This is a genomic window from Gordonia westfalica, assembly GCF_900105725.1.
GTDB lineage: Bacteria > Actinomycetota > Actinomycetes > Mycobacteriales > Mycobacteriaceae > Gordonia > Gordonia westfalica.
This window is the reverse complement of record NZ_FNLM01000034.1, coordinates 575547-633217: the sequence shown is the minus strand read 5'-3', so window position 1 is coordinate 633217 and position 57671 is coordinate 575547. Positions and strand designations below refer to the sequence as shown.

General features: G+C 68.6%; 49 protein-coding genes. 40 read left to right on the top strand and 9 right to left on the bottom strand.

Features of this window, described 5'->3' with window-relative positions; all coding sequences use genetic code 11:
- Positions 1-64: 64 nt before the first annotated feature.
- Positions 65-811, top strand: a complete 747-nt coding sequence (locus BLU62_RS08205) for an MBL fold metallo-hydrolase (RefSeq protein ID WP_074849066.1) — start codon at positions 65-67, stop codon at positions 809-811.
- Positions 808-2073 (top strand): histidine--tRNA ligase, encoded by a 1266-nt coding sequence (gene hisS / locus BLU62_RS08200; protein WP_074849065.1) that lies wholly within the window; start codon positions 808-810, stop codon positions 2071-2073. Before BLU62_RS08205 ends, hisS begins: the two co-directional genes overlap by 4 nt.
- 17 nt (positions 2074-2090) lie before the next feature.
- Here the strand turns inward: hisS and BLU62_RS08195 are convergent, their stop codons facing one another.
- Positions 2091-2723, bottom strand: a complete 633-nt coding sequence (locus tag BLU62_RS08195; protein WP_342028601.1) for a TetR/AcrR family transcriptional regulator — start codon at positions 2721-2723, stop codon at positions 2091-2093.
- A 34-nt stretch (positions 2724-2757) separates the two neighbouring features.
- On the opposite strand from BLU62_RS08195, the gene BLU62_RS08190 reads away from it, so the two are divergent.
- Both BLU62_RS08190 and BLU62_RS08185 read left to right on the top strand, forming a co-directional pair.
- Positions 2758-3324, top strand: a complete 567-nt coding sequence (locus BLU62_RS08190; RefSeq protein WP_244278094.1) for a hypothetical protein — start codon at positions 2758-2760, stop codon at positions 3322-3324.
- Positions 3321-3875 carry an SDR family NAD(P)-dependent oxidoreductase gene (locus BLU62_RS08185; RefSeq protein WP_074849063.1) on the top strand — a complete coding sequence of 185 codons (555 nt, stop codon included), beginning with the start codon at positions 3321-3323 and terminating at the stop codon, positions 3873-3875. Before BLU62_RS08190 ends, BLU62_RS08185 begins: the two co-directional genes overlap by 4 nt.
- Before the next feature lie 3 nt (positions 3876-3878).
- On the opposite strand, the gene BLU62_RS08180 is transcribed toward BLU62_RS08185, so the two are convergent.
- Together BLU62_RS08180 and ypfJ are read right to left on the bottom strand one after the other, a co-directional pair.
- A complete protein-coding gene (locus BLU62_RS08180) occupies positions 3879-5555 on the bottom strand; it encodes a DUF885 domain-containing protein (protein WP_074849062.1) in 1677 nt (558 codons plus the stop codon).
- Between the two features lie 13 nt (positions 5556-5568).
- Complete coding sequence (ypfJ, locus tag BLU62_RS08175; protein ID WP_074852766.1) at positions 5569-6426, bottom strand: KPN_02809 family neutral zinc metallopeptidase; 858 nt, start codon at positions 6424-6426, stop codon at positions 5569-5571.
- Positions 6427-6620: 194 nt separating this feature from the next.
- Here ypfJ and aspS point away from each other — a divergent pair, with 194 nt between their 5' ends.
- From aspS to aroB, 14 genes are all read left to right on the top strand, one after another.
- Positions 6621-8453 (top strand): aspartate--tRNA ligase, encoded by a 1833-nt coding sequence (aspS, locus tag BLU62_RS08170; RefSeq protein ID WP_074849061.1) that lies wholly within the window; start codon positions 6621-6623, stop codon positions 8451-8453.
- 158 nt (positions 8454-8611) lie between these two features.
- Positions 8612-12145, top strand: a complete 3534-nt coding sequence (locus tag BLU62_RS08165; RefSeq protein WP_074849060.1) for a transglutaminase family protein — start codon at positions 8612-8614, stop codon at positions 12143-12145.
- Complete coding sequence (locus tag BLU62_RS08160; RefSeq protein WP_074849059.1) at positions 12142-14898, top strand: circularly permuted type 2 ATP-grasp protein; 2757 nt, start codon at positions 12142-12144, stop codon at positions 14896-14898. The genes BLU62_RS08165 and BLU62_RS08160 overlap by 4 nt, the downstream gene beginning before the upstream one ends.
- A complete protein-coding gene (locus BLU62_RS08155; protein ID WP_084811761.1) occupies positions 14895-15800 on the top strand; it encodes a transglutaminase family protein in 906 nt (301 codons plus the stop codon). Before BLU62_RS08160 ends, BLU62_RS08155 begins: the two co-directional genes overlap by 4 nt.
- Before the next feature lie 183 nt (positions 15801-15983).
- On the top strand, positions 15984-17216 hold the full coding sequence (locus BLU62_RS08150; RefSeq protein WP_074849058.1) for a phosphotransferase: 1233 nt from the start codon (positions 15984-15986) through the stop codon (positions 17214-17216).
- 7 nt (positions 17217-17223) lie between these two features.
- Positions 17224-18597 carry a replication-associated recombination protein A gene (locus tag BLU62_RS08145; protein ID WP_074849057.1) on the top strand — a complete coding sequence of 458 codons (1374 nt, stop codon included), beginning with the start codon at positions 17224-17226 and terminating at the stop codon, positions 18595-18597.
- A gap of 102 nt (positions 18598-18699) precedes the next feature.
- Positions 18700-21375 carry an alanine--tRNA ligase gene (alaS, locus tag BLU62_RS08140; RefSeq protein ID WP_074849056.1) on the top strand — a complete coding sequence of 892 codons (2676 nt, stop codon included), beginning with the start codon at positions 18700-18702 and terminating at the stop codon, positions 21373-21375.
- Positions 21375-21824 carry a Holliday junction resolvase RuvX gene (gene ruvX, locus BLU62_RS08135; protein ID WP_074849055.1) on the top strand — a complete coding sequence of 150 codons (450 nt, stop codon included), beginning with the start codon at positions 21375-21377 and terminating at the stop codon, positions 21822-21824. Before alaS ends, ruvX begins: the two co-directional genes overlap by 1 nt.
- Positions 21811-23577 (top strand): endolytic transglycosylase MltG, encoded by a 1767-nt coding sequence (locus BLU62_RS08130; RefSeq protein WP_074849054.1) that lies wholly within the window; start codon positions 21811-21813, stop codon positions 23575-23577. Before ruvX ends, BLU62_RS08130 begins: the two co-directional genes overlap by 14 nt.
- The gene (locus tag BLU62_RS08125) at positions 23574-24428 is read left to right on the top strand and encodes a shikimate dehydrogenase (protein WP_074852764.1); all 855 of its coding nucleotides are present in this window, start codon (positions 23574-23576) and stop codon (positions 24426-24428) included. The genes BLU62_RS08130 and BLU62_RS08125 overlap by 4 nt, the downstream gene beginning before the upstream one ends.
- Before the next feature lie 69 nt (positions 24429-24497).
- Positions 24498-24905 carry a prepilin peptidase gene (locus BLU62_RS08120; protein WP_074849053.1) on the top strand — a complete coding sequence of 136 codons (408 nt, stop codon included), beginning with the start codon at positions 24498-24500 and terminating at the stop codon, positions 24903-24905.
- A 42-nt stretch (positions 24906-24947) separates the two neighbouring features.
- Positions 24948-26156, top strand: a complete 1209-nt coding sequence (gene aroC / locus BLU62_RS08115; protein WP_074849052.1) for a chorismate synthase — start codon at positions 24948-24950, stop codon at positions 26154-26156.
- Positions 26153-26695: a shikimate kinase gene (locus BLU62_RS08110; protein ID WP_074849051.1), complete on the top strand. Its 543-nt coding sequence runs from the start codon at positions 26153-26155 to the stop codon at positions 26693-26695. Before aroC ends, BLU62_RS08110 begins: the two co-directional genes overlap by 4 nt.
- Positions 26696-26711: 16 nt before the next feature.
- Positions 26712-27824: a 3-dehydroquinate synthase gene (gene aroB / locus BLU62_RS08105; protein ID WP_074849050.1), complete on the top strand. Its 1113-nt coding sequence runs from the start codon at positions 26712-26714 to the stop codon at positions 27822-27824.
- Positions 27825-27894: 70 nt separating this feature from the next.
- On the opposite strand, the gene BLU62_RS08100 is transcribed toward aroB, so the two are convergent.
- Positions 27895-28386, bottom strand: coding sequence for a B-4DMT family transporter (locus BLU62_RS08100; protein ID WP_074849049.1), 492 nt, complete (start codon positions 28384-28386; stop codon positions 27895-27897).
- A 108-nt stretch (positions 28387-28494) separates the two neighbouring features.
- On the opposite strand from BLU62_RS08100, the gene BLU62_RS08095 reads away from it, so the two are divergent.
- The 10 genes from BLU62_RS08095 to pyrF all read left to right on the top strand — a co-directional run bounded on the left by BLU62_RS08095 (position 28495) and on the right by pyrF (position 39722).
- A complete protein-coding gene (locus BLU62_RS08095) occupies positions 28495-29613 on the top strand; it encodes a M24 family metallopeptidase (RefSeq protein WP_074849048.1) in 1119 nt (372 codons plus the stop codon).
- Positions 29614-29634: 21 nt separating this feature from the next.
- The gene (gene efp / locus BLU62_RS08090; protein ID WP_074849047.1) at positions 29635-30198 is read left to right on the top strand and encodes an elongation factor P; all 564 of its coding nucleotides are present in this window, start codon (positions 29635-29637) and stop codon (positions 30196-30198) included.
- 3 nt (positions 30199-30201) lie between these two features.
- Positions 30202-30690 (top strand): transcription antitermination factor NusB, encoded by a 489-nt coding sequence (nusB, locus tag BLU62_RS08085; RefSeq protein WP_074849046.1) that lies wholly within the window; start codon positions 30202-30204, stop codon positions 30688-30690.
- A 156-nt stretch (positions 30691-30846) separates the two neighbouring features.
- Positions 30847-31431 (top strand): bifunctional pyr operon transcriptional regulator/uracil phosphoribosyltransferase PyrR, encoded by a 585-nt coding sequence (gene pyrR / locus BLU62_RS08080; RefSeq protein ID WP_074849045.1) that lies wholly within the window; start codon positions 30847-30849, stop codon positions 31429-31431.
- Positions 31431-32381, top strand: coding sequence for an aspartate carbamoyltransferase catalytic subunit (locus tag BLU62_RS08075; protein ID WP_074849044.1), 951 nt, complete (start codon positions 31431-31433; stop codon positions 32379-32381). The genes pyrR and BLU62_RS08075 overlap by 1 nt, the downstream gene beginning before the upstream one ends.
- Before the next feature lie 40 nt (positions 32382-32421).
- Entirely contained in the window at positions 32422-33768 is a 1347-nt protein-coding gene (locus BLU62_RS08070; protein ID WP_074849043.1) for a dihydroorotase, read from the top strand.
- Entirely contained in the window at positions 33765-34379 is a 615-nt protein-coding gene (locus tag BLU62_RS08065) for a PH-like domain-containing protein (RefSeq protein WP_074849042.1), read from the top strand. Before BLU62_RS08070 ends, BLU62_RS08065 begins: the two co-directional genes overlap by 4 nt.
- Positions 34376-35545 carry a glutamine-hydrolyzing carbamoyl-phosphate synthase small subunit gene (carA, locus tag BLU62_RS08060; protein WP_074849041.1) on the top strand — a complete coding sequence of 390 codons (1170 nt, stop codon included), beginning with the start codon at positions 34376-34378 and terminating at the stop codon, positions 35543-35545. The genes BLU62_RS08065 and carA overlap by 4 nt, the downstream gene beginning before the upstream one ends.
- On the top strand, positions 35545-38880 hold the full coding sequence (carB, locus tag BLU62_RS08055; protein ID WP_074849040.1) for a carbamoyl-phosphate synthase large subunit: 3336 nt from the start codon (positions 35545-35547) through the stop codon (positions 38878-38880). Before carA ends, carB begins: the two co-directional genes overlap by 1 nt.
- The gene (pyrF, locus tag BLU62_RS08050; protein WP_074849039.1) at positions 38877-39722 is read left to right on the top strand and encodes an orotidine-5'-phosphate decarboxylase; all 846 of its coding nucleotides are present in this window, start codon (positions 38877-38879) and stop codon (positions 39720-39722) included. The genes carB and pyrF overlap by 4 nt, the downstream gene beginning before the upstream one ends.
- Before the next feature lie 40 nt (positions 39723-39762).
- On the opposite strand, the gene BLU62_RS08045 is transcribed toward pyrF, so the two are convergent.
- Genes BLU62_RS08045 through BLU62_RS08035 form a run of 3 tightly spaced genes read right to left on the bottom strand, consistent with a single transcriptional unit; the run spans position 39763 to position 41880 of the window.
- A complete protein-coding gene (locus BLU62_RS08045; RefSeq protein WP_074849038.1) occupies positions 39763-40329 on the bottom strand; it encodes a hypothetical protein in 567 nt (188 codons plus the stop codon).
- Positions 40330-40331: 2 nt separating this feature from the next.
- Complete coding sequence (locus BLU62_RS08040; protein WP_074849037.1) at positions 40332-41543, bottom strand: DUF6973 domain-containing protein; 1212 nt, start codon at positions 41541-41543, stop codon at positions 40332-40334.
- A 4-nt stretch (positions 41544-41547) separates the two neighbouring features.
- Complete coding sequence (locus tag BLU62_RS08035; RefSeq protein ID WP_074849036.1) at positions 41548-41880, bottom strand: WXG100 family type VII secretion target; 333 nt, start codon at positions 41878-41880, stop codon at positions 41548-41550.
- Positions 41881-42428: 548 nt separating this feature from the next.
- On the opposite strand from BLU62_RS08035, the gene mihF reads away from it, so the two are divergent.
- The 8 genes from mihF (at position 42429) to BLU62_RS07995 (ending at position 50747) form a co-directional block, all read left to right on the top strand.
- A complete protein-coding gene (gene mihF / locus BLU62_RS08030) occupies positions 42429-42743 on the top strand; it encodes an integration host factor, actinobacterial type (protein WP_004021989.1) in 315 nt (104 codons plus the stop codon).
- A 40-nt stretch (positions 42744-42783) separates the two neighbouring features.
- Positions 42784-43413 (top strand): guanylate kinase, encoded by a 630-nt coding sequence (gmk, locus tag BLU62_RS08025; protein WP_208863612.1) that lies wholly within the window; start codon positions 42784-42786, stop codon positions 43411-43413.
- A gap of 41 nt (positions 43414-43454) precedes the next feature.
- The gene (gene rpoZ, locus BLU62_RS08020) at positions 43455-43754 is read left to right on the top strand and encodes a DNA-directed RNA polymerase subunit omega (protein WP_006357204.1); all 300 of its coding nucleotides are present in this window, start codon (positions 43455-43457) and stop codon (positions 43752-43754) included.
- Positions 43755-43769: 15 nt separating this feature from the next.
- Entirely contained in the window at positions 43770-45029 is a 1260-nt protein-coding gene (coaBC, locus tag BLU62_RS08015; RefSeq protein WP_074849035.1) for a bifunctional phosphopantothenoylcysteine decarboxylase/phosphopantothenate--cysteine ligase CoaBC, read from the top strand.
- 103 nt (positions 45030-45132) lie between these two features.
- On the top strand, positions 45133-46341 hold the full coding sequence (metK, locus tag BLU62_RS08010; RefSeq protein ID WP_074849034.1) for a methionine adenosyltransferase: 1209 nt from the start codon (positions 45133-45135) through the stop codon (positions 46339-46341).
- Between the two features lie 60 nt (positions 46342-46401).
- The gene (locus BLU62_RS08005; protein ID WP_074849033.1) at positions 46402-48378 is read left to right on the top strand and encodes a primosomal protein N'; all 1977 of its coding nucleotides are present in this window, start codon (positions 46402-46404) and stop codon (positions 48376-48378) included.
- Positions 48379-49338 (top strand): methionyl-tRNA formyltransferase, encoded by a 960-nt coding sequence (gene fmt / locus BLU62_RS08000; protein ID WP_074849032.1) that lies wholly within the window; start codon positions 48379-48381, stop codon positions 49336-49338. It begins immediately after the preceding gene.
- The gene (locus BLU62_RS07995) at positions 49335-50747 is read left to right on the top strand and encodes an RsmB/NOP family class I SAM-dependent RNA methyltransferase (RefSeq protein WP_074849031.1); all 1413 of its coding nucleotides are present in this window, start codon (positions 49335-49337) and stop codon (positions 50745-50747) included. Before fmt ends, BLU62_RS07995 begins: the two co-directional genes overlap by 4 nt.
- Before the next feature lie 168 nt (positions 50748-50915).
- Here the strand turns inward: BLU62_RS07995 and BLU62_RS07990 are convergent, their stop codons facing one another.
- Together BLU62_RS07990 and BLU62_RS07985 are read right to left on the bottom strand one after the other, a co-directional pair.
- Positions 50916-51395 (bottom strand): SRPBCC domain-containing protein, encoded by a 480-nt coding sequence (locus BLU62_RS07990; protein ID WP_074849030.1) that lies wholly within the window; start codon positions 51393-51395, stop codon positions 50916-50918.
- Entirely contained in the window at positions 51392-51727 is a 336-nt protein-coding gene (locus BLU62_RS07985; RefSeq protein ID WP_074849029.1) for an ArsR/SmtB family transcription factor, read from the bottom strand. The genes BLU62_RS07990 and BLU62_RS07985 overlap by 4 nt, the downstream gene beginning before the upstream one ends.
- Positions 51728-51917: 190 nt before the next feature.
- On the opposite strand from BLU62_RS07985, the gene BLU62_RS07980 reads away from it, so the two are divergent.
- The 4 genes from BLU62_RS07980 to rpe all read left to right on the top strand — a co-directional run bounded on the left by BLU62_RS07980 (position 51918) and on the right by rpe (position 57665).
- Positions 51918-53177 carry a 13E12 repeat family protein gene (locus tag BLU62_RS07980; protein ID WP_208863670.1) on the top strand — a complete coding sequence of 420 codons (1260 nt, stop codon included), beginning with the start codon at positions 51918-51920 and terminating at the stop codon, positions 53175-53177.
- A 121-nt stretch (positions 53178-53298) separates the two neighbouring features.
- Positions 53299-53604 (top strand): hypothetical protein, encoded by a 306-nt coding sequence (locus BLU62_RS07975; protein WP_074849027.1) that lies wholly within the window; start codon positions 53299-53301, stop codon positions 53602-53604.
- Positions 53604-56111 carry a TPR repeat domain-containing protein gene (locus BLU62_RS07970; RefSeq protein WP_074849026.1) on the top strand — a complete coding sequence of 836 codons (2508 nt, stop codon included), beginning with the start codon at positions 53604-53606 and terminating at the stop codon, positions 56109-56111. The genes BLU62_RS07975 and BLU62_RS07970 overlap by 1 nt, the downstream gene beginning before the upstream one ends.
- 849 nt (positions 56112-56960) lie before the next feature.
- Positions 56961-57665, top strand: a complete 705-nt coding sequence (gene rpe, locus BLU62_RS07960) for a ribulose-phosphate 3-epimerase (protein ID WP_074849024.1) — start codon at positions 56961-56963, stop codon at positions 57663-57665.
- Positions 57666-57671 lie beyond the last annotated feature (6 nt).

The following is a 57671-nucleotide window of genomic DNA, read 5'->3' as shown; positions in this document are numbered from 1 at the left end:
CGCCTGTCGGCCGCCGTGGGCAGCTAGGACACAATAGAGGGACCCGCAACCCCTGAGGAGTGCCATGCTGATCACCGGATTCCCCGCCGGCATGTTTCAGACGAACTGCTACCTCGTGGCGGCCGAAGCGGGGTCGGATGCGGTGATCATCGACCCGGGCCAGGACGCCGCGCCGCGCGTGCGTGAGTTGCTCGCCGAGAACGACCTCACCCCGGTCGCCGTCCTGCTGACCCACGGCCATCTGGACCACACCTGGAACGCCACGGAGCTGTGCGACGAGTACTCCATCCCCGCCTACATCCATGCCGCCGACCGGCCCATGCTGACCGACCCCGGCCTCGGGATCGGGCGCGCGCTCGGCGCGATGATCGGCGACGAGAAGTTCCGCGAGCCGGAGAAGGTCGTCGAGTTCGGCGACGGTGAGGCGGTCGAGCTCGGCGGCATGCACTTCTCGGTGGACCTCGCCCCCGGCCACACCCAGGGCTCGGTGCTGCTGGGCATCGAGGTGACCGTGCCGGCCGACGCCGGGCAGCCGCCGCAGACCGTCCCGGTGTGCTTCTCCGGCGACGTCCTGTTCGCCGGGTCCATCGGTCGGACCGACCTGCCCGGCGGCAACCACCAGCAGCTGCTCGACTCCATCGCCGCGAAGCTCCTGCCGCTTCCCGACGACACCCTGGTGCTGCCCGGACACGGGCCGCAGACCACCATCGCGCAGGAACGCGCGGCCAACCTCTTCCTGGTCGACCTGCGGGCACCGGGAACCGACACCACCATCGCGACCGATCGACCGAAGGGACGTCACGGACTGTGAGCGGAGCATTTCAGGCACCCCGGGGTATCCCGGACTACTTTCCGCCGAACTCGGCGGATTTCCGGAAGGTGCGGGACACGCTCACCGACGCCGCGCGTCGTGCGGGATACGGGCACATCGAGCTGCCCATCTTCGAGGACACGGCACTGTTCGCCCGCGGCGTCGGCGAGTCGACCGACGTCGTCAGCAAGGAGATGTACACCTTCAACGACCGCGGTGACCGGTCGGTGACGCTGCGCCCCGAGGGCACCGCGGGTGTGGTGCGCGCGGTCATCCAGCACGGGCTCGACCGCGGACAGCTGCCGGTCAAGGTCTGCTACGCGGGTCCCTTCTTCCGCTACGAGAAGCCGCAGACCGGTCGCTACCGCCAGCTGCAGCAGGTGGGCGTCGAGGCCATCGGCGTCGACGACCCGGCACTCGACGCCGAGGTCGTGGCCGTGGCCGACGAGGGCTACAAGCGACTCGGACTGTCCGGCTACCGCCTCGAGATCACCTCACTCGGCGACGACGAGAGCCGCCCGCGCTACCGGGAGGCGTTGCAGGAGTTCCTCTTCGCGCTCGACCTCGACGAGGCGACCCGCAAGCGCGCCGAGATCAACCCGCTGCGCGTGCTCGACGACAAGCGCCCGGAGATCAAAGAGGCGACCGCGAACGCGCCGCTGCTCATCGACTACCTGTCCGACGACGCGAAGGCGCATTTCGACCTGGTGCTGGCCAACCTGGACCGGCTCGGGGTGGCCTACGAGATCAACCCTCGACTCGTGCGTGGCCTCGACTACTACACCAAGACCACCTTCGAGTTCGTCCACGACGGTCTCGGCGCGCAGTCGGGCATCGGCGGCGGCGGACGCTACGACGGCCTGATGCGCCAGCTGGGCGCCAAGCAGGACCTCTCGGGCATCGGCTTCGGCATCGGTGTCGACCGCACGATGCTGGCCCTCGAGGCCGAGGGAGTCGCCGGGACCCAGGCGGCGCGCTGTCAGGTCTTCGGCGTGCCGCTCGGTGCGGATGCCAAGGCCGAACTCGTGGGCGTCGCAGGCGCATTGCGCGCCGCGGGAGTCAGCGTCGACCTCGCCTACGGCGACCGCGGGCTCAAGGGCGCGATGAAGGCCGCAGACCGGTCCGGCGCGCGGCTGGCGCTGGTGCTCGGCGAGAACGAACTCGCGCAGCGTCGTATCGAGGTCAAGGACCTCGGCAACGGCGAACAGCAGCAGGTCTCTCTCGACGACGTCGTCGCCGAGGTCACGCGCCTCATGGACTGAGTCGCGAGCGCGCGAGATCACTCGCGGACGCCCCGATGCCGAGCCATAGTTCGGCGAGGTCGTCCGCGAGTTGCTCCCGGCTGACCGGGAGGGTGCCCTCGGCCCAGGAGAGGATCGCCTGGGGCCGTGCCGCCGATGACGAAGGCCGGTGCCGTGTGGGCCAGGGAATCGGCTTCCAGTTCGACGCCGTGGATCGTCCGCGCGTGGTCGACGAGGATCGCGGTGAGACCGGCCATCGCGTCGGTTCGCCGGGTGAGCGCGGCAGGTGTCCCGGCCGCGCCGCCCAACAGGATTCGCGCCTTGCGACGATCGGTGCCGAGAACGCCGATGATCGCGTCGACCGCATTGCGGGCCTGCACGTCGAGGGGGGCGTCCGGCGACGCCAGGTACGCGCCGATCGCCGACTCGGCGACCTCGGTCGAGATGGTGTCGATCACCGCGTCCGCGAGGGTGTCGAGATCGGGGAAGCTCTCGTAGAAGTAGCGCTTGTTGAGTCCGGCGTCGGCGCAGACGCCGGCCACGGTCGCCGCCCGCCACCGTCCCTCGCTCATGAGGGTCGACGCGACGTCGACGAGCGCGGTCCGCCGGCGCGCGGACCTGTCCGCGGCGGACTCGCCGCCGTAGCTGCGCTCGGTGCTCGTCGAACTCACCGGCCCATCCTTCCATCCGCGACGTATCGCGCGGATGGAGACATGGAATTACCTGCGAGAGTTGGGCTCTCGTCAGGATCGCGAGGCGTTGGCACTGTTGTTCGGTGAGGGCGATGAGCCCGAAGGGCTCGACGGCAAACTCGAGGGCCAGATCGTCGGCAAGCTGTTCGGTATACCCGAGGCCGCGCTGGCCAATCCGCTGATGAAGATCGACCCGACGTGGCGCGGCAAGTCCTTCGACTCACGCGCGGGTACGGGACTGAACCGGTTGTCGCCGATCGCGGCGGTGGTCATGCCGATCATCACCGCGGGCTACCTCGGTTTGCGTCACGTCGACGGGGAGATGGAGGGCTTCCACTTCGAGCACGCCCCGGACATCGGGCTGATCGAGCCGCGAGTCCGCGTGCGGGCACTCGACTACGGGGTCCCGAAGTACAACAACCCGGGAGTGCGCACGTTCCCGATCCGCAAGACCCGCGACGAGATCGTCGAACTGACCCCGGGGGTGTATCTCGGTCGTGCCCTGCTGTTCACCTCGGACGGCGATGTGCGCCTGATCGCCTACTTCGCGTTGCGTCAGCCGGTGGGCAGCCCGCTGTGATCGCGCTACAGGGGGCGCGCGTCTGTGTGACCAGCGGCGCCCGCGGGATCGGTGCGGCGACCGCGGCGGCCCTGGTCGAACGCGGGGCGATCGTGTGGATCGGCGACCGCGACCTGGCCGCGGCCACCGCGACCGCCGACCGGCTCGGCCACCGGGCGCACGCTCATCACCTCGATGTCACCGATGTGGAGTCCTTCTCCGCGTTCATCGACGCCGCCTCGGCGCGCGGACCGATCGACATGCTGGTCAACAATGCGGGTATCCAGCACATGGGACGCCTGGTCGACCAGGACCTCGACGCCTTGCAGCGGGAACTGGACATCAATCTCGGTGCAGTCCTGACCGGGACCCGCCTCGTTCTCCCCGGGATGATCGAGCACGGGCGCGGCGAGGTCACCGTGCCGCGGTATCTCGCCGGCATGGGAATCCTCGAGGAGCTCATCCCGTCACCGATCATGTGGTGGCTCAAGCGATTCGTCGGGGGAGCCGACTACGGGGCCTTCGACCCGGCGCAACGCAGGGACTACCTCGACCGCAGCCGCGCGTCGTAGAGGTCAGGCGTCGGGACCGGTCATCTCCTCGGCCAGCACATCCAGCGACACCCCGCCCAAGGCCAGTGCACGCGTGTGGAAGTCCTTGAGAGTCCACTCCGGGTGGGCGTTCAGGGCGGCATGCCGCGTCTGTTCCCAGACCCGTTGCCCCAGTGCGTACGACGGCGCCTGACCGGGCCAGCCGAGGTAGCGGTCGAGTTCGAAGTGCAGCACCGAGTGATCCATGGCCACCGAGGCGGTCAGGAACTCCCAGGCCTTCTCGGCATCCCAGATCCCGCCGCCGAGCGACTCCGGAGCGGGAAGCCGGCAGTGCACGCCGATGTCGACGACGACCCTCGCCGCGCGCAGCCGCTGGGAATCGAGCATGCCCATGCGATCGCCCGGGTCCTCGAGCCAGCCGAGTTCGTCCATCAGCCGCTCGGCGTAGAGCGCCCAGCCCTCGCCGTGCCCGGAGGTGAACGACGCCAGCTTGCGCCAGGCGTTGAGGTCGGGATCGACGATGGCCGAACCGAGTTGGAGGTGATGGCCGGGGACGCCCTCGTGGTAGACGGTCGTCTTCTCCTGCCACGTGTGGAAGACGGTCTGGTCGTCGGGGACGGCCCACCACATGCGGCCAGGCCGGGACAGGTCGGCGGTCGGCTGGGTGTAGTAGATGATCCCGGTCGACGACGGCGCGAGGCGGCATTCGAGGCGGGACAGCCGTTCCGGGATGTCGAAGTGCCGGCCGGCGAGTCCGGCGACGGCGGCGTCGGACGTCTCCTGCATCCAGTCGACGAACTCGTGGCGATCGTGGATCTGGTACTGCGGCTGCCGATCCAGCCAGGCGAGCGTCTCGGCGACCCCACGGCCCGGGAGGAGTTCCTCGGCGATCTCGTGCTGCTCGGCGACGATCTGCTCGAGCCGCGTCATCGCCCAGGCGTACGCGTCGTCGGGATCGGCGTCGGCGCCCAGATACGCCGGCAGATGCAGCAGGTAACGGTCGCGGCCGACCGCGTCGTCCTCGACCGAGGCGGGGAGCACCTCGGTCTCGAGGTAGTTGGCGAACGTTCCGAACGAGGTCCGGGCGGCGTCGAGGGCGGTGCCGAGAGTTCCGGCCAGAGCCGGGTCGTCGGCGATCGCCCCGGTGTTGTCGGCGATCGCGTCGGTGGCCGAATCGGCCTGCCGGACCACCGCCGCCACCTGTCGCCGCGCGAGCGGGGGACCGTGGCGGAGTCGATGTGCCAGACCCTCGACGGCGCGGTTCAGCGCGGCCGGGATCGCGGTGAGACGGGCGAGGAACACCTCCCGGTCCGACCGGGTGTCGGTGGGCATCAGATCGAAGATGTCCCGCACGGCCTGTAGCGGCGACGCGATGACGTTGCACTCGCCGATGTGCTCACCGGCGTCGGCGAGCGCGAGTTCCCGCCGCAGCGACGCGGTCATCGTCGCGACGGTCACCCGGTCGATGGCGTCGGCGACGGGCGCGTCGGCGAGCGCGGCCAGAGTGTCTGCGGCGACCGCGGCACGTTCGGCGCACGCCTGGGCGGAGAAGTCGGTCAGGGCGTCGTCGTGGCCGCCGTGTCCGATCTCGGTACCCAGCAACGGGTCCAGCTCACACATCCGGTCGAGGTGGGCCTCGGCGATCGCATCGACCTCGGTGCGTCGGCGAGGGCTCGTGGGGACCGCGGCGGTGGGGGGCATCGTGAGATCGGCCTCAGAGGTCGTTGGTGGCGAAGGTGTCGCACCGGTTCGGGTCGCCGGACCGGTAGCCGATGCCGAACCACCGGGCACGCTGCGTGGCCGACCCGTGCGTCCAGCCCTCCGGGTTGGAGCCCGGGCCCTGGATGGTGTCGTCGCCGATGGCCTTCGCGGTCTGGATGACCGTCGCGATCTGCTGCTCGGAGATGGGCGCGAGCAGCGCGTCGGGACCGTTGTCGGCGTGGTTGGCCCACACGCCGGCGAGGCAGTCGGCCTGCAACTCCACGCGCACCGAACCCGACCGCGGTCCCTGCGAACCCATCCGTTGTCCCTTGGCCAGGGCGCCGGTCAGGTTCTGGATGTGGTGGCCGTACTCGTGGGCCACCACGTACTCCTGGGCGAGCGGCCCGTCGCTTCCGCCCATGCGGCGCAGCTGGGTGAAGAAGGACGGATCGAAGTACGCGGTGCGGTCGGCGGGGCAGTAGAAGGGCCCGGTCGCGGCGCTGGCCGCGCCGCAGCCGGTGTTGACCGAGTCCGCGAAGATGACGGTCTTCGGCGGCTGATAGCCCCGCATGAGATCGGACCACACGTCGTCGAGGCTGACGGTCGTCGCCTTGATGCGGCAGATGGTGTTCTCGTTCGCCATCTCGTAGGTGCAGGAGTCGAGCTGCTGCTGGATCTCGGCCGCCGCCGACGACGTGCCCTGCTGAGGGGCCTCGCTGCCGAGCAGCTCGCCGGGGTTCACGCCGAACAGCAGGGCGACGATCGTGATGAGCAATCCCGCGCCACCACCGAGTGCGATCCGGCCGGCGCCACCGCCGCCGCCACCGGAGACGTTGCCGGTGTCGATCGATCCGCTGCCTTGAAATGTCACGCGGATCATTCTGGCACGATGCGGTGCCCGGATCGGACATCTCGGGGTGGCCGGGTGCAGGACGACGACGCCGATGCGGCACGATGGTTACCTGGCCTGCGTTTCCGCCGGCCACGAACAAGTCGACACAAACAACGCCTCTTCACGCCGCCCGTCACGCCGGGCCGGCCGCACGACGTTGGGAAGGACTCTCAGTGCTCCGCACGCATTCCGCAGGCTCGCTGCGCCGCGCCGACGCGTCGCAGACCGTCACCGTCGCCGGATGGGTCGCTCGCCGACGCGACCACGGTGGTGTGGTGTTCATCGACCTGCGCGACTCCACCGGACTCGTCCAGGTGGTGTTCCGCGAGGAGTCGGTGGCGACGGCCGCCCACCGCCTGCGCGCCGAGTACTGCGTCGCGGTGACCGGTGTCGTCGAGGTTCGTCCCGAGGGCAGCGAGAACCCCAACCTGAGCTCCGGCGAGATCGAGATCAACGCCGTCGAACTCGAGGTGCTCAACGAGTCCGCGCCGCTGCCGTTCCAGCTCGACGAGTCGCCGGGCGAGGAGGCGCGACTGCGCCACCGCTACCTCGACCTCCGTCGCGAGGGACCCAGCGCCGCTCTGCGCCTGCGGTCGAAGGCCAACGCCGCCGCCCGCGGTGTCCTCGCCGCACGCGACTTCGTCGAGATCGAGACCCCGACGCTCACCCGCTCGACGCCCGAGGGCGCCCGCGACTTCCTGGTTCCCGCGCGGCTGCAGCCCGGCACCTTCTACGCCCTGCCGCAGAGCCCGCAGCTGTTCAAGCAGCTGCTGATGGTCGCAGGCATGGAGCGCTACTACCAGATCGCGCGCTGCTACCGCGACGAGGATTTCCGCGCCGACCGGCAGCCCGAGTTCACCCAGCTCGACATCGAGATGAGCTTCGTCGACCAGGACGACGTCATCGCGGTCGCCGAGGAGATCCTGGTCGCGCTGTGGAAGCTCATCGGCGTCGAGATCTCGACCCCGATCCCGCGTATGACCTACGCCGACGCGATGCGCCGCTATGGCTCGGACAAGCCGGATCTGCGCTTCGGCATCGAACTCGTCGAATGCGCCGAGTACTTCGCGAACACCCCGTTCCGCGTGTTCCAGGCCCCGTACGTCGGCGCCGTCGTCATGCCCGGCGGTGCCTCGCAGCCGCGGCGCCAGCTCGACGCCTGGCAGGAATGGGCCAAGCAGCGCGGGGCCCGCGGCCTCGCGTACGTGCTCATCGGCGAGGACGGCACGCTGTCCGGTCCGGTCGCCAAGAACCTGTCCGAGGAGGAGCGCGCCGGGCTCGCCGCCCATGTCGGTGCACAGCCGGGTGACTGCGTCTTCTTCGGTGCGGGCGAGGTCAAGTCGACCCGCGCGCTGCTCGGTGCGGCCCGCGGCGAGATCGCCTCGAAGCTCGGCCTGATCAAGCCCGACGACTGGGCGTTCGTGTGGGTCGTCGACGCGCCGATGTTCGAGCCGACCGCCGACGCGACCGCGTCCGGCGACGTCGCACTCGGTCACTCGGCCTGGACCGCCGTGCATCACGCGTTCACCTCGCCCAAGCCGGAATCGATCGAGAAGCTCGACACCGACCCCGGTGCCGCGTTGGCCTACGCCTACGACATCGTCTGCAACGGCAACGAGATCGGCGGCGGCTCGATCCGTATCCATCAGCGCGACGTGCAGGAGCGCGTCTTCGAGATCATGGGCATCGGCCACGACGAGGCGCAGGAGAAGTTCGGCTTCCTCCTCGACGCTTTCGCCTACGGCGCCCCGCCGCACGGCGGTATCGCCTTCGGCTGGGACCGCATCACCGCGCTGCTCGCCGGGGAGTCCTCCATCCGCGAGGTCATCGCCTTCCCCAAGTCCGGCGGCGGCGTCGACCCGCTGACCGACGCGCCCGCGGCGATCACCCCGCAGCAGCGCAAGGAGTCGGGCATCGACGCCAAGCCGGTACCGCGCGGCGGTGCCGAGCAGGCCGAGGGCGCGCCGGAGAAGCCTGCGGCAGACAAGGCGGCAGCCGAGAAGTAGTTCCCGGCACGTAGTTCTCCAGAGCAACGAAAAGCGGTGGCCGAGCGTGAGTTCGGCCACCGCTTTCGCGTCCGCCCGGTTGCCACCGAGCGGGCATCGCCCACCTGTGATGAGATTTCCCCCATGGTTGCGAGGACGGGAACTCCGGAGGTGCGTCGGTGACGATCAAGGTGGCCCTCGAACACCGGACGAGCTACTCCTTCGATCGCCCGACGAAGATCTACCCGCACGTCGTCCGGCTGCGCCCGGCACCGCATTCCCGGACACCGATCGAGGCGTACTCGCTGAAGGTCGAGCCCGGTGACCACTTCCTCAACTGGCAGCAGGACGCATTCAGCAACTATCTTGCGCGGCTGGTGTTCCCGGAGCCGTCGACCTCGCTGAGCATCACCGTCAGCCTCGTCGCCGACCTCACCGCGATCAACCCCTTCGACTTCTTCATCGAGGACTGGGCCGAGCACTACGGGTTCGAGTACCCGGAGGAGTTGCGCCGCGACCTCGAGATCTTCCTCCGCCCGGTGGGCGTCGGCGAGGGCGAATTCGCCGGGGCGCCGGTCCATCCGGCGGTCGCCGCGTTCGCCGCCGCGAACAAGCCGGTCGGCCGGACGCGCGTCATCGACTTCCTGGTGTCGTTGAACGCCGCCGTGCGCGAGGCGATCGGCTACACCGTGCGCCTCGAGGCCGGAGTGCAGACGCCGGAGTACACGCTGTCGAGTGCGATCGGTTCGTGCCGCGACTCGGCCTGGCTGCTCGTGGCCCTGCTGCGCGAACTCGGCCTGGCGGCGCGGTTCGTCTCCGGCTATCTCGTGCAGCTCACCTCCGACATCAAGTCCCTCGACGGACCGTCGGGCCCCGACGCGGACTTCACCGACCTGCATGCCTGGACCGAGGTGTACCTGCCGGGTGCCGGCTGGGTCGGGATGGACCCGACCTCCGGGCTGTTCGCCGGGGAGGGACACATCCCGCTCGCGGCGACGCCGCATCCGGTGGGTGCCGCGCCGATCACCGGCTCGACCGGTCCCTGCCACGCGACGCTCGACTTCTCCAACACCGTCACGCGATTCCACGAGGACCCCCGGGTCACCCTGCCGTACACGCCCGAGCAGTGGGACCGCGTCGTCGACCTCGGTGCGTCCGTGGACGAACGCATGGAGCGCAACGACGTCCGCCTGACGATGGGCGGCGAACCGACCTTCGTCTCCATCGACAACCAGACGGCCCCCGAGTGGAACACCGCCGCCGACGGACCGCACAAGCGGCTTCTGGCGTCGCGACTCGCGGAACGACTCAAGAGGGCCTATGCCCCGCACGGTCTGGTCCAGCGCAGCCAGGGCAAGTGGTATCCCGGAGAGCCGTTGCCGCGCTGGCAGATGGAGATCATGTGGCGCGCCGACGGCGAGCCGATCTGGCGCGACCCGGACCTGCTCGCCGACCCGTGGTCGACACCCGAACAGTGCGCTGCCGCCATCGAGACCGAGACCCACGGCGCCGCCCCGGACGCGACCGCCGGTGGAGAAGCGGCCCGGGCAGAACCGGCCCAGAAACTGCTGGCCGCCTTCGCGGCGAACCTCGGACTGCCCACCGAACAGGTCATGCCCGCCTACGAGGACCCGCTCGTGCGGATGCGTGAACTGGCCACCATGCCGCCCGGGGACCCCGGTGACGATCCGACCCTGCCCACCGCCCGGCGGTTCGCCCAGGCGGAATTCGACGTCGACCTGGAAACCCTGGAGGACGGCGACGAGGAAGAACTGGCCCCCGCAAAGGATTCGGTGGCACGACGCCGCTCCCTGCTGGCGCGCCTCGACGCCGCGGTCACCGATCCCGGCGCCTACGTCCTGCCGCTGAACCGGTCCGAGGACCGGACCGCCTGGCAGAGCGCGGTGTGGTCCACCCGACGCGGCCGGATCGTTCTCACCCCGGGTACCTCACCCGCGGGTCTGCGCCTGCCGCTGAACTCGTTGTCCTGGGGTCCGGCGCCGGCCATGTTCGAGGCGGACCCGACGGCGCGTCACGACCCGTTGCCCGCCGACCCGGCGGCGGCACTGGGGCACACCGTGCGCGACGTCGACCCCGACCAGTTCCTGCCACGCACCGCGCTCGTCGCCGAGGTCCGCGACGGCGTGACGTACGTGTTCATGCCGCCGACGTCGACGGGTGAGGAGTTCCTCGCCCTCGTCGAACTCGTGGAGGGCGCCGCCGCGGCGACCGCGACCCCGGTCGTGATCGAAGGCTATGGGCCGCCGTCGGATCCGCGTCTGACGTCGCTGTCGGTGACCCCCGACCCGGGCGTCATCGAGGTCAACATCCAGCCGACGGCGAGCTTCGCCGAACAGTCCGAACTGCTCGAATCGCTCTACGACCACGCCCGCCATGTGCGGCTCGGCACCGAGAGCTTCGACCTCGACGGCAGTCACGGCGGCACCGGCGGCGGCAACCACATCACCCTCGGCGGTACGACGCCCGCCGACTCGCCGATGCTGCGCCGCCCCGATCTGCTGGCGTCGATGCTGACCTACTGGCAGCGCCACCCGTCGCTGTCGTACCTGTTCTCCGGCCGCTTCATCGGCACCACCTCGCAGGCGCCGCGTGTCGACGAGGGCCGGGAATCGGCGCTCTACGAACTCGAGATCGCACTCGCCGAGATCGACCGGCTCGCCGCCAAGGTCGCCGACCCGCGTGGCACCGGCCCCAAGGGGGCCCACAGTGCCGACGAGCCCGATACGAACGCGCCCAATCCCTGGGTCACCGACCGCGCGTTGCGGCATCTGTTGACCGACATCACCGGCAACACCCACCGCGCGGAGTTCTGCATCGACAAGCTCTACAGCCCCGACTCGGTACGCGGCCGACTCGGCCTGCTCGAACTGCGGGCGTTCGAGATGCCGCCGCACCACCGGATGGCGATGGTGCAGTCACTGCTGGTGCGCAGCCTGGTGTCGTGGTTCTGGGAGAAGCCGTACCGCGCCCGGCTCATCCGCCACGGCGGCGACCTGCACGGCAAACATCTGTTGCCGCACTACGTCATCGAGGACATCGCCCTGGTCGCGGAGGAGCTCCGCGAGGCCGGCTATCCGTTCGAGACCGCCTGGCTCGATCCGTTCACCGAGTTCCGGTTCCCGCGGCTCGGCACCGTCCAGATCCGCGATCAGGAAGTCGAACTGCGCGGCGCCATCGAACCGTGGAACACGCTGGGGGAGGAGTCGACCGGAACCGGCACCGCCCGCTACGTCGACTCCTCGGTCGAACGGGTCCAGGTTCGGGTCCTCGGTGGAGAGGACGACCGATACCTGTTGACCTGCAACGGTTTCCCGATCCCGCTGCGGTCCACCGGCCGCACCGGCGAGCGGGTCGCCGGCATCCGGTTCCGGGCCTGGCAGCCGCCGAGCGCGCTGCATCCGTCGATCAGCATCGACACCCCGCTGACCTTCGACCTCGTCGACACGGTGAACGGGCGTTCGGTGGGCGGTGCGACCTATCACGTCGTGCACCCGGGCGGTCGTGCCTACGATCGTCCGCCGGTGAACGCCGTGGAGGCCGAATCGCGTCGTAACGGCCGCTTCGAGGCGTCCGGCCACACCACCGGCACCGTCGACGTCGGACTGCTCCGGGAACGACAGGCCCGGCAGGCCATCGACTTCGGGGTCCCCGGTATCCTCGATCTACGGCGGGCACGTACAGTTCTCCGGTGACAACTTCGCCGGGCAACGCTTCTGCGGTGTTCGATGCATCCGCGGTTTTCGGCCGTTACCGTGACGAGGGTTACACGCTCTTCGATCTCGCCGGACCCGGAGATTCCGACCTCCCCTACGGGAGCCATCACGACGAGCTCCTCGACTCCGCCGGCATGGTCCGTCCCGCGTGGGAGGACATGGTGCGGCTGTATCAGCTGCGCGGAGACGCCCGGTTGCGCCAGTCCGCCGATCGCCTCGCCGCGGCCGTCCGTGACGACGGTGTGGTCTACAACGAGTTCGACGGTCAGGCCACGCAGACCCGCGACTGGGACATCGACGCGGTGCCGCTCATCGTCGACGGCGTCGAGTGGACCGAGCTGGAGAAGGCGATCACCCAGCGGTCGATGCTGCTCGATCTGCTGCTGCGTGATCTGTACCGCGACCAGAAGACCATCACCTCCGGTCTCGTGGCCCCCGAGATGGTGTTCGGGCACCCCGGTTACATCCGCAAGGCGGCACGTCTCGAGGTCGCCGGGCCGCACGCCCTGTTCCTGCACGCCGTCGACGTATCCCGTTCCACCGATGGACGATTCGTGGTCTACCGCGACCGCACCCAGGCGCCGTCGGGCATCGGCTTCTCGATCGTCGGGCGTCGCCTGCTGACCAAGACCTTCCCGCGGCTGTTCCAGGCCTGCGCGCCCCGTCCGGTGACCGGTTTCGCCGGGACGATGCGCCTGGCGCTCGCCGAATACGCCCCACCCGGGGTCGACGATCCGACGGTCGCGGTGTTCAGCCCGGGAAGCATGTCCGAGACGGCCTTCGACCAGGCCTACCTCGCGTCGGTGCTCGGCTACCCGCTGGTCGAGGGCGCCGACCTGACCGTGCGCGACGGCGCGGTCTACATGCGCTCGCTCGGTCGGTACAAGCGTGTCGACGTCCTGCTGCGCCGCGTCGACGCCGCCTATGCCGACCCGCTCGACCTGCGGACCGACTCCCAGCTCGGTGTCGCGGGTCTCGTGGAGGCCATCTCGCGCGGCAACGTGACGGTGCTGAACACGCTGGGTTCGGGTGTCCTCGAGAACCCCGCGCTGCACACCGTGCTCGAACGCCTCGCCCCGGTCCTGCTCGACGAGGAGCTCGCCCTCGGCTCGGTCACCACCTACTGGGCCGGAGATCCGTTGGAGCGCAGCAAGATCCAGAGCCGCATCGGTTCGCTGGTGCTCACCAACACCCGCACCGACGAAGAGTTCATCGGCCCGCTGCTCGACGCGCGGACCCGTGCCGAGGTCTCGGCGCGGATCGATTCGCAGACGTGGGCCTGGGTCGGGCGCGAACTCGACGCCTACTCGGTGGCGCCGACCATCACCGCCGGGACACGACCCGGACGACACACCACCGCACTGCGCGCCGCACCCGTGTCGGTGCGCGCGTTCAGCGTCGCCCAGGGTCCCACCTATGCCGTGATGCCGGGCGGTCTCGGCGCCGTCCTGGCCGACGGCGTCGAAGGGGCCGCCCACCACGTCGTGTCGGCCAAGGACGTGTGGGTCACCAGCACCGAGGTCGGCGGCCATGTGTCGCGCCGGTCGGAGACCCGCGCCGAACCGGCCGGCGAGGTCGCCGCGGAGGCGGGCGGGCCGGTGCCGCTCGAGTACTCGGAGGTCGCGGCCGCCGCGAGTCCCCGCGTGCTCGCCGACCTGTTCTGGCTCGGCCGCTACGCCGAGCGGACCGAACAGGTCACCCGCCTGGCGAAGGTCTCCCGTCAGCGTTACCAGGACTTCCAGTACCGCCCGTGGATGTCGGGGACCCCGGCGGTGCCGCTGCTGCTGCACACGGTCGCGACGATCACCGGAACCGACGGCTACCTCGAGACCGCGGACCTGCTGATGTCGGGTACCGACCGTCAGCCCTCGCCGGACCAGGTCAACGAGGCCATCGAGAAGATCGCCGACCTGACCGTCGCCCGCTCGATCCCGGGTTCGGTCGCCTACTCGTTCGACCGTCTGGTCGGTTCTGCCCGCGCGGTCCGCGACCAGATGTCGACCAGCACCTGGATGGTCCTGGCGCCCGTCGAACGTGTCGTCGCGAGCACCGCGCGCCTGGTCTCGCGGTCGCGGGCCGAATCCGGTTCCGCGGGCACCGAGGGGCTGGGGGATGCGGCCCTGGACCTCGGCCCCGACCTGGCGCGGGCGCACGAGGAGATCTTGCACGGCGTGCTCGCACTGACCGGTCTCCAGGCGGAGTCGATGGTCCACGACCCGGGCTGGATGTTCATGGACCTGGGCCGGCGGATCGAACGCGCGATCACCCTCGCCGACCTGACGCGCGCGATGTTCGCGCAGGCGCACGACACCGATGTCGAGCAGGCGTTGCTGGAGTCGTACCTGGCCGGCAACGAGTCGTCGGTCATCTACCGGCGCCGCAACCGCGGTCTGTACCGGTTCTCGAGCGTCGCCGAACTGCTGCTTTTCGACCCGACGAATCCGCGGTCGATGATCTTCCAGCTCGAGATGATGAGCCACGATCTGACGTCGGTCCCCGAATCGCTGCGTTCGGCCGGCGCGGAACGAGTGGTGCAGGACCTGATCGCCGAGCTGCGTCGGAGCGGGCCGGCCGACCTCGCCGCCGTCGACCCGCAGGGTCGTCGCGTCGAACTCGCCGACCTGATGACCGCGCTGCGCACCGGCGCCCGCGAGCTGTCCGACCTGCTGACCAGGACCCGGTTCGCCACGCCTCGCCAGGCGCAGCCGATCTGGGGCGGAGGTGAGATGTGAGCACCCGCGTCTACCGGGTCATGCACCGCACCCGCTACACCTACAACGACGACGTCTCCTCGTCGTACGGCCGCTGCTACCTCACCCCGCGCGACCTGCCGGGGCAACGGGTGCGGTCGACGTCGGTCGACATCGAACCCGAACCCGACGACCGGTCGACGGGCATCGATGTCTACGGGAACAACGACAGCTACTTCCACGTCCGCACCGCCCACCGGGAGCTGACCGTCACCGCGCGGTCGGTCGTCGAGGTCGACGGGGTCGACCAGGGCATGCTCATCGGCCCCGCGGCGCGCGCGCCCTGGGAGTCGGCACGCCCGGCGGTGGTCGAGGCGCGCGAGGCGGCGCTCGCCGCCGAGTTCGTCCTCGATCTCGACCCGCCGGAGATCACCGCGTCGGTCCGCGATTACGCGGCCGCCGTCTTCACCCCGGAGCGGCCGCTGATCGAGGCGGTCACCGACCTCACCACCAGGATCTTCACCGACTTCGCCTACCGTTCCGGTTCGACGGCCATCTCGACCAGGGTGGACACCGTGATGCAGCGGCGCGAGGGCGTGTGCCAGGACTTCGCCCGCGTCGCGATCGCCTGCCTGCGCTCGGTCGGACTCGCCGCCCGCTACGAGTCCGGCTATCTGGCGACCGACCCGCCGCCGGGCAAGGAGAAGATCTTCGGCGCCGACGCGAGCCATGCGTGGGCGGCGGTGTGGATGCCCGACGGCCGCTGGCTGGCGTTCGACCCGACCAACGACAAACTGGTCGACGAACGCCACGTCACACTCGCCTGGGGCCGTGACTACGACGACGTCCCGCCGCTGCGCGGCGTCATCTACACCGACTCGACGAAGAGCCACATCGACGTCTCGGTCGATGTGAGTCCGGTCGAACAAACGGGGGACACCTAGCCGTGCCACCCGCCGTTGGGTCCACCGCGGGCGCAACGCGGCACGATTTGTGAGCCGACCCGGGAAACCCCTGGGAGGCAGTGTAATCGGCGCACCTGAAGCGGGATTCACCATCAGCAAGTCGTACAGAACGATGAACACCGGTGTTGCGACACCGTTGCAACGGGTACCTTGGAATACGACATGACGGTCATTACTGAAAGCCGCATCACCAGCGTGGTGCGGGCGGCAGAGGCGCTGCTGTCACACCGCGCCGGTTCCTCCGTAGTCCTCGACGACCCCGAGGACCTCGGTGGTAGCGGGCGTACGACGGTGGTGCGGGTGAGGGTGGCGCAGAACCCCCTCAGCCTGGACCGTTCGCTGGTCATCAAGGTGCTGCCCGAGCACGAGAACCCGCAGGCCTTCCACCGCGAGATCGCCGCCTACAAGTACGCGACCGCGCTCCCGAGCGAGTCGCGGCCGGGTCCGCAGCTCATCGCCTCGGACCCGGATCTCCGCATCATGGTGCTCTCCGACCTCGGTCACGGCCGGTCCATGCTCGAGTTCCTCGACGGCACCGACCCGGTGGAGACCTCCCGCGCGGTGAGTGCCTGGGGACAGGCCCTGGGCCGCATGCACGCGGCGACCGTCGGCGGCGAGATCGACTTCCTGGCGCTGGTTCGCCGCGGTCCGTCGGGTACCGAGGGCCGCGACATCCTCCGTGACGAGGCCCGACGCTCGGTCGAGGCGCTCTCCGGACACGCCGTCGCGCTCGGGGTGCAGGTGCCGGCCCGGGTCATCGAGGCGCTCGAGACGGCCGCCGCCCTGTTCGACGACGGCGAGCATCGTGCCTTCAGTCCGTCGGACGTGGGTCCCGAGAACATCATGCTGAACGACGACGGCGTGCAGTTCATGGACTACGAGTGGGGCGGGTTCCGCGACGCCACGCTCGACATCGCCTACGCGGTGGTCACCATGACCGCGCAGCTGCCCGCGCGCGCCGCGGCCCGCGCCACCGATCTCGAGGTGTCGATGGTCGACGCCTGGCGGTCGGAGGTGAACCCGATCTGGCCGGCCCTCGCGCACGAGCGTGAGATGCAGCGCAAGGTGCTCGTCGCCCGGCTGCTGTGGGTGTGGCTGTCGACCGCCTGGATGCTGCCCGCCGACCCCGACCTGATCGACCCCGAGTTCGCGGACGCCGACGCGAGTATGGAGATGACCCCGTTCGACCCGGCACTCCAGAACTCCGCCGCGGGCGTCCCGGCCGAGAGTGCCGACGGTTTCACCCACGACTGGGCGCTGCACACCAATGATCCGCGGGTGCTCGTGTCCCGCTGGACCGATCTCGCCGCGGCCGCCGGTCGTGCCGGTGAGGACGAGATCGCCGACTTCGCCACTGCGACGGGTCTCGCGTTGCAGCGCATCTGGATGGCCTGATCGGCTCGTGGACGGATTGTTCGACCCGCCCGTGGATTCCCGGGCCGGAGCCGGTGGGCTGACGCGCGGCGCCGACGGTCTGACCGCGTCGCCCTCACCGACCGCACCCCTCGCGGTTCGGATGCGCCCGCAGACCCTCGACGAGATCGTCGGTCAGCAGCATCTGCTCGGCGACGGTTCGCCGCTGCGACGCCTGATCAGCGGGGTGGGCGCGGCGTCGGTGCTGCTCTACGGTCCGCCGGGAACCGGCAAGACGACGATGGCGTCGCTGATCGCGCGAGCGACCGGCGGCCGGTTCGAGGCGCTGTCGGCGCTGTCGGCGGGCGTCAAGGAGGTGCGCGCCGTCATCGACGTGGCGCGGCGCCGCCTCATCGAGGGGCAGCAGACCGTGCTGTTCATCGACGAGGTCCATCGGTTCTCCAAGACCCAGCAGGACGCGCTGCTCGATGCGGTGGAGAACCGGATCGTGCTGCTCGTGGCGGCGACCACCGAGAACCCGTCGTTCTCCGTCGTCGCGCCCCTGCTGTCGCGGTCGCTCGTGCTCCAGCTCCGATCGCTCACCGACGACGACATCCGTGAGGTGCTCACGCGGGCCGTCGCCGACCCGCGCGGCCTCGACGGGCAGGTCGAGGTGACCGACGCCGCGTACGACCATCTGGTGGCGGTCGCCGGCGGCGACGCCCGGCGGGCGCTGACGGCGCTCGAGGCCAGCGCCGACTCGACCACCCAGGTCGACCTCGCCGACGTCGAGACGGCCATCGACCGCGCCGCGGTGCGGTACGACCGCGACGGCGACCAGCACTACGACGTGACCAGCGCGTTCATCAAGTCGATCCGCGGTTCCGACGTCGACGCCGCCGTGCACTACCTGGCGCGGATGATAGCGGCGGGGGAGGACCCGCGGTTCATCGCCCGGCGTCTGATGATCCACGCCAGCGAGGACATCGGCATGGCCGATCCCACCGCGCTGCAGACCGCAGTCGCCGCCGCGCAGGTGGTCAACCTCGTCGGCATGCCGGAGGCGAAGCTGGCGCTGACCCAGGCGACCATCCATCTGGCGACCGCGCCGAAGTCGGCGGGCGTCGTGTCGGCGATCGGCGCCGCGCTGGCCGACGTCGAAGCGGGCAAGGCCCGGGCCGTACCCGCACACCTGCGCGACAGCCATTACGCGGGCGCCAAGAAACTCGGCAACGGCGTCGCCTACCGGTATCCGCACGACGACCCGGACGGGGTCGTGGCCCAGCAGTACCCGCCGGACGAGCTCGTCGGCGTCGACTACTACGAACCCACCGACCACGGGCTCGAACGGGAGATCGGGCCGCGTGTCGCCCGCCTGAGATCCATCGTCCGGGGTGCCGTCAAGCGCCGCCGATCCCGCTGATCGGGCCCCAGATGCCGGGATGGAAGTCCCGGGACCGGTTCCACGACGCGCCGACGGTACTCTGGGATGTCGCGACAACCAACGGCGAGGACAAGACCAACAGTGCAGACGCATGACATCCGGAAGCGTTTTCTGGACCACTTCATCAAGGCCGGCCACACCGAGGTGCCCAGCGCCTCGCTGCTGCTCGACGACCCCAACCTGCTGTTCGTCAACGCCGGCATGGTTCCGTTCAAGCCCTACTTCCTCGGCGAGCAGACCCCGCCGTACTCCCGCGCGACCAGCGTGCAGAAGTGTGTCCGCACCCTCGACATCGACGAGGTCGGCATCACCACCCGCCACAACACCTTCTTCCAGATGGCGGGCAACTTCTCCTTCGGCGACTACTTCAAGCGCGAGGCCATCAGCTTCGCCTGGACGCTCCTGACCAACAGCGTCGAAGACGGCGGCTACGGCATCGACCCGCAGAAGCTGTGGCCCACCGTCTATCTCGACGACGACGAGGCCGAGGCCATCTGGCGTGACGAGATCGGTGTCCCCGCCGAGCGCATCCAGCGTCGCGGACTGAAGGACAACTACTGGTCGATGGGTGTCCCCGGACCGTGTGGTCCGTGTTCGGAGATCTTCTACGACCGCGGCCCCGAATACGGCATCGAGGGCGGCCCGGAGGCCGACGAGGACCGCTACATCGAGATCTGGAATCTCGTGTTCATGCAGAACGTCCGCGGTCCGGGCGGCGGCAAGGACAACTACGAGATCCTCGGACCTCTGCCCAAGAAGAACATCGACACCGGCATGGGCGTCGAGCGTGTCGCCTGCATCCTGCAGGGTGTCGACAACGTCTACGAGACCGACCTGCTCAAGCCGATCATCGATCTGGCCGCCGAGCTGACCGGTCGCGCCTACGGCGCCGGTTCGCACGCCGACGACGTGCGCTTCCGCGTGATCGCCGACCACGCCCGCACCTCGGCGCTGCTGATCGGCGACGGCGTGCTGCCCGGCAACGACGGCCGCGGCTACGTGCTCCGACGCCTCCTGCGCCGCGTCGTGCGGTCGATGCGACTGCTCGGCGCGGGCGACAACCAGGCGACGATGGGCACGATCATCAACAAGGTCATCGATCTGATGGCCCCGTCGTACCCCGAACTCGAGACCCAGCGCACCCACATCGTGGGCGTCGCGGTGGGGGAGGAGACCTCCTTCGCCAAGACCCTCGCCGCCGGATCGAAGCTGTTCGCCGACGCCGCCACCGCGACCAAGAAGTCCGCGAGCACCACGATCACCGGTGCCGACGCGTTCACCCTGCACGACACCTACGGCTTCCCTATCGACCTCACCCTCGAGATGGCCGCCGAGGCCGGCCTGCAGGTCGACCAGGAGGGCTTCACCGCCCTGATGGCCGAGCAGAAGCAGCGCGCCAAGGCCGACGCCACCGCACGCAAGACCGGGCACGCCGACCTGAGCGTGTACCGCGACTTCCTCGACCGCGGACCCACCGAGTTCACCGGCTTCGACGAACTCGTTTCCGAGGCCCGCGTACTCGGCCTGGTCGCCGACGGCGCACGCGTGCCGGCGGCGACGGCCGGGCAGGAACTCACCCTCGTGCTCGACCGCACCCCGCTCTACGCCGAGTCGGGCGGCCAGATGGCCGACATCGGCACCATCACCACCGGTTCCGGTGTGCGCCTGTCGGTCACCGACGTGCAGAAGCTCGGAAAGTCGGTGTGGCTGCACAAGGTTCGGGTGGACGAGGGCGAGATCGAGGAGGGCGACGAGGTCCTCGCCGCCGTCGACACCGCGTGGCGTCACGGCGCGACGCAGGGCCACTCGGGCACCCACATGGTGCACGCCGCACTGCGCGAGGTGCTCGGACCCGGTGCGACACAGGCCGGTTCGCTCAACCGTCCCGGCTACCTGCGTTTCGACTTCAACGCGAGCGGCCCGGTCACCGAGGCGCAGCGTCGCGAGATCGAGGAGATCTCGAACGCGGCCGTCGAGGCCAACTACCAGGTCAACACCTTCGAGACCGGACTCGACGAGGCCAAGGCGATGGGCGCGATGGCGCTCTTCGGCGAGAACTACGGCGACGTCGTGCGCGTCGTCGAGATCGGCGGTCCGTTCTCGATGGAACTCTGCGGCGGCACGCACGTCGTGTCGTCGTCGCAGATCGGTCCGATCACCCTGATCGGCGAGTCATCCGTCGGTTCCGGTGTGCGCCGCGTCGAGGCCTACGTCGGCATGGACTCGTTCCGCTTTCTGTCCAAGGAGCGCGCGCTGCTCGCCGGTCTGGCGTCCTCGCTGAAGGTGCCCTCCGAGGAGGTGCCCGGCCGCGTCGAACAGCTCGTCACCAAACTGCGTGACGCCGAGAAGGAACTCGCGCGGGTGCGAGCCGAACAGGCCCAGGCGGCCGTCTCGGGACTCCTCGACACCGCGACCACCGTCGGCGCCACGCTCGTCGTCGAGGGTCAGGTCCCCGGCCTCGACGCCAACGGACTGCGTTCGGTCGTCACCGATCTGCGTGGCCGGGTCGCCGACCGCCAGGCCGTCATCGCCCTCTTCTCGCCGAACGGCGAGGGGCCGGATGCCAAGGTGCCGTTCGTGATCGCCACGACCGCCGCGGCCCGTGACGCCGGCATCAAGGCCGGTGATCTGGTCAAGGAGGTGGCGCCGCTCGTCGGTGGACGTGGCGGTGGCAAGCCCGATCTGGCCCAGGGCTCGGGAACCGAACCCGGTGGCGTCGGCGCCGCCCTGTCGCGTATTCGTGAGTTCGTCGGCTGATGCCGTCTGACCAAGGTCCGCCGCGCCGACGCGGTCGCCTTCTCGGGATCGACGTCGGGAGTGTCCGGATCGGTGTGGCGGTGTGCGATCCCGACGGGATCCTCGCCACACCGGTGGAAACGGTCCGTCGAACACCTTCGGCCACAACCGATCTGGATCGGATCGTGGACCTGGTGAACGAGTATGAGGCGATCGGTGTGGTCATCGGTCTGCCGAAGACGCTGAAGAACACCACCGGGGTCGCCGCGGAGACCGCGCGCGACTTCGGTGACCGCCTCGCCGAGCGCATCGCGCCGGCCGAGGTGCATTGGCAGGACGAACGATTCACCACCGTGACCGCGCAGCAGGCGCTGCACGCGAGCGGACGGACGGTGAAGTCGTCACGAGGTGTCATCGATCAGGCGGCCGCGGTCGCTATCCTTCAGGGATGGCTGGATGCGCGACGGTGAGTCCGATGATCCCTCGACAGAATCGGGAGGGGAGCCGGCGGTGACCGAAGAACGGCGTCGCACGCGACACCGGGACAACCATGGGCACCGTGCCGACGGCATGGATCCGGAGCGTCTGCGGTACTTCACGCAGCCGGCCGAGGGATCGTCGAGCACACGGCACCGCCGCCGGCGTGCGGATCAGGCGGAGCCGCAGCCCGGTACCCCGACCCCGCCGCTCCGGGGTGGCCAGGCCGACCCGAACCGGCGCGCGACGCCCGTCCGGATCCCGCCGGGCGGACAGCCCCCGCAACCGCCGAGGGCGCAGCCGGCGGCTCCGCCGCCACCGGTCGCACCTCGGCGACCCGTGCCCCCGCCTCCTCCGGCCCCGACTCCGCCGCCGACGTCTCCGCACAGCGCGGCCGACCTCGAGCCCGAGTACCTCGAACCCCGGTACGACGAGCGCGAATTCAGCGACGTCGAGGTCGAGGAGCCCGCGTACACCGAGCCCGTGCCGGTCGCCCCGCGCGGACACCGTGGTCGCGACGAGGACGACTGGTGGCCCGGGGCCGACGACGCCGAGCCGTCATCGGAACCGCGCCGCCCGCGTCGCCGACGCACCGGCGCGAACCGGAAGAAGCGCCGTGTGGTCCTGGCGCTCGCCGTCGTGTTCATGCTCGCCCTCGTCGGCGGCGTCGGATACTACGGTCTGCGTGCCACCGGAGTGCTGGAGTCGCGCAAGGACTACGCCAACACGGCGGGCGTGAGCGACGTCATCGTCGACATCCCCGAGAACTCGACCCTCGCCGACTTCGGCAACATCCTGGTCGATGCCGACGTGGTCGGTAGCGTGCGTGCTTTCATCGACGCCGCGGACGGCCAGCCGATCTCCGGTGGGCTCTACAAGATGCGGACGCAGATCCCGGCGACGACCGCCGTCGAGATGCTCACCGACGAGAGCGCCCAGCATCGCGTCGGACGAGTGGTCATCCCGCCGGGTCTCCAGCTCGACTCCAAGACCGGCGTCGACGGCAAGATCACACCGGGCATCTTCCAGCTGATCCAGAACGCCACGTCGACCGAGGTCAACGGTCAGCCCGAAGGCGTCACCGTGGCGCAGCTGGAGGAGGCTGCCGCCACGGCGACCCCCGAGGATCTCGGGGTACCCGAGTGGGCCAAGGAGAACGTGGCGTCGATGACCGGCGACCACCGTCGCATCGAGGGCCTCATCGCGCCCACCACCTGGGAGCGTGTGGAACCCGATCACACCGCTGTGCAGATCCTGAACGAGATGATCTCCAAGAGCGGCGTGATGTTCGATCAGTGGGGTCTGGTGGACAACAACAAGTCCGGACTCGCGCCGTACGAGACCCTGGTCGCGGCGTCGATCGTCGAACGCGAGGTGCGGCACGTCGAGGACGCGCCGAAGGTCGCCCGCGTCATCCGCAACCGTCTGGACGAGGACCAGCGGCTGGAGATGGACTCGACGCAGAACTACACCGCCGCGGTCACCAACATCGACGTGCACGGTGAGGCGTACAAGGCCGACAACGAGTGGAACACCTACCGCTACAAGGGTCTTCCGCCGACCCCGATCGCGGCTGTCGGTGTCCCGGCACTCGAGGCGATGCTCGATCCCGCACCGGGTTCGTGGTTGTACTTCGTGACCGTCGACACCGCGGGAACCACGTTGTTCGCGAACACCTTCGAGGAACACAAGCGCAACCGCGAGGTCGCCTGCCGGAACAAGCTCGTGTCGACGGGATGCGCGTGAGCCGCTCGCCCTACGGTGACCACCGTCGGGCGGCCGTCCTCGGTTCGCCGATCGGCCATTCGCGTTCACCCGCAGTGCATCTCGCCGCGTATCGCGCCCTGGGGCTCGACGGCTGGACCTACGACCGGATCGAGTGCACCGCCGACCGCCTGCCCGGGATCGTGTCCGACGCGGCGCCCGAGTTCGTCGGGTTCTCGGTGACCATGCCCAACAAGCTGGCCGCCCTGGACTTCGCCACCGAGCGCACGGAACGCGCCACGCTGGTCGGATCGGCCAACACGCTGGTGCGCATCGACGGCGGCTGGCGCGCGGACTGCACCGACATCGACGGCATGACCGGCGCGCTGACCGAGCTGGGCGTCGACACCGACATCGCGGCGGGAGCAGCTCCCCAGGCGGTCGTGATCGGCGCCGGCGGGACGGCGCTGCCGACCGTCATGGCCCTCGCCGAGGTCGGCGTCGCGACGATCTCGATCGTCGCGCGCGACGCCGGCCGCGCCGCAGCGGTCCTGGAGCTGTGCGAACGCCTGGATCTCGACGGCGGGTTCGTGTCGTTCGACGCCGGTGCCGAACTCGAACGTCGTTGTCACGACGCGTCGGTCGTCGTGTCGACGGTGCCCGCACCGGCCGCCGAGACCATCGCGCCGGCCATCGCCCATGCGCGCCGGGTCGTCGACGTGATCTACGACCCCTGGCCGACGCCACTGGCACAGACCGTGTCGGCGGCCGGCGGCACGGTCGTCGGGGGACTGGTCATGCTGCTGAACCAGGCGTTCCGTCAGGTCGAGCTGTTCACCGGACTCCCGGCACCCCGCGAGGCGATGACGAAGGCGCTCATCCCCGACGCCTGACGCTGTGGAGATCCCGCAGGCTGTGGAGATCTCACCGGCAGGCCGCTCGCGACCCACGATGCTCGGCACATGGTCGAGCTCGCGATCCTGCTGTGGCTGCTCATGATCGCCGTCACCGACGCACGCACGCGGCGCATCCCCAACGCGATGGTCTGGCCCGGACTCTGGGCGGTGGGCGTCACCGCGATCACGGAACCGGCAGTGGGACTCGCCGCGCTGGTCGCCGTCAGCCCGTATCTGCTGACCTTCCTCGCCGGCTGGTGCGGCGGCGGTGACGTCAAACTGGCGTTCGCCTGCGGGGGACTCGCGCTGCGGTGGGACGCGGCGCTGGTCACGGTGGGTCTCGCCGCTCTGCTCTCCCTGGTGGCGGTCTCGGTCGTGGCGATCACGGTGGACGGCCGGAAAGCGCCGCAGCGGGGGCAGGCCCACGCCCCGGCCCTCGTCGGCGCGCTGATCGTCGTGACCGATCTGCCCTGAACCGGCCCGCCCCACGACCGCTGTCAGGGAGTTGTGGGGCACATGGAACAATTGATCACTGTGCTGCGCTGGATAACTGCCGGAGAATCCCACGGACCCGCATTGGTCGCCCTCGTCGAGGGCATGGTCGCCGGGGTCGAGGTGACCTCGTCGGACATCGCCGAACAGCTCGCCCGCCGTCGCCTCGGTTACGGCCGCGGCGCGCGGATGAAGTTCGAGGCCGACAAGGTCACCGTGATCGGTGGCGTCCGCCACGGTCTCACGATGGGTGGCCCGGTGGCCATCGAGATCGGCAACACCGAGTGGCCGAAGTGGGAGACCGTGATGGCGGCCGACCCGGTCGATGCCGCGGAACTCGAGGGCAGCGCCCGCAACGCGCCGCTGACCCGTCCCCGTCCCGGTCACGCCGACTACTCGGGGATGCTCAAGTACGGCTTCGACGACGCGCGCCCGGTGCTCGAACGCGCCAGCGCCCGTGAGACCGCGGCCCGGGTCGCGGCCGGCACCGTCGCACGCAACTTCCTGCGCCAGGTCTTCGGCATCGAGGTCATCTCGCACGTGATCTCGATCGGCGCGAGCGATCCCTACGTGGGCCCGTCGCCGACCATCGGCGATCTCGAGGCCATCGACGCCAGCCCGGTCCGCGCCTTCGACGCCGACGCCGAGAAGTCGATGATCGACGAGATCGAGGCCGCCAAGAAGGACGGCGACACCCTCGGCGGCGTCGTCGAGATCGTCGCGACCGGCGTGCCCGTCGGCCTCGGCTCACACGTCAGCGGCGAGACCCGCCTCGACGCGCGGCTGGCCGCCGCGCTGATGGGCATCCAGGCCATCAAGGGTGTCGAGGTCGGCGACGGCTTCACCACCGCCCGCCGCCGCGGCAGCGAGGCCCACGATGAGATGGTGCCCGGACCCGACGGCGTCCTGCGGTCGACCAACCGTGCGGGCGGACTCGAGGGCGGCATGACCAACGGCGAGGATCTGCGCGTCCGGATCGCGATGAAGCCGATCTCGACGGTGCCGCGCGCCCTGTCGACCGTCGACATGGAGACGGGGGAGACCGCGAGCGCGATCCATCAGCGCTCGGACGTGTGTGCGGTGCCCGCGGCCGGCGTGGTCGCCGAGGCGATGGTCGCGCTCGTCGTGGCCCAGGCCGCCCTGGACAAGTTCGGCGGCGACTCGGTCGCCGAGACCTCCGCCAACCTCGGCGCCTACCTGACTGCCGTCCACGCGCGCCCGCCGCGCCCATGACACAGACGCCGACCCCCACGCGGGCGACCACGGGCCGACGCCCCGCCGCCGTGCTGATCGGCTTCATGGGTGCGGGTAAGTCGACCGTCGGGCGTCTGCTCGCCGACCGGCTCGGCGTCGACTTCATCGACACCGACATCGAGCTGATCCGCCGGACCGGCCGCAGCATCCCCGAGATCTTCTCCTCCGACGGCGTCGACGCGTTCCGCACGATCGAGGAGAACGTCGTCACCGACGTGCTCGACAACCACGGCGGGGTGGTGTCGCTCGGCGGCGGCGCGGTCACCACGCCCGGTGTTCGCGACGCGCTGGCCGGTCAGCGCGTGGTGTACCTGCGTGTCAGTCCCGAACGCGGTTACGAGCGGGTCTCCGGCACCGACCGGCCGCTGCTCGCCACCGAGGATCCGGCCGCCCGCTATGCCGAACTGCTCGCCGAGCGCACCGGCATCTACTCGTCGGTCTGCACCATCGAGGTGGACGCCGACGCCGCACCCGACGCCGTCGCCGATGCCATCGTCACCGAACTCGCCGCGAACTGATGTGAGGACTCCACTCATGACCGAACCCGAACCCGTAGCGATCCGCGTCAACGCCGGTGCGCCCTATGACGTGACGATCGGCCGTGGGCTGCTCGGCGAGGTCGCCGAGGCCGCCGCGGGCGCCGACCGTATCGCCATCCTGTACCAGCCGCCGCTCAACCAGACCGCCGAGCAGATCCGGGCGTTCTTGGCGGACAAGGGTTTCGACGCCCACCGCATCGAGATCCCGGATGCCGAGGCCGGCAAGGACCTGTCCGTCGCGGCCTTCTGCTGGGAGGTCTTCGGCCGGATCGGTCTCAAGCGCAACGACAAGGTCATCAGCCTCGGCGGCGGTGCCGCCACCGATCTCTCCGGGTTCGTCGCCGCCACCTGGATGCGCGGCATCGGCGTCATCCACGTCCCGACCACGCTGCTGGCCATGGTCGACGCCGCGGTGGGCGGCAAGACCGGCATCAACACCGAGGCCGGTAAGAACCTCGTCGGCTCGTTCCACGAGCCCGACGCGGTCCTGATCGACATCGGCACGCTCGAGACGGTGCCCCGCAACGAGATCGTCGCCGGACTCGCCGAGGTCATCAAGACCGGTTTCATCGCCGACCCGACCATCCTCGACATCATCGAGGCCGATCCGGAGGCCGCCCTCGACCCGACCGGTCCGGTCCTGCCGGAACTGATCCGCCGGTCGGTGCAGGTGAAGGCCGACGTCGTGTCGGCCGACCTGAAGGAATCCTCGCTGCGCGAGATCCTCAACTACGGCCACACCCTGGGGCACGCGATCGAGCGGCGTGAGCGCTACCGCTGGCGTCACGGCGCCGCGGTGTCGGTGGGCCTGGTGTTCGCCGCCGAACTGGCGCGCCTGGCCGGGCGACTCGACGACGCGACCGCCGACCGCCACCGGTCGGTGCTGGAACTCGTCGGCCTGCCGACCACCTACGACCCCGACGCCTTCGCCGACCTGCTCGAGGGCATGGCGGGGGACAAGAAGAACCGGTCGGGTGTGCTGCGGTTCGTCGTGCTCGACGGACTGGCCAAGCCGGGACGGCTCGAGGGACCCGACCCGGGTCTCATCGCAGCCGCCTACTCGGCGGTCGCCGGTGGAGCGGGCAAGAGCACGTCGGTCCTGCTCTAGGCGCCACACAGTCAGAGACGGACGAACCCCACGACCTCGAGGCCGTGGGGTTCGTCCGTTTGTCGGAGGGCTACTGCGCGGTCGCGTCGGCGTGACGATCCTCGTGGACCGACCAGTCGTCCTCGGCGGCACCCTTGTTCTGCTCGCGGCGGACCAGCCAGCGTCCTATGGCCGCGCCGACGAAGGCCGGGACGAACACCAGCAGCGCGGTGAACGAGGCGCCGGCGATCAGCTCGACGAACAGCCCGGCCTGGCCGATTCCGGCGAGTACCGTGTTGCCGAGGATCCAGGAGATCAGCCCGGCGGCGACCCCGGCCAGGACGCCGGCCTTGAGCCAGCGCACGGTGAGGTCCTCGTAGTCGTCCGGATCAGGGTTGGCGCGGGCATCGCGGATACCGTCGAAACCGCCCCAGACCAGGGCGATCAGGACCACCGCAGCGATGGCGACGGTCCGCCACACGGTGGAGTTCAGCGGGGCCTCGACCACCGCCACACCGAGCAGGATTCGGGCGAGGACGTGAACTGCGGTCATGGACAGACCGCGCACCAACCACGAAGACATGCGCGTCATACTACGCATCGCTGCCGTGATTGCGGACACACCTGGTCGATGTGGCCGGCTCCGCGTGCCGGTTCGCACAGTCGGACATCCCGCCGTAGCGTTGCTCGGGTGCCGATCATCCACGACACAGCCGGTCGCCGAGACCGGCTGCGCGACCACTTACGCGCCCGCTCGGGTGCCGACGAGCAGGTGGCGGCGTTCGTCGTCTCCGACCTCGTCAACGTCCGCTACCTGACGGGCTTCACGGGTTCCAACGCGGCGGTCCTCATCGACGCGTCCGACCCGGCGGGCGACCGGATCGCCACCGACGGGCGCTACGTCACCCAGGTCGCCGCGCAGGTCCCCGACGTCCGGGCCGTCATCGAACGCGCCTGTGTCCCGGCCCTGGTGGCGCACGCGCAGACCGCGGGCGCCACGCGCATCGGCTTCGAGGCCGACGCCGAGACCGTCGCCGGCCACCGCGCGCTGGCCGCATCGATCGAGGACTCCGGCGTCGAGCTCGTCGGGCTCACCGGCGTGGTGCAGGAATTGCGGACGGTCAAGGACGCGGGCGAGATCGCGCTGCTGCGGGCCGCCTGCGCGATCGGTGACGCCGCGCTCGCCCAGATCATCGCCGACGGTGTCCTGCGTGCCGGCACCACCGAACGCGAGGCCGCCCGTGCGCTGGAGTTCGCGATGTACCGGCTCGGCGCCGACGGCATCGCGTTCGAGACCATCGTGGCCGCGGGAGCGCACTCGGCGATCCCGCATCACCGGCCCACGCACACCGCGCTGGCCGACGGCGACCTCGTCAAGATCGACTTCGGCGCTGTCGTGGGCGGGTACCACTCGGACATGACCCGCACCTTCGTGCTGGGCCGCGCCGCGGACTGGCAGCGCGACATCTACGACCTCGTCGCGACCGCACAGGCGGCCGGACGGGCCGCACTGACCCCGGGCGCCGACCTGCGGGAGGTGGACGCCGCGGCGCGCGACGTCATCGACGACGCGGGGCACGGCGAGCACTACGTGCACGGACTCGGCCACGGTGTGGGCCTCGAGATCCACGAAGCGCCGGGAATCGGCAAACTCGCGGCGGGTACACTCCCATGCGGTGCTGCGGTCACCGTGGAGCCCGGTGTCTACCTACCCGGATGGGGTGGGGTCAGGATCGAGGACACCCTGGTCGTCACAGCAGGCGACCCGGAACTGTTGACCACCACCGACAAGACATTCACCGTCATCTGACTGCAAGGGAAGAAACACCACATGGCGACCACCGCCGATTTCAAGAACGGCCTCGTGCTGCGCATGGACGACCAGCTCTGGCAGATCCAGGAGTTCCAGCACGTCAAGCCGGGCAAGGGCCCCGCGTTCGTGCGCACCAAGATCAAGAACGTGCTCAGCGGCAAGACCGTCGACAAGACGTTCAACGCCGGCGTCAAGGTCGAGACCGCGACCGTCGACCGCCGGGACATGACCTTCCTGTACAACGACGGCACCGACTACGTCTTCATGGACGCGGAGGACTACGAGCAGTTCTCCCTGCCGCCGGCCGTCGTCGGCGACGGCGCGCGCTTCCTGCTGGAGAACATGCGGGTCCAGGTGTCGCTCAACGAGGGCAACCCCCTCTTCGTCGAGCTGCCCGTCACCGTCGAGCTGATCGTCGCCCAGACCGACCCGGGTCTGCAGGGCGACCGTTCCACCGGTGGCACCAAGCCCGCCACGCTGGAGACCGGTGCCGAGATCCAGGTCCCGCTGTTCATCAACACCGGCGACAAGCTCAAGGTCGACTCGCGGGACGGCAGCTACCTCGGCCGCGTCAACTCCTGACCTGTGAAACAACCCGGAACCCGACACAAGGCGCGGCGGCGCGCGGTCGACCTTCTCTTCGAAGCCGAAGCCAAGAAGGTCAGCCCCGCGCAGCTGGTCGCCGAACGCCGCGAATACGTCCGCAGCGATGAGAGCGTCGGCTCGATCCACGACTACACCGACACGGTGATCACGGGTCTGGCCGCCGACCAGGACCAGATCGACGCGGTCATCTCCTCCCATCTGCGGGAGTGGACGCTCGAGCGTCTGCCCGCCGTCGACCGCGCCATCATGCGCCTGGCGACCTGGGAGCTGTTCAACTCGCTCGACGTCGACACCATCGTGGTGGTCGACGAGGCGGTGGAGCTCGCCAAGGAGCTGTCCACCGACGATTCGCCGGCCTTCGTCAACGGCGTGCTCGCCAAGATCGCCGAGCTCGCCCCGCAGGTCCGCGCCGCCGCGTCCGCCGAACCCAGCAGCGGACCGGCCACCGGCGATTCCGCCGCGGACTGACGCGGTGCTCTTCTCCGGCCTCGCCCGGAGTGACGCGATGCGTCGAGAATGTGGCGCAGGTCGCGGGAATTCGTCTGTCTCGCGACGCGGTGTAATGTGTCGCGAGACAGACATCCTTTAACGATCCGTCCTGCGAGGCGGAGAAGGAGGTCGGCTTTGGCCAGCCCCGCCCCCAGGGTGCTGCTCGATGCCGCTGACGTGTCGCGCACGATTGCTCGTGTCGCACACCAGGTGATCGAGAAGACAGCTCTGGACTCGCCCGACGCCCCGCGCGTCGTTCTCATCGGAATCCCCACTCGCGGAACATCTCTCGCGACACGTCTGGGTTCCAAGATCGGTGAGTTCGCCGGAGTCGAGGTGCCCGTCGGCTATCTCGACATCACCCTCTACCGCGACGATCTGCGCGGCAAGCCGCATCGCCCGCTCGAACGGACCATGGTCCCGGCCGGCGGCGTCGACGGCGCGATCGTGATCCTCGTCGACGACGTGCTCTACTCCGGACGCACGGTCCGCGCCGCCCTCGACGCGCTGCGCGACCTGGGCCGCCCCGCCGCGGTTCAGCTCGCGGTGCTGGTGGATCGCGGTCATCGCGAACTCCCGCTGCGCGCGGACTATGTCGGCAAGAACATCCCGACGGCTCGCGACGAGCAGGTCTCGGTGCATCTCACCGAACACGACGGAGTCGACGAGGTGGTCCTGAGTTCGGCCGCCGATACCGTTGCCGCCGAGGGTGATTCGTGATGCGGCACCTGCTCTCCACGCAGGACCTCAGCCGGGACGAGGCCACCGCACTCCTCGACGATGCCGAGCGTTTCGAACAGGCACTCACCGGCCGCGAGGTCCGCAAGCTCCCGACGCTGCGCGGCCGGACCGTCATGACGGTGTTCTACGAGAACTCGACCCGCACCCGCGTCTCCTTCGAGGTCGCCGGCAAATGGATGAGCGCCGACGTCATCAACGTCAGCGCCTCGAGTTCCTCTGTGGGCAAAGGCGAATCGCTCCGCGACACGGTCAAGACCCTGCACGCCGCGGGTGCCGACGCCCTGATCGTCCGCCACCCCGCGTCGGGTGCGCCCGCCCAGATCGCCGACTGGACCACCGATTCCGACGGTGAGGGTCCGGCGATCATCAATGCCGGTGACGGCACGCACGAACATCCCACGCAGGCGCTCCTCGACGCGCTCACGCTGCGTCAGCGGCTCGGCTCGCTCGACGGGCGTCGCATCGCGATCGTCGGCGACGTCGTGCACTCGCGGGTCGCCCGGTCGAACGCACACCTGCTGTCGACCCTCGGTGCCGAGGTCGTCCTCGTCGCCCCGCCGACCCTGCTCCCGGCGGGTGTGGGGGAGTGGCCGGTCACCGTCTCGAACAGCCTCGACGCCGAGCTGCCCGCGGTCGACGCGGTCATGATGCTGCGGGTCCAGGCCGAGCGGATGAACGGCGGCTTCTTCCCGAGCGCCCGCGAGTACTCGGTCCGCTACGGACTCAACGACCGCCGCCTCGCGATGCTCGCCGACGACGCGGTGATCCTGCATCCGGGCCCGATGCTGCGCGGCATGGAGATCGGATGGTCCGTCGCCGATTCGCCCAAGGCCACCGTCCTCGAACAGGTGCGCAACGGCGTCCACGTGCGCATGGCGGTCCTCTTCCGGCTACTCGTCGGCTCCGATTCCGCGGGAGCCCAGCTGTGACAACGAGTACGCCGACCCCCAGCACGACAGGAGTTCGCAAGTGACCGCCCCGGCAACCGGAACCGTCCTGATCGGCGAGGTACGTCCCTACGGCGAGGGCGAGCCGGTCGATGTCCTCGTCGTCGACGGCGTCATCACCGAGATCGGCACGGGACTCTCGGCACCCGAAGACGCCGAGCGCATCCAGGGCAACGGCGGCGTGCTGCTGCCCGGTTTCGTCGACCTCCACACGCACCTGCGCGAACCCGGCCGTGAGGACACCGAGACCATCCGGTCCGGGTCCGAGGCCGCCGCGCTCGGCGGTTACACCGCGGTGTTCGCGATGGCCAACACCAGCCCGGTCGCCGACAACTCGACCGTCACCGACAACGTGTGGCGCTCCGGCCGCGAGGTCGGGCTCGTCGACGTGTACCCGGTTGGTGCGGTCACCGTCGGACTCGAGGGCCGCCAGCTCGCCGAGATGGGCATGATGAACGCCGGCGCCGCGGGCGTCCGGATGTTCAGCGACGACGGCAAGTGCGTCTCCGACCCACTGCTCATGCGCCGCGCCCTGGAGTACGCGACCGGACTGGGTGTGCTCATCGCCCAGCACGCCGAGGAACCGCGCCTGACCGTCGGCGCCGTCGCCAACGAGGGCCCCACCGCGTCGCGGCTCGGGCTCGCCGGCTGGCCGCGCGCCGCCGAGGAGTCGATCGTCATCCGCGACGCGCTGCTCGCGCGTGACGCCGGCGCCCGCATCCACATCTGCCACGCGTCGACCGAGGGCACCGTCGAACTGCTGCGCTGGGCCAAGGACCAGGGGATCGCGATCACCGCCGAGGTGACCCCGCACCACCTGCTCCTCGACGACAGCAGGTTGGCCGGCGCCGGGAGCGAAGCGAGCGGGCCTCCATGTGCACCGTATGACCCGGTCAACAAGGTCAATCCGCCGCTGCGGGAGGTACGTGACAAGGAAGCCCTGCGCCGGGCCCTCGCTGATGGGATCGTCGACTGTGTGGCCACCGACCATGCGCCGCACGCCGCGCAGGAGAAGTGCTGCGAGTTCGCCCAGGCGAAGCCGGGCATGCTCGGGCTGCAGACCGCGCTCCCGATCGTCGTCGAGACCCTGGTGAAGCCCGGGCTCCTCGATTGGCGAGGCGTCGCGCGGGTCATGAGCGAACGGCCGGCGCAGATCGTCGAACTGACCGATCAGGGCCGCCCGATCGAGGTCGGCGAACCCGCCAACCTCACGGTCGTCGACCCGGACACCTCGTGGGTGGTCCGCGGAGACGAGCTGGCCAGCCTGTCGCGCAACACCCCGTTCGAGGAGATGACGATGCCGGCGACCATCACCGCCACCGTCCTGCGCGGGGTGGTCACCACACGCGAGGGCCAGGTGACCCGATGAACATCCGGCGCGGCATCCTCCCCGGCATCCTCGTGGTCGTCGTGGTCGCCTCGGTGATCGGCACCCTGCTCGGCTACGGGCGAGTGGTGTTCAACGCGTGGTTCATCGGCGTGTGCGTGCTCATCGTGCTCGGCCTGCTGTCGATGTTCTACCTGCTGATCACGGGCAACAAGAAGAAGCAGACGGCACAGGCCGAACTCATCGGCGAACTGCCCGCCGTCCCGGCCGATCCCGGGGCGGAACGACGCGGCCCCGACACCGGCCTCTACCTCGGTTCCACGATGGCGCCGAGCTGGCAGAACCGCGTGGTCGTCGGTGACATCTCCGACCGCGCGTCGGCGTCGATCGCCGAGTTCGCGGCGGGAGTCCTCATCTCCCGTCAGGGCGCGAGCGACATCTGGATTCCGCGTGAGTCGATCACCGCGGTCCGCACCGAACGCGGCATCGCGGGCAAGGTGATGAGCGCCGACGGCGTCCTGGTGATCCGGTGGGTCCTGCCCAGCGGCACCGAGATCGACTCGGGAATCCGCGCCGACGACAAATCGATCTATCCCGGCTGGGTGAACGCCTTTGCCGGGCAGCATGACAGTGAACAGGGGACACAGGAATGAACGCAGCGGTCTTGGTGCTGGAGAACGGCCAGGTGTTCACCGGCCGGAGCTTCGGCGCAGTGGGCGAGACCCTCGGTGAAGCGGTGTTCTGCACCGCGATGACCGGCTACCAGGAAACCCTGACCGACCCGAGTTACCACCGGCAGATCGTCGTGGCCACCGCGCCGCAGATCGGCAACACCGGCTGGAACACCGAGGACGGCGAGAGCACCGGCAGCGCGGGCAGCACCGGGGTCGACGGCGACTCCGGCAAGATCTGGGTGGCCGGGTACGCGGTGCGCAACCCCACGCGACGCGTCTCGAACTGGCGCGCGACCACCTCGCTCGAGGACGAACTCGTCGAGCAGGGCATCGTCGGCATCGGCGGGATCGACACCCGCACCGTGGTCCGCGTCCTCCGCGACCACGGCTCGATGAAGGCCGGCATCTTCTCCGGACCGGCGCTCGCCGACACCGACGAACTCGTCGGCCGGGTCCGCAACCAGCCGGACATGAAGGGTGCGCGCCTCGCCGACGAGGTCACCACCACCGACGGCTACGTCGTCGAGCCCGTCGATCAGCACCGGTTCACCGTCGCGGCCATCGACCTCGGGATCAAGACCAACACCCCGCGCATGTTCGCCGAGCGCGGCGTCCGCACGCATGTGCTGCCGGCAACCATCGCCCTCGACGCCATCGCCGACCTCAAGCCCGACGGCGTCTTCCTGTCCAACGGCCCGGGCGACCCGGCGACCGCCGACGACATCGTCGAGTTCACGCGCGGTGTCCTGGGGCAGAACCTGCCGCTGTTCGGCATCTGCTTCGGCAACCAGATCCTGGGCCGCGCTCTCGGGCGCGGCACCTACAAGATGAAGTTCGGGCACCGGGGTATCAACATCCCGGTCGTCGACCACGCCACCGGCAAGGTCTCGATCACCGCGCAGAACCACGGCTTCGCACTCGAGGGCGAGGCGGGGGAGGAGTTCGACTCCGACTTCGGCCGCGCCCGGGTCAGCCACGTCTGCGCCAACGACGGCACCGTGGAGGGCGTCGAGCTCCTCTCCGGCCGCGCCTTCTCCGTGCAGTACCACCCGGAGGCGGCCGCCGGTCCCCACGACGCCGCGTATCTGTTCGACAAATTCGTCACCCTGCTCGAGGGCGACCGTGCGCAAGGAGTGAAGGCCTGATGCCGCGCCGCGAAGACATCAACCACGTCCTGGTCATCGGTTCCGGACCGATCGTCATCGGCCAGGCCTGTGAATTCGACTACTCGGGCACCCAGGCCTGCCGCGTGCTCAAGGCCGAGGGCCTGCGCGTCAGCCTGGTGAACTCCAACCCGGCGACGATCATGACCGACCCGGAGTTCGCCGATGCCACCTACATCGAGCCGATCACGGCCGAGTTCGTGGAGAAGGTCATCGAGGCCGAGCGCGACGCCGGTCATCCCATCGACGCCGTGCTCGCCACCTTGGGTGGTCAGACGGCGCTGAACACCGCAGTCGCGCTTCATGATCGGGGCTCACTGGAGAAGTACGACATCGAGCTGATCGGTGCCGACTTCGACGCCATCCAGCGCGGCGAGGACCGCCAGATGTTCAAGGACATCGTCGCCAAGGTCGGCGGCGAGAGCGCCCGCTCGGCGGTCTGCCACAACATGGACGAAGTCCGGGCGACCGTGGCCGAGCTCGGCTACCCGGTGGTCGTGCGTCCGTCGTTCACCATGGGTGGCCTCGGCTCCGGTATGGCATACGACGAGGACGACCTCAACCGCATCGCCGGTGGTGGCCTGGCCGCGTCGCCGACCGCCAACGTCCTCATCGAGGAGTCGATCCTCGGTTGGAAGGAATACGAGCTCGAGCTGATGCGCGACAACCGCGACAACGTGGTGGTCGTCTGCTCGATCGAGAACCTCGACCCGGTCGGTGTGCACACCGGCGACTCGGTGACCGTCGCCCCGGCGATGACGCTCACTGACCGCGAGTACCAGATCATGCGCGATCTCTCGATCGACATCCTGCGTGAGGTCGGCGTCGACACCGGCGGCTGCAACATCCAGTTCGCCCAGGACCCGCGCGACGGCCGCCTCGTCGTCATCGAGATGAACCCGCGTGTGTCGCGGTCGTCGGCGCTGGCGTCGAAGGCCACCGGTTTCCCGATCGCCAAGATCGCCGCGAAGCTCGCGATCGGCTACAGCCTCGACGAGATCGTCAACGACATCACCAAGGAGACCCCGGCCTGTTTCGAGCCGACGCTCGACTACGTCGTGGTCAAGGCCCCGCGGTTCGCGTTCGAGAAGTTCCCGGGCGCCGACGACACGCTGACCACCACGATGAAGTCGGTCGGCGAGGCCATGAGTCTGGGCCGCAGCTTCGCCGAGGCGCTCGGCAAGGTCATGCGCTCGCTGGAGACCAAGGCCGGCGGCTTCTGGGTGGAGCCCAACCGGCCCGACCCGAAGACCGTCAATCTGCCGGCGCTGCTCGAGGAGATCAAGACGCCGAAGGACGGGCGTCTGTACAAGCTGATGCTGGCCTTCGACGCCGGTGCCACGATCGAGGACCTCTACGAGGCCACCGCCATCGACCCGTGGTTCCTGGCCGAGATCGGCGGCATCGCCGCGCTCGGTGCGGAGCTCCGCGACGCCGACACCCTCGACGAGGCCCTGCTGCGCGAGGCGAAGTCGAACGGTTTCTCCGACCGTCAGATCGCTGCTCTCCGACCCGAGTTCGAGGACGAGGCGGCCGTGCGCGCGCATCGTCTGTCGCTCGGTGTGCGCCCGGTCTACAAGACCGTCGACACCTGTGCGGCCGAGTTCGAGGCGAAGACCCCGTACCACTACTCGACCTATGAGCTCGATCCGGCGGCGACCAGCGAGATCGCCCCGCAGCCCGATCGTCCCAAGGTGCTGATCCTCGGTTCGGGCCCCAACCGCATCGGTCAGGGCATCGAGTTCGACTACTCGTGCGTCCACGCCGCCCTCACCCTGACCGAGGCCGGCTACGAGACCGTGATGGTCAACTGCAACCCGGAGACGGTCTCGACCGACTACGACACCGCAGATCGCCTGTACTTCGAGCCGCTCACCTTCGAGGACGTGCTCGAGGTCTACTACGCCGAATCCCAGTCGGGCACCGTCGCCGGTGTCATCGTGCAGCTCGGCGGCCAGACGCCACTGGGCCTGGCACGCCGGCTCGAAGAAGCCGGAGTGCCGATCGTCGGTACCAGCCCGGCCGCCATCGACCTCGCCGAGGATCGCGGCGAGTTCGGCAAGGTCCTCACCGAGGCCGGACTGCCCGCCCCGGCGTTCGGCACCGCGACCAGCTTCGCCGAGGCCCGCGACACCGCCGCTCGCATCGGCTACCCGGTGCTCGTGCGTCCGTCGTACGTCCTGGGCGGCCGCGGCATGGAGATCGTCTACGACGAGAAGTCCTTGGAGGACTACATCTCTCGTGCCACCGAACTGACTCCCGACCACCCGGTCCTCGTCGACCGCTTCCTCGAGGACGCGGTGGAGATCGACGTCGACGCACTGTGCGACGGCGACGAGGTCTACATCGGTGGCGTGATGGAGCACATCGAGGAGGCCGGTATCCACTCCGGTGACTCGGCGTGTGCGCTGCCGCCGGTCACGCTCGGCCGCGCCGACCTGGAGATGGTCCGCACCTCCACCGAGGCGCTCGCCAAGGGCATCGGCGTGAAGGGTCTGCTCAACGTCCAGTACGCACTCAAGGACGACGTCCTCTATGTGCTGGAAGCGAATCCGCGCGCGAGCCGCACGGTGCCGTTCGTCTCCAAGGCGACCGCGGTGCCGCTGGCCAAGGCCTGTGCCCGCGTCATGCTCGGCTCGTCGATCGCCGATCTGCGCAAGCAGGGCATCCTGCCGGAGACCGGCGACGGCGGCGAGGCGCCTGCGTCCGCACCGATCTCGGTGAAGGAAGCGGTGCTGCCGTTCAACCGGTTCCGCCGCGAGGACGGCAGCGGGGTCGACAACCTGCTGAGCCCGGAGATGAAGTCCACCGGTGAGGTCATGGGCATCGACGCCGACTTCGGTCGCGCCTTCGCCAAGTCGCAGACCGCCGCCTACGGATCGCTGCCCACCAGCGGCAAGATCTTCGTGTCGGTGGCCAACAAGGACAAGCGGGCGCTGATCTTCCCGGTCAAGCACCTCGCCGACCTCGGTTTCGAGATCCTGGCCACCGAGGGCACCGCGGATGTGCTGCGCCGCAACGGGATCAAGTGTGAGACCGTGCTCAAGCACTTCGAGGCCGCCGAGGGGCAGCGGACCGTCGTGGACATCATCCGCGCGGGTGAGGTAACCATGGTGATCAACACCCCGTACGGCAACTCGGGCCCGCGTGTCGACGGCTACGAGATCCGCAGTGCCGCAGTGTCGGTCAACATCCCGTGCATCACCACGGTGCAGGGTGCCAGCGCCGCGGTCCAGGGCATCGAGGCCGCCATCAACGGCGACGTCGCGGTGCGCTCCATCCAGCGACGCCACGCGGACATGGCCGGCCTCTCATGACCGAAGCGTCCGGCTTCGGCGCCCGCTACCGGCAGGTGACGGCCGAACGCGGACGCCTGTGTGCGGGTATCGATCCGCACGCCGCGCTGCTGACCGACTGGGGTCTGGAGGTGTCCGTCGACGGGTTGTCGCGCTTCGCCGACATCTGCGTCGAGGCGCTGGCCCCGTCGGCGGCGGTGATCAAACCCCAGGTCGCCTTCTTCGAGCCGTTCGGCGCCGCGGGCTTCGCGGTGCTCGAACGGGTCATCGCGGGATGCCGCGAGGCGGGTGCCCTGGTGATCGCCGACGCCAAGCGCGGTGACATCGGCTCGACCATGTCGGCGTACGCGCAGGCCTGGCTGGGCGACGCCTCGCCGCTGTGCGCCGACTCGGTGACCGCCTCGCCGTACCTCGGCTACGAGTCGCTGCGTCCTGCACTGGACCTGGCGCGTGCGGGGGAGCGCGGCGTCTTCGTCCTGGCCCGCACGTCGAACCCGGAGGGCGGCGACGTCCAGACGGCCCTGACGAAGAAGACACCGACGGGGGAGCGGACGGTCGCGCAGTCGATCGTCGACGCAGCTGCCGCCGAGAACGCCGACGGCACCGCCACCGTGGGTCTCGTCGTGGGTGCGACCCGCGAGCACGGACTGGACCTGGCCGGACTGAACGGGCCGATCCTGGCTCCGGGCCTGGGCGCTCAGGGGGCGACGGCCCAGGACCTGAAGGTGGTCTTCGACGGTGCCGATCCCGCGTGGGTGCTGCCGGCGAGCTCGCGTGGTGTTCTCCGCGCCGGTCCCGACGTCGCCGCGCTGCGCGACGCGTTCGTGCAGGCGCGCGACGAGGTCGAGGCGGCGCTGGGCTGACCTGACGCCCTCAGGGCGTGTCGGGAAGTTCGGCCCGGTGTCAGCCGCCTCCGGTCGTGGTCACGAGTTCCGGGGGGTCGAATTCCGTCGATGCGGTGAGCGGTTCGTCGCGCTGGACGGTGCTCGGTGCGTCCCGGTCCAGTCGGACGAAGCCGGAGTACCAGTCCCAGTACATGGACTGCACCGGCTGTTGACCGTGGAAGAAGATGTACCAGCCTCGCGTGCCGGAGTCGGGGTCACTCTCGTGGATACCGAGAAAGCAGATCCCGCTCGTGCCGGCCATCGCGTTGATGTCGCTCGACGTGGCGCTGTCGTCGATCGGGAGCATGCGATCCCAGGTACCGCGCCACCCGGCCCTTTGCGCGACCTCGCCGAGGGTCGTGGATGCCGTGCCTGCCTCGGCCAGTTCGGTGGCCGCTTGGCGGAATTTCTCGGATGACCCCAGCGGCTGGGGGTTCTCATGGACCTCGAATCGGGTGTCGCAGTTCTCTTCGGTGGTGGTCCGACCGATCGGCGATATTCCGGCACAACCGCTGACCGTGGCGATGGCCAGGACTGCGGTGGCCACTGCTGCCACGCGGTGCAGCATCTTGTCGATCTCGCGCATGATCAGTTTCCACCTGCCGGGAGTGGGATGTCGGTGAGCGGCGGCTTGCCGGTGTGGTGCTCCCTGACCTGGTCGCTCCAAGCGATCTGATTGTCGGAATTGATCACAAGGGTTTCTCCGTCACGGACGGCCTTGTCCACGAGGTCGGCGAGTTCCCTGGGGCTCGCGTCCGGGTGCGCTGTCGCGATGCGGCGACCGACTTCGTTGTTGTAGAGGTCCATCGCCTCCCGGCTGGGAAGGTTGCCTCCGAGGCCCTCGTGTGCGGTCGCGAACCGCTCGGTCCATTCCGCCCCGAACTCTTTGGTCATCAGCGCATTCCAGAATGTGTGGCGGAACGCATCCCCGTGGCCGTCTGAACTCGTCTTCGGGCCGTTGCCTTTTCGGTCGACGTGCCTGCTGTCGGCGACATCGTCGGCTATCGAGCGGATCTCGAAGACCTTGGCGACCTTGGCCGGGCCGGCCGGGCCGGAGGCGGCCATCAACGTCAGCATCGCGACCTCCTCCGGTGTCAAGAACTGGGGCTCGAAGCCGGGGACCACGGCGCGGATCGTCTCGAGGAGCGCACCACTCGGCCACAATCGGGCGCCACCTCTGGACGCGTCGGTCTGGTACTTGAGGAGGATCTCGGCGAGCCTGGGGTCGGACGGAACGCCCGTCGCACCCAGCTTCACCGAGTCGGGAAGCCGCTCGAGTACGGAACGCAGCTCCTCCGAACCCCGGCGGTCGATGTCCTCGACACGAGCGAGCGACCCCCGGATCGCTGCGGTGAAGAAGCCCTCGGCCGCCTCTTTGTCGGCGATTTTCACCGGAAAGGCTGCCTTCCAGATCCGGAGCCACTCGAAGTTGGATTTGGTCGAGTACACGCTCCCGTCGTCCTTCACCCTGAGGGAGTACTCCGAATCCTCGGCTTCCTGGACCTTCGCACGGAGGTGCTCGATTTCTCCTTCGAGTTCTGACACCCGCGAGTTGAATTTCTCCGCCACGTCACCGATGACCGTGGCGCTCTTGTTGGTGATCTCGGCGTCGGACTGGGAGGCCTGTCTGGCCTCCTCGCCGCCATACCCCTTCCAGTACTCCCACGAGGAGTCGAACGCGCCGGCCGCTCTCGTGACCTCGTTCGCGAACTCGGTCGATCTCGACGTCAACGAGGCACTGACGGTTTTCGCATTCGCGAAGTTCCAGCCCAATACGGTCTTGACTGTGTAGTCCGACACCGCGTCAGCCTCCCGGGGTCGCCGGAACGCCCGCCGGGCTGCCGGAACCGGCGCGGGAACCGCCCTCGATTTCACCGGCGCCCGCCCTGTCGGCGGCCTCGTAGGTGTCAGCGGCCGTCACGCACAACCTGGCGTACGTGTCGAAGGTCTCGGCGTGGTATTCGACGACCTCGTTCAGTGCGCGCGCGGCGTCGCGGAGACTCACGACGAGTTCGCCCCCTACCGCTCCGGCGATCGAATCCACGCCGTTGCTCAGCGGCGCGAGTTGCCTCACCGTGCCTGCCGTCGCCCGCATCTTCCCGCCCAGTTCGCGTACACGCGCTGGATCGACCTCCATCAACCGCCCCCGATCAGCTACTTCCCCAAAAGTCAGATCAGCGTAGCGGCAAGCTGCGACGACTTCCGGTAACCGTCCCCAGGAGGGCTGAAGGGGCCCGCGACACGCTGAAGGTGCACTCGAATTCCGGACGAATCTGGTCACACCACTTCCGTCACACCTGTCTCAGCATGTGAATCACGCGATCGGTTGTGTTTCGCATTGCTATCGACCTTGCCGGCCGGTGTCACTGCGTTGACCTGCGGGTTTGGGATAAAAGCCGTAGTCAGAGCGTTGCAACACTGAGTGAAGCGTTGATGTGCCGCAGCGAACTGTGGTGGTGCCCTACAACATGAGAAAACACCGCGAAAACGGGGGGTCGCGCTCGCAAATGCCTGATCACGTGGGTACGGTCGCATTCGCCGCCAACAATCGGTGGTGCCGGACGGGTCCCCAGCCCGACCGCATCGTTGCGAAGACGACGCAGCATCGCCAGAGTGGCAACAGCCGTCGGACGCCTCACGGCGGACGATGACAGTCCCAACCAAGAACGAAAGACGGAGGAACCCGTGGCCCTTCCCCAGTTGACTGACGAGCAGCGCGCCGCTGCGTTGGAGAAGGCAGCTGCCGCTCGTCGCGTCCGCGCGGAGCTCAAGGAGCGCCTGAAGCGCGGTGGCACCGATCTCCAGCAGGTGCTCAAGGACGCCGAGAACGACGAGATCCTGGGCAAGATGAAGGTCTCGGCACTGCTCGAGGCCCTTCCCAAGGTCGGCAAGGTCAAGGCTCAGGAGATCATGACCGAGCTGGAGATCGCTCCGACCCGCCGCCTGCGTGGTCTCGGCGACCGTCAGCGCAAGGCTCTGCTCGAGAAGTTCAGCTCCTGAGCGTGAGCATCGCTATCGAACACGGCAGCGTGACGACCTCGTGGGACCGGCGGTGACCAACCGGCCGGATACCGCGGGAACCGCACGCACGAGGGGTCGACTGATCGTTTTGGTCGGCCCCTCGGCCGTCGGCAAGTCCACTGTGGTCGCCAAGGTGCGCGCCGCACTGCCCGAGCTGTACTTCAGCGTCTCGGCAACGACTCGCGCGCCGCGTCCCGGTGAGGTCGACGGTCGCGACTACTACTTCGTGTCCGCCGATGACTTCGACAAGATGATCGCCGGTGACGAGCTCCTGGAGTGGGCGGAGATCCACGGTGGCCTGCAACGATCGGGTACACCGGTCGCGCCCGTCCTCGCCGCTCTGGAAGCCGGTAAACCCGTCCTCGTGGAGGTCGACCTGGTCGGCGCGCGGAACGTCGTCGCCCGGCTGCCCGAGGCGACCACCGTCTTCCTGGCCCCGCCGAGCTGGGACGAACTGGTGGCCCGGCTGACCGGCCGCGGCACCGAGAGCCCCGAGGCGATCGAGCGCCGGCTGGCCACCGCGAAGGTCGAGATGGCCGCGAAAGACGAGTTCGACCACGTCATCGTGAACAGCGAAGTCGACCGAGCGGCCTCTGACTTGGTATCCTTGCTGGTCGGACCTGAGCAGCCCACCGCGCCCGCGACCTGACCAGCATCTCTGACATCCCAGACCTCGACGCAGGAGTTTGTGTGACCACCCCGACCAATTTCGACATCACCGAGATCGCCGACGCACCGGCATACGACACGCCGCTGGGTATCACCAATCCGCCGATCGACGATCTCCTCGAGCGCGCCTCGTCGAAGTACGCCCTCGTCATCTACGCGGCCAAGCGTGCGCGCCAGATCAACGACTACTACAACCAGCTCGGTGACGGCATCCTCGAGTACGTCGGCCCGCTGGTCGAGCCCGGCCTCCAGGAGAAGCCGCTGTCGATCGCGATGCGCGAGATCCATTCCGATCTGCTCGAGCACACCGAGGGCGAATAGCCTCGGACGTCGGTGATGACCAAACCGACCAAGACACGACGCCGCATCCTCATCGGCGTGGGTGGCGGCATCGCCGCATACAAGGTGTGTTCGGTGATCCGCCACTTCACCGAGGCCGGCCACGAGGTTCGTGTGGTCCCGACCCCGGCGGCGCTGAAGTTCGTCGGCAAGGCGACCTTCGAGGCGCTCAGCGGTAATCCGGTCAGCACCACCGTCTTCGACGACGTCGACGAGGTCGCGCATGTGCGTCTGGGCCAGGGCGCCGACCTCGTCATCATCGCGCCGGCGACCGCGGACCTCATGGCCCGCGCCGCACAGGGACGCGCCGACGATCTGCTCACCGCGTCGCTGCTCACCGTGCGTTGCCCGGTGCTGTTCGTGCCGGCCATGCACACCGAGATGTGGGAGCATCCCGCCACGCAGGCGAACATAGCGACCCTGCGCGAACAGGGTTCGACCGTGATGACCCCGGCGTCCGGCCGGCTCACCGGCACCGACTCGGGTCGCGGCCGTCTCCCGGACCCGCAGGAGATCGCCCTCATCGGTGAGCTGCTGCTCGACCGCGCCGACGCGCTGCCCCACGACCTCGCCGGTGTCCGCGTGCTGATCAGCGCCGGAGGCACCCGCGAGCCGCTCGATCCCGTGCGTTACCTGGGCAATCACAGCTCCGGCAAGCAGGGGTTCGCGCTGGCCCGAGCGGCCGCGCACCGTGGAGCGAGCGTCACCGTCGTCGCCGGTTCGACCGCCGATCCGGGCGATCCCGCCGGAGTGGACATCGTGCGGATCTCCACCGCGCAGGAACTCTCCGAGGAGATGACCAAACGCGCGGCCGACGCCGACGTCGTCATCATGGCCGCGGCCGTCGCCGACTTCCGGCCCGTCGCGGTGGCCGACGCCAAGATCAAGAAGGGCGATCAGGGTCCGGCCCCGATCGAACTGACCACCAACCCCGACATCCTCCGCGGCCTGGTCGAGGCGCGCGAGGACGGCCGGATCCCCGCCGGCACCGTCATCGTCGGATTCGCGGCCGAGACCGGCGACGAGACCGGCGGCGTGCTCGATCACGGTCGCGCCAAGCTCGCACGCAAGGGTTGCGATCTGCTGGTCGTGAACGCGGTCGGCGACGGCAAGGCGTTCGGCACCGAGGACAACACCGGTTGGTTGCTGTCGGCCCAGGGCGACGAGACCGCGTTGCCCTTCGGGTCGAAAACACTCATGTCGAGTCGGATACTTGACGAAGTGCGACAACTGGTGCCTGATGGTCGGGGGGCCTGAGCGGCACCGTAGTTTTGAATCGACTCCACCGGCCACCACGACCGGCCGTATACCTGCCAAACGGCGCCGGAGCCATCCGCGCGCGAGATCTCGAGAGGATCTGATGACCACGTCGTCACGCCTGTTCACGAGCGAATCCGTCACCGAGGGACATCCCGACAAGATCTGTGACGCGATCAGCGACTCGATCCTCGACGCCATCCTCACCGACGACCCGAAGGCGCGGGTGGCGGTGGAGACGCTGGTGACGACCGGTCAGGTTCATGTCGCCGGTGAGGTCACAACGACGGCCTACGCCGACATCCCCGGCATCGTCCGCGCCAAGATCCTCGAGATCGGCTACGACTCGTCGACCAAGGGCTTCGACGGTGCGTCGTGCGGCGTCAACGTCGCGATCGGCGCGCAGTCCCCGGACATCGCGGGCGGCGTCTTCAACTCCCACGAGAGCCGCAGCGGCATCTCCGAGGACGAGATCGACAGCCAGGGCGCCGGTGACCAGGGCCTGATGTTCGGTTACGCCACCAACGAGACCCCCGAGCTGATGCCGGTGCCGATCGCCCTCGCGCACCGCCTCTCGCGTCGTCTCACGGAGGTCCGCAAGGACGGCACGCTGCCGTACCTGCGCCCCGACGGCAAGACCCAGGTCACCATCGAATACGACGGTGACATCCCGGTTCGTCTCGACACCGTCGTCCTGTCGACCCAGCACGCTGCCGACATCGACCTCGACAACCTGCTCGCACCCGACATCAAGAAGCAGGTCGTCGACGCGGTGCTCGCCGACATCGACCTGCCGACCCTCGACACCTCCGACTACCGACTGCTGGTCAACCCGACCGGCAAGTTCGTCCTCGGCGGCCCGATGGGCGACGCCGGGCTGACCGGCCGCAAGATCATCGTCGACACCTACGGCGGCATGGCCCGCCACGGCGGCGGCGCCTTCTCCGGCAAGGACCCGTCGAAGGTCGACCGCAGCGCCGCGTACGCGATGCGGTGGGTCGCCAAGAACGCGGTCGCCGCGGGCCTGGCCAACCGCATCGAGGTCCAGGTGGCCTACGCGATCGGCAAGGCCGCCCCGGTCGGCCTGTTCGTCGAGACCTTCGGCACCGAGCACGTCGACCCGGCGGTGATCGAGCGCGTGATCAAGGAGAACTTCGACCTGCGCCCGCTCGCGATCATCCGCGACCTGGACCTGCTGCGTCCGATCTACGGACCGACCGCCGCGTACGGCCACTTCGGCCGTACCGACGTCGACCTCCCGTGGGAGCGGACCGACCGCGCGGACAAGCTGCGCGCGGCCGCCGGTCTCTGACCCCGAAGGGCGCAGTCCCTGCCCCCGAAAGGCGCACGGGTCCCGGCTGATTCGCTGCCGGTGGCCCGTGTGCTGCCCATTCTCGGACTCGCACACCTCGACCGACCGTTCGACTACCTGATCGACACCGACCAGGATGCGACGGCGCTCCCGGGGGTGCGGGTCCGCGTTCGGTTCTCCGGTCGTCTCGTCGACGGATTCCTCCTCGACCGCATCGAGAAGAGCGATCACCCCGGCAAGCTGGGGTGGCTCGATCGCGTCGTCTCCGCCGAGCCGGTCCTGTCTCCCGAGCTCGCGTCGCTGTGCCGGGCGGTCGCCGACCGGTACGCCGGGACCATGGGAGACGTTGTCCGCCTGGCCATTCCGCCGCGGCACGCGCGGACAGAGAAGGAGACGACACCGGAGCCGTCGACCGTCGTCGAAGCACCCGACCTCGAGGCGTGGCGACGCTATCCGCTGGCCGAGTCGTTCCTCGAGGCGCTCGGCGGTGATCACACGCAGGGCAGTCCGCGAGCAGCCTGGCAGGCCCTGCCCGGGGAGAACTGGCCGCGCCGGCTCGCCGAACTCGCCGCGACGACTCTCGCGGCCGGCCGCGGATGCATCATCATCGTGCCCGACCAGCGGGACCTCGACCGCGTGTGGGCGGAATGTGAACCGCTCGTCGGTGATCAGGGTGTCGCACTGGCGGCCGGCCTGGGCCCCACCGCGCGGTACCGCCGCTGGCTCGCAGCGCGCCGAGGGGCGGCGAAACTCGTGATCGGCACCCGCAGTGCGGTCTTCGCGCCCGCCACCGATCTCGGTCTGGTGGTCGTCTGGGATGACGGTGACGACAGCATGGCCGATCCGCGGGCGCCGTATCCGCACCCGCGGGAAGTGGCGGTGCTGCGGTCCCATCAGGAGCGTTGCGGACTCATCCTCGGCGGCTTCGCCCGCACCGCGGAGGCACAGGCACTCGTCGCATCTGGCTGGGCGCACGACCTCGTCGCCGACCGTCCGCTGGTCCGCCAACGCAGTCCGCGGGTGCAGGCGATCTCCGACGACGACCGGCAGATCGCGCGGGACCCGATGGCGCGGTCGGCACGTATCCCCGAGGTCGCGTTCGACGCGGCCCGCTCGGCGTTCGCCGCCGACCGTCCCGTGGTGTTCAGTGTCCCGCGTCGCGGTTATGTGCCGTCGCTGGCGTGTACGCGGTGTCGGGAACATGCCCGGTGCCGCGCCTGTAACGGACCTCTGCAGATGGGCGGCGATCAGCGTCTGAGTTGCCGCTGGTGCGGCCGTCCGGAGCGGTCCTTCCGCTGTCCCGAATGCGGCAACACGAAGGTGCGGGCGACGGTCACCGGTGCCCGGCGGACCGCGGAGGAACTCGGACGTGCCTTCTCCGGCGTGCCGGTCCTCACCAGCGGCGGCGACACCATCATCGACGAGATCGAGCCCGGCGCACGGCTCGTCGTCGCGACGCCGGGCGCCGAACCGGTCGCACCCGAGGGCTACGGTGCCGCGGTCGTCGTCGACACCTGGGCGCAACTCGACCGCGCCGACCTGCGCGCGGAGGAACACGCGGTCCGACGCTGGATGGCGCTGGCCGGGATGGTGCGGCCCCACGGCGAGGGTGGTCGCGTGGTCATCGTCGCGGATTCGACGCTGGCGCCGGTGCAGGCGCTGATCCGTTGGGACCCGGTCGGTTTCGCGTCGTTGCAGCTGAATCAGCGCGTCGAACTGGGGTTCCCGCCCGCGGTCACGATGGCCTCGGTGGACGGACCGACGCAGGTGATCACCGACTTCGTCGAGCACCTTGAACTGCCCGAGGGATCGGATGTTCTCGGACCCGTTCCGCTTCCGCCGGGTGTGCGTCCGCCGGCCGGGAGTGCCGAGTGGGAGGCGGCCGCAGACGACGAGATGGACCGCATTCTGGTGCGGTTGCCGCGCAAGCACGGACGTCTCCTCGCGGAGGCTCTCGCGGCGGGGCAGGCGCGACGCAACACGCACCGGCAGACCGGGCCGATCAGGGTGCAGGTGGACCCGCCTACGATCGGATGAATGCGCATCGTTTTCGCCGGCACCCCCGAGGTGGCCGTGCCGTCGTTGCAGGCCCTCCTCGACTCGCCGTCGCATGAGGTCGTCGGCGTCATCACCCGGCCCGACGCGGTGTCGGGGCGCGGCCGCAAGGTCGTGCGATCGCCCATCGGCGTGCTCGCCGACGAACACGGCCTCGAGGTGATCACCCCGCGGCGGATGTCCGAACCCGACGTCGCCGAGACGCTGCGTCGCTGGGCCCCGGACTGTGCGGCGGTGGTGGCCTATGGCGGCCTCGTCCCCGAAGACCTCCTGGCGCTCCCGACCCACGGGTGGATCAACCTGCACTTCTCGGTGCTGCCCGCGTGGCGCGGCGCGGCGCCGGTGCAGGCCGCGATCGCCGCGGGCGACGAGGTGACCGGCGCGAGCACCTTCCGCCTCGAGAAGGGCCTCGACACCGGGCCGGTGTACGGCATCCTGACCGAGACCATCCGGCCCACCGACACCAGCGGTGATCTCCTCGCGCGTCTGGCCGACGCCGGATCGGGCCTCCTGGTGAGCACGCTCGACGGCATCGAGGCCGGGGGACTCATCCCCGAACCGCAGCCTGCAGCCGGCGTCAGCCACGCACCGAAGGTCGAGGTCGAGGATGCCCGTATCCGCTGGGATCTGCCCGCGCACATCATCGATCGCCTCATCCGCGCCTACACACCGGCGCCGGGACCGTGGACCAGTCTCGACGACGCACGGATCAAGGTCGGTCCGGTGCGGCCCGTCGACTCCGATGACGCGACCCTTCCGGAGGCGGTTCGCGCCGAGCCGCTGACCGCCGGTGCCATCGCGGTGACCAAGAAGGCGGTGTTCGTCGGCACCGGCTCGACGCCGGTGAAACTCGGCACCGTGCAGCCGCCGGGGAAGAAGCCGATGCCGGCCGCCGACTGGGCCCGTGGCGCCCGACTCACCGATGGGACGGTGCTGGGATGAGTGCGAACCGACGACCGGATCAGGGCAAGCGCGACAACTCCGCGAAGTTCCGGCAGAAGGATCTGGACCCGGCGCGCGTCGCGGCCCGGGACACCCTGCGTGCGGTCCGGGAGCGCGACGCCTACGCGAACCTGGTTCTCCCGAAGATGCTGCGGGACCGCAAGATCGAGGGTCGCGATGCGGCTTTCGCCACCGAGCTCGCCTACGGCACCGCCCGTGCCCAGGGCCTTCTCGATGCCGTGATCGCCGCGGCGGCCAAGCGGCCCGTCGACGAGATCGACGGCCCGGTCCTCGATGTGTTGCGGCTGGGGGCCTACCAATTGCTGCGCACGCGTGTGGGTTCCCACGCTGCGGTGTCGACGTCGGTGGATCTCGTTCGTTCCGAGAACGGGATGGGCCCTTCGGGTTTCGCGAATGCCGTGCTGCGCAGGGTGTCGCAGAAGGACGAGGAGATGTGGGTCGACGAGCTCGCGCCGTCGCCCGCCGAGGATCTCGTCGGCTACCTGGCCTTCCAGTACGCGCACCCTCGCTGGATCGCCGAGGTGTTCCGCGACGCGCTGGGTGGGTCGGCCGGCCAGTTGCAGGCGGCGCTCGCCGCCGACGACGAACGGCCCCCGGTGCATCTGGTCGCCCGACCCGGCTACATCACTGCCGAGGAACTGGCGCTCACCAGCGGGGGAGAGGAAGGCGATTACTCGCCCTACTGTGTGTATCTGCCCGGCGGCGATCCCGGTGATGTGGAAGCGATCCGCGAGGGCTATGCGGGTGTTCAGGACGAGGGCAGCCAGCTGATCGCGCGTGCGGTCACGGTCGCCGAGGTCGCCGACGACTCCGGCCGCTGGCTCGACATGTGTGCGGGTCCGGGCGGGAAGGCCGCGCTGATCGGTGCGCTCGCCGAGATCGACGCCGCGCGCCTGGACGCGATCGAGGTGTCGAAGCATCGCGCCGAGTTGATCCGCAAGGTGGTCAGCGACCTGCCGGTGACGATCCACGTCGCCGATGCCCGGTCGAGCGGTCTCGAACCCGGATACGACCGAGTCCTGCTCGACGCGCCCTGCTCCGGTCTCGGCTCGCTGCGTCGACGCCCCGAATCCCGTTGGCGCCGAACCCCCGCCGACGTCGACGAACTCGTCGTGCTGCAGAAGGAGCTGCTGACGGAGGCGTTGCGCCTCGTCAAGCCAGGTGGCGTCGTGGTCTATTCGACGTGTTCGCCGCATCCGGCCGAGACCACCGCGGTCGTCGCCGACGTGCTCGCATCGGTGGACGGCGCTCGTCAGCTCGATGCGCGGCCGCTGGTGACCGTCGGCAAGCTCGGTCCGGAACTGCTCGGTGACGGACCGCACGTGCAGTTGTGGCCGCACATCCACGGGACGGATGCGATGTTCCTGGCGGCGCTCACGAGGGACTAGTGTTCAGTTCCCGTGTGAGCCGGTAACTGCCGCGACCCCTTCGTAGTCTGCGACTGCCGCATGGCCGGTCGGTTCGTATTCGAGGATCAGGAGTCCTGCAGGCGTTGCCGTTTGGTGCGGGTCCCTGGGTGACGCCGTCGAGAGTCATGAATTCGGTTATGGTGATCTTCATTGCCGTGCTTCGCTTTCCACCAGTTCGGTGAGCGCGGCGGTCACCGAGCCCCAGCCGTCGTAGAAGCCGAGTTCATGATGTCGGTCGCGATCGGATGGATTGCCGTGGCGTACGACGACGCTGTACTCGGTTCCGTCGGTGTGTTCGGCGAAGGTGATCTCCGCGGTCATGGGGACCGGCGCCGGTTCCGCGGGTCGCCAGGAGCTGTCGATGGCGTTGGTGAACACCAGACGCTCGTTGGCGTCGACGACGAGGAAGACGGCGTCCATGTGCGGGATGAAGGTCTCCCCGTCCTCGCTCATCTGCGTGACCAGGGCGCCGCCGGGGCGTGGCTCGAGTCGGTCGACTCGGGTGACGGTCGGGGAGGGCGTCCACCATTTCGCGAGCTGCTCGGGTCGGGTCCACGCATCCCAGATCCGTTGTCGCGGTGCGCGGATGATGCGCTGCAGGGTCAGGTCGAGTTCGGGGTCGATCATGATGTCTCCTCTGGTTCGGTGACGAAGGCTTCGAGTCGGTCGGTGCGTTCGGTCCAGACGATGCGCTGGTGTTCGAGCCAGGTCTGCAGGCGTCGCAGGCGTCGCCGGTCGAGCGTGCACATCCGCGTTCGGCCGGTCTTCTTGGTCATGACCAGCCCGCTCTCCTCGAGGACCTTCAGGTGCTTCATGAAGGAGGGGAGCGTCATGGGGAAGGGGCCGGCGAGTTCTCCGACTGTCGCGGGGCCGCGCCCGAGTCGCTCTACGACGGCGCGGCGGGTCGGGTCCGCCAGCGCACCGAAGATCTCGTCGAGCGTGACCACACTGTTTGCCATGTAGCTAAGTGTTTCATGGTTGGTCGCTGAACTCAACGGCTAAGTGATCGCCTTGAGGAGTAGCTGTGGAAAGTAGGGCCGGAACAGCCTATGTTCGTGTAATATCGAACGTATGAGCGAATCAGTGATCGCCGAAACGCCGACTCTGTCGACACGTGATCTGCGGTCTTTCGTATCCCTCCTTGCCGGCATGGCTGCGCCGGCTGACGAGGCCGAGTCGGTGGAGCGGCTGACTCTGCTCGAGGAGATCAAGTCGGCGTGCACTGCGGCCCAGGTACGTGAGACCGCGAATCTCGATCAGTTGCGTGCCGACGATGAGGCCGCGCGGAATGTTCCGCAGCGGCGACGGGGTCGAGGGCTCGCCGCCGAAGTCGGGCTGGCGCGCAAGGCCTCACCGCAGAAGGGGAGTCAGTACCTCGGATTCGCTCGTGCTCTGGCGCACGAGATGCCGCACACGATGGCCGCGCTCACAGATGGAGTGCTGACCGAATGGCGTGCCACGATCCTCGTCCGCGAAACCGCTTATCTGACTCGCGAATCGCGCGAGGAGATCGATCGTCTGGTGTGTGGTGATCGGGCGGCACTGGTGGGTGTTTCCGACCGTGAGATCGAATCGTCGGCGAAGCGCCACGCCTACGAGCTCGAGCCGGCGGCGGTGGTTGCGCGAAAGGCCAAGGCCGAGAGAGATCGTCGGGTCAGCGTGCGACCTGCACCGGATCTGATGGCCAAACTGTCGGCGTTGTTGCCGATGACGCAGGGGATATCGGTGTACGCCGCGCTCAAGAAGCACGCCGACTCGGTGGTCGGCGTAGACGATCGGACTCACGCCCAGATCATGGCCGACACGCTCGTCGAACGCGTCACCGGTCGCGCTGCATCAGAGCCGGTGCCGGTTGCGATGGACATGGTCATGTCCGATGAATCTCTGCTCGGTCTGAACGATTCGGCCGCGGAAGTGATGGGGTACGGGCCGATCCCGGCAGAAGTGGCACGGGAACTCGTCGCCGCTTCGGTGTCGCCGGATGGTGAGACCGCCTCGACGCTGCGCCGTGTCTATGCGCGTCCGTCTGATGGTGCACTGGTGGCGATGGAGTCCCGTTCCCGCGGATTCCCGCCCGCACTGGCACATTTCATCCGGCTACGAGATCAGCGGTGTCGCACCCCGTACTGTGGCTCGCCTATCGCCGAGATCGACCACGCCAAGCCGCATCGGCATGAAGGCCCGACCAGCGAGGCGAATGCCGACGGTATCTGTGTCACCCATAATCGCGCGAAAGAGGCCGATGGCTGGACGTACTCGGTCCGCATGTCCGGCGACATCCGGGTCATCGACGTCATCACGCCGACCGGCGCCCGGCATCGAAGTACCGCGCCACCGGCGGTCGGGCACCGAGATCCGGAGCGAAGCGTCGTCGAGACGAAGCTGCTGCAGATCCTCGCGGCTGCCTGAGCAGAGGGCGACTCAGTCCTGCGAGTTGTGGATCGCGAATCCCCACTTCGCGCTGACTCGTATTAGGTTGTCTGAGTGGAGTGGTGTCGAGAATATCGATGCCGGGGACGGGGGACTCACAGTGACTTATCGCCTTGAAGCCGAAAAAGGAGAGATCGAGGGCGTCGGCAAGACGTTGGCAGGGTGTTCAGAGGCCACGAGGGCGCTGTGGTCGGGCAGCGCCGGCTTCTCTGACGCAGCTGGGGCGATGCCTGGTTCAGCGTTCAGCGCCGCCTGTGCCGGCAAGGACGACCTCGTTCGTACCCTTCTTGGGCGCGCAGCCGCACGCATGGACGCGGTTTCCCAGACGTGCCACCAGGTCGCCACAGAATTTGCCGACACCGACGAAGAGTTGGCGAGCGCTTTCCGAGCCATTTCGGAGTTCTGATGAGCCGTCCAACTCGGTCGACGGTCAACAGCTGGGATGTCATGGCCCTCTTTGGGCCTGCGCGTGCGCTGCAGACGACGGCGGAGAACCTTCTGATCCAGACAAAGACGATGGCCGAGGCGCCCATGGATGTGGCGGGCTGGAAGGGGGACGCAAAGAACGCGTGCGTGGAGCGGACGGGCTCTGACAGAACAGAGATCAACAAGCTCGGAACCGAACTCGGTGCGGCCGCGAGAGTGCTGCATGACACCGCCGCCGCGATCAGCCCCAACCGAAGCACTGCCCTCACCAAAGCCCTCGGCCTCGAACTCGACAAGTTCAGCGTTTCGGATGATTGGACCGTGCGCGACGCTCGCGACTACGCGGCGGAGTTGAACGGAGTGGAGGCCGGGAGCGCGGCCGAACAGTCGATCCTGAACGATCAGGCCAAACGTGCAGAAGAGGCGAAGACAGCGACTCTGTCCCTACAGTCGCTGGCGGACCAGATCGGAGAAGACGACCGGAACGGCGCACGCGCGCTCAATGTGATCTTCGGCAACGCCGAGATCAATGCTCCGCTCAGCTCGAGCTTCTCCGCAGGACAGGCAAGCCGCGACGTCCAGGCGATCATGAGCGGGACCGCGACGCCTGATCAGAAGGAGCGTTTCTACCGTGCGACCAGCCTGACGCCTGAGCAGCGCGCGGCACTGGCGAGGGGCGAAGACGCTGTCATCCCGAAAGAGCAGTTCGACTATCTGAAGGCCATCTACACCCCCAACTGGGGTCAGAGCGCGGAGGGCTCCGCGCCCTACTCCCTCGACGCGTTGAAGCGTTTCGGCGACGAATACAGTGGTACCGAGCGAGACGCCTTCAAACAAGGGCTCGCCGACGGCGTGTTCTTGCTCGGGAATCCTCAGCTCAGAACCGACCAGACGCAATCGAATTCATTTACGGAAATCTACGGTGGCGGCCAGGAGATATTCGTTACGGGTGGCATCAGTCAAGTTCCGCAGCCGATACGGGATGTGTTGACTAGTCCCGCTGCCAGTAAGAGTCATGTCGCTGCCCCCGATGGCGGAACGCACTCCGGCGGACATCGGTCGGTGACTGACCTGAAAACGTTTGGTGGGCTCAAGACGGTCATGGACATCCTGGAGCATCGTTCGGTCGATTCGAATGGAAGCGTATATGGCAGCGAGTCGGTACAACTGGGTAGCGACGTCGACCGAGCCCTGGTTGCGCGAGCGGGAGAGATCGCGGCGGCAGGACGTGGCGAATACGTCTCGAACCCTGGGTATTTCGACCACAACGACGTATCGAAGGCGGATGCAGAAGGTCTTCTGACCCGGATGTTGGACGTCGCGGGAGGCGATCATATCGCGGTCCACGACGCGGTGATGGCAGCGACTGGCGGCGGATCGGCAGGCTCCATGCCAACTGTCTACGACCTAGATGGCAACGTGCGGTCCTTCAAGGATGCTGAGATGTTGAAGCATCTGTTCACCTACGACTGGACCGACGGCGCCGGGAACAAAAGTTCCGGGGTGAACAAGCTGTTCAACTGGATGCCCGGTTCCGCGTATGCCGAAGACGGGAGTTCGTTCGAGTTGCTGGCGGACAGTACGCGTGCTGGAGAAATAGCTACTTCGCTCACTCAATACTTCGGCGACCAGAAGGATGCCTTTATCGATATCGGCGACGACAAACTTGCCCTCGGTGAGTTGAATGGCGAGTTGGCTCGAACGCTCGCTGCGGCGATTGGTCCCCATACCGCTGTAATGGGAGGGGCAGATCCCGCGCTGTTCGACTCGCACGGGGTCTCTGAAGTCGACCTAGCGGATCTGAAGGCAACCTTCCAGGTACTGAACTCGGACGCTGACGCAGGGAGAATTGTCAATTCTCTTACCGCGCTGCAAATCGACACTCTGCAGGAAGAATTCGGTCGCAATCCGCACGATTACGGCCTCGGTGAGGTGACTGGTCGCTTGGAGGGTGCGATGGCGAGCGGTCTCGACTCTCACATCGAAGAGACAAAGATCGACGGCCGTCACTTGGCGGCGCGCGAGGCTGCCGTCAGGGGTGCAATGTTCGAGAGCGCGGCTGGCTTGCTTTCCGCGGTGCCGGGTTTGGACCCTGCTGTGAACCTACTGCTGGCCGGCGCAGCTCCGCAGGCGCAACTGCATTTCTCGGGACTGCCTACCGACCCGGACACGATAATCGCGGACCCTGAACTACGAAAGTTGCGAACAGAGATGTATACGTCGCAGATCGATCCTAATGCCAAATACGCGCAGATTCTGGAAGGTTACTTCAGGTCTCATCCCGAGATAGCTGATGATCCAGATTTTCGTAAACTTTTTTCGGCGGACGGCGATGTTGATTTCGAGGAAATGAGACGCACTAAAGTTATGCCGGAGGTGGCTGATGTCGAGGAGGCTGCCACATATGCTCAGCGCTTGCTGACGTCGGATATTAATTCGTTCGCTCTCCGCCACAACGAAAACTTCGAACACGCGTACAAGAGGTAGTTGAATGCAAACGAAATTTCCGGGGAGAGTGCATTTTGTCGGATGTTCGCTTGTCGCGATCCTTCCGATCCTGGTCACGGGCTGCGGCGTGCTTCCGAACTCGGCCACAGACTCCGAAGTATCGCATACAACGAAATCTCCCATAGCCGCTGATATGCCACCGAACTTGAATGCTTCCTTTCGCTGGGTACCCGCAGACGCCCTTGATCTCATGAGTGCGGAGGGAACGTTCGTTCGCGCTTACACCGAATCCTTCGAGCTCGCGTTCCAAGGCCAATCCGCTGATTGGGGTTACCCCGGGTTCATCGATGCGTCTCCGAGGGACATTGACGCACAAGTGAAATTGGTGGCGAGCAACAGTTCAACTCGCAAGGTCGTCAATACGGTCTTCTATCGTCCGCTCCGACGTGTCGACACCGGTCCGACGAGCAGACTCGTTCTGTGCCGGAGTGAAAGTTTGTCGATCGAACAACGGTCTCCGTCGAGCGATTCTGAGTGGAGGAAGATCGGGAAGCCGTGGGGATACCCAGTTACGATCGAGTTCACGCGATCTGCAAACGGGAGCCCCCCGGAAGAGCAACAGGGTTCCATGAGATCTCCTTCGCATTCCGTGTTCGGAGATTGGCGGGTCACCTACTACGACCGACTCGGCGTCGGACCCGAGAACCGGGCCGATATCGTGGCGTGCGATGCCCTTCCCCCGAACCCGGATCTGCCCGCGGTGGGTGTCGAGGAGGGATCGCAACCCTGGCCGACTCTGCCTCCATCCCCCGGGTGGCCGGCCAACGGAGTCTGAGACACCGGGACGCTTTCGTCCGCACCGACCCTCTCGCCCTACACTTGTCCACCATGTGCACCGCTGGTAACGCGCCCATGATCGCCCCGTCCATCTTGTCCGCGGACTTCGCGAATCTCGCCGACGAGGCGGCGGCGGTCGCCAAGCCGGGTGCCACCCGCGCCGACTGGTTGCACGTCGATGTCATGGACAACCACTTCGTGCCGAACCTGACCTTGGGTCTGCCGATCGTGGAGAGCCTGCTGAAGGCGACCGACATCCCGCTCGACTGCCATCTGATGATCGAGAACCCGGAGCGTTGGGCGCCGCCGTACGCCGAGGCCGGCGCCTACAACGTCACCTTCCACGCGGAGGCCACCGAGAATCCGATCGGGGTCGCCCGCGACATCCGGGCCGCCGGTGCGAAGGCCGGGCTGTCGATCAAGCCGGGCACCGCGCTCGAGCCGTACCTGGAGATCCTCCGCGACTTCGACACCCTGCTGATCATGAGCGTCGAACCCGGATTCGGCGGACAGAAATTCATCCCCGAGGTCCTCGAGAAGGCCCGCATCATCCGCAAGTTCATCGATGCCGAGGACCTGAGGCTGCTCGTCGAGATCGACGGCGGCATCAATGCCGACACCATCGAAGAGGCCGCCGAAGCGGGAATCGACTGTTTCGTCGCGGGATCGGCCGTCTACGGTGCGGCCGACCCCGGCCAGGCCATCGCCGCCCTGCGCGAATCCGCCGCGACCGCGCGCGCCCACAGCGACATCTGACCCACC

Coding starts and splice junctions, on each gene's coding strand:
- BLU62_RS08205 (WP_074849066.1), top strand. CDS start 65: ATGCTGATCACCGGATTCCCCGCCGGCATGTTTCAGACGAACTGCTAC.
- BLU62_RS08190 (WP_244278094.1), top strand. CDS start 2,758: ATGGAGACATGGAATTACCTGCGAGAGTTGGGCTCTCGTCAGGATCGC.
- BLU62_RS08180 (WP_074849062.1), bottom strand. CDS start 5,555: ATGCCCCCCACCGCCGCGGTCCCCACGAGCCCTCGCCGACGCACCGAG.
- BLU62_RS08150 (WP_074849058.1), top strand. CDS start 15,984: ATGACGGTCATTACTGAAAGCCGCATCACCAGCGTGGTGCGGGCGGCA.
- ruvX (WP_074849055.1), top strand. CDS start 21,375: ATGCCGTCTGACCAAGGTCCGCCGCGCCGACGCGGTCGCCTTCTCGGG.
- BLU62_RS08130 (WP_074849054.1), top strand. CDS start 21,811: ATGCGCGACGGTGAGTCCGATGATCCCTCGACAGAATCGGGAGGGGAG.
- BLU62_RS08120 (WP_074849053.1), top strand. CDS start 24,498: ATGGTCGAGCTCGCGATCCTGCTGTGGCTGCTCATGATCGCCGTCACC.
- aroC (WP_074849052.1), top strand. CDS start 24,948: ATGGAACAATTGATCACTGTGCTGCGCTGGATAACTGCCGGAGAATCC.
- BLU62_RS08110 (WP_074849051.1), top strand. CDS start 26,153: ATGACACAGACGCCGACCCCCACGCGGGCGACCACGGGCCGACGCCCC.
- aroB (WP_074849050.1), top strand. CDS start 26,712: ATGACCGAACCCGAACCCGTAGCGATCCGCGTCAACGCCGGTGCGCCC.
- BLU62_RS08100 (WP_074849049.1), bottom strand. CDS start 28,386: ATGTCTTCGTGGTTGGTGCGCGGTCTGTCCATGACCGCAGTTCACGTC.
- efp (WP_074849047.1), top strand. CDS start 29,635: ATGGCGACCACCGCCGATTTCAAGAACGGCCTCGTGCTGCGCATGGAC.
- BLU62_RS08075 (WP_074849044.1), top strand. CDS start 31,431: ATGCGGCACCTGCTCTCCACGCAGGACCTCAGCCGGGACGAGGCCACC.
- BLU62_RS08065 (WP_074849042.1), top strand. CDS start 33,765: ATGAACATCCGGCGCGGCATCCTCCCCGGCATCCTCGTGGTCGTCGTG.
- carA (WP_074849041.1), top strand. CDS start 34,376: ATGAACGCAGCGGTCTTGGTGCTGGAGAACGGCCAGGTGTTCACCGGC.
- carB (WP_074849040.1), top strand. CDS start 35,545: ATGCCGCGCCGCGAAGACATCAACCACGTCCTGGTCATCGGTTCCGGA.
- pyrF (WP_074849039.1), top strand. CDS start 38,877: ATGACCGAAGCGTCCGGCTTCGGCGCCCGCTACCGGCAGGTGACGGCC.
- BLU62_RS08045 (WP_074849038.1), bottom strand. CDS start 40,329: ATGCGCGAGATCGACAAGATGCTGCACCGCGTGGCAGCAGTGGCCACC.
- BLU62_RS08035 (WP_074849036.1), bottom strand. CDS start 41,880: ATGGAGGTCGATCCAGCGCGTGTACGCGAACTGGGCGGGAAGATGCGG.
- coaBC (WP_074849035.1), top strand. CDS start 43,770: ATGACCAAACCGACCAAGACACGACGCCGCATCCTCATCGGCGTGGGT.
- metK (WP_074849034.1), top strand. CDS start 45,133: ATGACCACGTCGTCACGCCTGTTCACGAGCGAATCCGTCACCGAGGGA.
- fmt (WP_074849032.1), top strand. CDS start 48,379: ATGCGCATCGTTTTCGCCGGCACCCCCGAGGTGGCCGTGCCGTCGTTG.
- BLU62_RS07995 (WP_074849031.1), top strand. CDS start 49,335: ATGAGTGCGAACCGACGACCGGATCAGGGCAAGCGCGACAACTCCGCG.
- BLU62_RS07990 (WP_074849030.1), bottom strand. CDS start 51,395: ATGATCGACCCCGAACTCGACCTGACCCTGCAGCGCATCATCCGCGCA.
- BLU62_RS07985 (WP_074849029.1), bottom strand. CDS start 51,727: ATGGCAAACAGTGTGGTCACGCTCGACGAGATCTTCGGTGCGCTGGCG.
- BLU62_RS07980 (WP_208863670.1), top strand. CDS start 51,918: ATGGCTGCGCCGGCTGACGAGGCCGAGTCGGTGGAGCGGCTGACTCTG.
- BLU62_RS07970 (WP_074849026.1), top strand. CDS start 53,604: ATGAGCCGTCCAACTCGGTCGACGGTCAACAGCTGGGATGTCATGGCC.
- rpe (WP_074849024.1), top strand. CDS start 56,961: ATGTGCACCGCTGGTAACGCGCCCATGATCGCCCCGTCCATCTTGTCC.